Source organism: Aeromonas sp. R5-1 (assembly GCF_040908265.1).
GTDB classification, from domain to species: domain Bacteria; phylum Pseudomonadota; class Gammaproteobacteria; order Enterobacterales; family Aeromonadaceae; genus Aeromonas; species Aeromonas caviae.
The window spans coordinates 1-55,517 of the sequence record NZ_JBFODJ010000128.1 but is presented as its reverse complement, the minus strand read 5'-3'; the positions used below and the strand labels follow the sequence as shown (position 1 = coordinate 55,517).

The window sequence follows — 55,517 nt, the reverse complement described above, 5'->3', positions numbered from 1 at the left end:
CGACACCTCCTGCTGGGTCTATGGCGGCGTCTCCATCAACCCCATGGCCAAGGCCGCCCGTCGTCGCGAGACCAACCACGTGAAGGCCATCTACCGCTGGCACCCGCAGTTTGCCGGTCAGGAGTTCATCAAGTACTTCGGTGACGAGGAGCGCGACTACGACAACTCCACCATCGAAGGGGGCGACGTTCTGGTCATCGGCCGTGGCGCCGTGCTCATCGGCATGTCCGAGCGCACCACGCCGCAAGGGGTGGAGCATCTGGCCCGCAGCCTGTTCAAGCACGGTCAGGCCAAGCAGGTCATCGCCATGGAGCTGCCGAAACACCGTAGCTGCATGCACCTCGACACCGTCATGACCCACATGGATGTCGACACCTTCTCCGTCTATCCGGAAGTCATCCGTAAGGATGTGAACTGCTGGAGCCTGACCCCGGGCGGTGCCACCGGGATGAACATCAAGGAAGAGGGTTACTTCGTGACCGCCATCGAGAAGGCGCTGGGGGTGGATCAGCTCAGGCTCATCACCACCGGCGGCGACAGCTTCGAGGCCGAGCGGGAGCAGTGGAACGACGCCAACAACGTGCTGACCGTGCGCCCCGGCGTGGTGGTGGGTTACGAGCGCAACACCTACACCAACGAGAAGTACGACAAGGCCGGCATCACTGTGCTGCCCATCCCGGGTGAAGAGCTGGGACGTGGCCGCGGCGGCGCCCGCTGCATGAGCTGCCCGATGGAACGTGACGGCATCTGACAAGACGGCGTGGCGCCGGCAGAGGCTGGCGCCACACACACCCGAACTCGAGAGTAACACCCATGAAAAAACCAACTGTCGTCGTCGCCCTGGGGGGCAATGCCCTGCTCCGCCGCGGTGAACCTCTGGAAGCCGACATCCAGCGCAAGAACATCGCCACCGCCGCCAAGACCATCGCCCGCATCGCCGAGGATTACAACGTGGTGCTGGTGCACGGCAACGGCCCGCAAGTCGGCCTGCTGGCCCTGCAGAACAGCGCCTACACCAAGGTCTCCCCCTATCCCCTGGATGTGCTGGGTGCCGAGTCCCAGGGCATGATCGGCTACATGCTGATCCAGGAGTTGAAGAACCTGATGCCGAGCCGCAACGTCACCGCGCTGCTGACCCAGGTGCAGGTTGATCCCCAGGATCCGGCGTTTGCCAACCCGACCAAGTTTATCGGCCCCGTCTACGAAGAGGCGGAAGCCCGCACCCTGGCTGCCGAGAAGCACTGGGTGGTCAAGGCCGACGGCAAGTTCTTCCGCCGTGTGGTGCCGTCCCCGCTGCCCCAGCGCATCGTCGAAGGCGACGCCATCGAAACCCTGATTGCCCAGGGTCACCTCATCATCTGTACCGGTGGTGGTGGTATCCCGGTGACCTGGGATGGCCAGAGCCTGACCGGCATCGAGGCCGTCATCGACAAGGACATGTCTGCCGCCTACCTGGCCAAGCAGATCAAGGCCGACGCCCTGCTGATCCTGACCGACGCCGATGCAGTGTATCTGGATTGGGGCAAGCCGACCCAGCGTCCGCTGCGGGTCACCAGCCCGGACGAGCTGGCCGGGGTCAAGTTCGACGCCGGCTCCATGGGGCCCAAGGTCGAAGCCTCCTGCGAATTCGTCAAGGCGACCGGCGGCATGGTCGGCATCGGCTCCCTGGAAGATGGCCTCGCCATCCTCAAGGGGGAAGCCGGCACCAACATCGTCGCCACCAATACCGTCAATGCCTGAGCCAAGGCTCTGGTCTGAACAACTGCGTAGTCAATGACACTGCCAAATTGGTCTGAACAAATATAGAGAGAACTCATCATGGCTTTTAATCTGCGTAACCGTAACTTCCTGAAACTGCTGGACTTCACCCCGCGCGAAATCCAATACATGATCGATCTGGCCATCGACCTGAAGAAAGCCAAATACGGTGGCTATGAGCGCAAGCATCTGGTCGGCAAGAACATTGCCCTGATCTTCGAGAAGACCTCCACCCGCACCCGCTGTGCGTTTGAAGTGGCAGCCTTCGACCAGGGCGCCCAGGTCTCCTACCTCGGCCCGAGCGGTTCCCAAATCGGTCACAAGGAGTCCATGAAGGACACCGCCCGGGTGCTGGGCCGCATGTATGACGGCATCGAATACCGCGGCTACGGCCAGGAGATCGTCGAAGAGCTGGGGGCCCACGCCGGTGTGCCGGTCTGGAACGGCCTGACCAACGAATTCCACCCGACCCAGATCCTGGCGGACTTCATGACCATGCTGGAGCACGGCAAGGGCAAACGTCTGGATCAGATCAAGTTCGCCTACCTGGGTGACGCCCGCAACAACATGGGCAACTCCCTGATGGTGGGTGCCGCCAAGATGGGCATGGACATCCGTCTGGTGGCGCCGAAAGCCTTCTGGCCGGAAGAGGAGCTGGTTGCCACCTGCCGCCTCATCGCCGAAGAGACCGGTGCGCGCATCCACCTGACCGAAGACGTGAAAGAGGGTGTGCTGGGTGCCGACTTCCTCTACACCGACGTCTGGGTCTCCATGGGTGAAGCGAAGGAAGCCTGGGATCAACGGGTGAAACTGATGACCCCGTATCAGGTCAACATGGACGTCATCAACGCGACCAAGAACCCGGATGTAAAGTTCATGCACTGCCTGCCGGCGTTCCACAACGACGAGACCACCATGGGCAAGGAAGTAGCCGACAAATATGGCATGAAGGGCCTGGAAGTGACCGAGGACGTGTTCGAATCCGAGCACAGCATCGTGTTCGACGAGGCGGAAAACCGGATGCACACCATCAAGGCAGTGATGGTGGCTACGCTGGGCGACTGACGTCGTCAGTGGTGCCGGGGGGTGACCCCCGGCTTTTCAACCATGTGACAGCGGCATAATACCTCCAACCCTACGACCCGCAGCCTGCATGGATACCACACCCACAGAAGGAAGCTGGACCATGACCAAATTCAAGTTCCCGTCAGCCTACACGATACTGTTTGTGCTGATCGCCCTGGTGGCCGCCCTGAGCTGGATAGTGCCGGCCGGCAAATACGAGATGACCATGAACGAGGCCCTCGGCAAGGAAGTGCCGGTGGCCGGTACCTACAAACTGGTGGATGCCAATCCCCAGGGGATCGTCGACGTGCTGCTGGCACCCATCGACGGTCTCTACAACCACGACACCTACGAGGCTGGCGCCATCGACGTCTCCCTCTTCATCCTGATCATCGGTGGCTTCCTTGGCATCGTGACCAAGACAGGTGCCATCGATGCCGGCATCGAGCGCGTCACCGATCGCCTGCGTGGCCGTGAAGAGTGGATGATCCCCATCCTGATGGCGCTGTTCGCCGCAGGGGGTACCATCTACGGCATGGCGGAAGAGTCCCTGCCATTCTACACCCTGCTGGTGCCGGTAATGATGGCCGCCCGCTTCGACCCCGTGGTCGCTGCCGCGACCGTGCTGCTGGGGGCCGGTATCGGTACCCTGGGCTCCACCATCAACCCGTTCGCCACCGTGATCGCCGCCAACGCGGCCGGCATCTCCTTCACCGACGGCATCTGGTTGCGGGTCGCCATGCTGGTGGCCGGCTGGCTGATCTGCGTGGCCTATGTGATGCGTTACGCCAAGATGGTGCGAAGCGACCCCAGCAAATCCCTGGTGGCCGACAAGTGGGAAGAGAACCGTGCCCACTTCCTCGGCAACAAGAGCGACCAGATGCTGGAGTTCACCACCACCCGCAAGATCGTGCTGGGTATCTTCGTCGCCGCCTTTGCCGTGATGATCTACGGGGTGGCCGTGCTGGGCTGGTGGATGGCGCAGATCTCCGGCGTGTTCCTGGCTGCCGCCATCATCGTCGGCGTCATCTCCCGCATGAGCGAGGAGGAGCTGACCTCCAACTTCATCGACGGTGCTCGTGACCTGCTCGGCGTGGCCCTCATCATCGGTATCGCCCGCGGTATCGTGGTGGTGATGGACAACGGCATGATCACCCACACCATTTTGCACAGTGCAGAGGGGATAGTGACCGGCCTCTCCACCATCGTCTTCATCAACGTGATGTTCGTGCTGGAAGTGGTGCTCTCCTTCCTGGTGCCCTCTTCCTCCGGTCTGGCGGTGCTGACCATGCCGATCATGGCGCCGCTTGCCGACTTCGCCAACGTGGGTCGCGAGCTGGTGGTCACCGCCTACCAGTCCGCCTCCGGCCTGGTGAACCTGGTGACCCCGACCTCCGCCGTGGTCATGGGGGGGCTGGCCATTGCCAAGGTGCCCTATGTGCGCTGGCTGAAGTGGGTGGCCCCGCTGCTCGGCATGCTGACCGTGCTGATCGTGCTCTGCCTGAGCCTGGGCGCCGTGCTGGCATGAATGCCGACAGAGATAGGGACAACAACGGGAGCCTGGGGCTCCCGTTTTTGATGGCAGGCAAGGCGGGGCGCCCGGCCTCTCCCGTGGCCTGACTCCTTGCCGCGCGGGCAACAAAAAGGCGACCCCAGGGTCGCCTTCTGGCATCCAGCAGGGGTCAGCGGGCGTTTTCCAGGGTGCGCACCACGGCGGCGTGAGCCTGGCGGGTTCGGCTGATGTGGCGCGGGGCGATCAGTACCACGTCGTTGCCGGCCACGGCCCCCAGGATCTCGGGATTGGCGTTGCGATCCAGCAGGCGAGCCACCACGGTAGCGGCCCCCGGGGTGGTATGCACCAGCACCATCTGCTGGTTGTGGACCACGGCGCGCACCATGTCGTGGATGGAGCGGGTGCTGCCGGCGGGCTCCAGCTGCTCGTCCACCAGGGTGTAGACCTTCTTGCCGTTGGCGTTCTGGGCCTTGGCGACCCCGAGACGGCGCAGCAGGCGGGAGATGGTGGACTGGCTGATGTCCGCAAAACCGCGGGCGGAGAGCTCGCGGCGGATCTCCTCCTGGGTGCTGTAACAGTGCTGGCCGATGATCTGGCGGCAGGCGTCGAGCTGGGCCAGGTCGGACTCTGGTTCTGCTGGGCGGCTGAGGGTGTTGACCATGGCGACTTCCTTTGGCGATGAGCGATGGCGGTCTCGCCCAGTCTGTCGTTCCGGCTTTTCATAGCGAAAAACACTAATGAGGAGCACTCAAGCAGGGGATGAGCGAGGTATATCCATTACGGGATGGCAAATTATAACCAAAGGGGGAATAAGTGATGTGACAGGGTTCAAAAATGGGCCCGATGGGGCCCACATGGATATCCTTTGTCGGCAGGAAATCAGTAGCGTTCGCTGACGATGTCCTGGGTGAAGGACTTCTCGCAGTATTTGCACTTCATCCGCACCGCCCCTTTCACCTCGCGCACCCGGAAGTAGCTCTCCACCGGTTCGTTGTGGGAGATGCAGTTGGAGTTGGGGCAGTGGAAGACCCCTTCGATGAACTCCGGCAGCGCCAGTTGGTGCTTCTTCACCACCACGAAGTCTTCGATGATGTTGACGGTCGCCTTGGGGGCGAACAGGGCGAGCTGGTTGGCCTGCTGCTCGGTCAGACGGGTGTTCTCGATCTTGATGAGATCCTTCTTGCCGAGGGCGCCGGATTTGAGGTTGAAGCCGACGGTGATCCGCTCCTGGGTCTCGATCAGCTGGAACAGCTTGAGGATCTTGATGCCCTGGCCGGCGGGGACGTGGTCGATGACGGAGCCGTGGCGGATGGCTTCGACTTGCAGTTGGTTCTTCTCGGACATGATGTTCCCCTTTCCCTTAGACGGTTTCGTTCAGTACCAGTGCCAGCAGTGCCTGGCGGGCATAGACCCCGTTCTCCGCCTGCTGGAAGTAGTAGGCGTGGGGGGTCTTGTCGACGGCGACCTCGATCTCGTCAACCCGGGGCAGGGGATGGAGGATCTTCATGGTGGGCTTGGCCCCTTCCAGGGTCGCCAGCTCCAGCACGAACTTGGCGGCCATGTGCTTGTACTCGGTCTCGTCGAAGCGCTCCTTCTGGACGCGGGTCATGTAGAGGATGTCGAGCTCCGGCATCACCTCTTCCATGGTCTCGTGCACGCTGAAGCGGATGCCTTTCTCTTCCAGCTCCTCGCAGAGGTAGTCCGGCATGGCCAGGGCTTCCGGGGAGATGAAGAAGAAGCGGCAGTTGAACAGGCTCAGGGCCTGGGCCAGGGAGTGGACGGTGCGGCCGTACTTCAGGTCACCGACGAAGGCGACGTTGAGGCCGTCCAGCTTGCCTTGGGTCTCGTGGATGGAGAAGAGGTCGAGCAGGGTCTGGGTGGGATGCTGGTTGGAGCCGTCACCGCCGTTGATGACCGGCACCCGGGAGAACTCGGAGGCCAGACGGGCTGCCCCTTCCTTCGGGTGGCGCATCACCACCGCATCGGTGTAGGAGCTGATGATCTTGATGGAGTCGGCCAGAGTCTCGCCCTTCTTGGCGCTGGTGTTGCCGCCGTCAGCGAAGCCGATGATGTTGCCGCCCAGGCGCTGGACCGCGGTCTCGAAGGAGAGACGGGTGCGGGTGGAGGCTTCGAAGAAGCAACTGGCGACCAGCTTGTCTTTCAGCAGGCGGCTGTCGGGTTCGGCCTTCAACCGCTGTGCGGTGGCGACCACCAGTTCCATGTCGGACCGGGTCAGATCCGAGATGGAGATGACGTGTTTGTTATAGAGTGGATTGGTCATCGTCTGCATTCCCTTTGGCATCAATGAAGGTTTTTCCGGCACAAAAAAAAGCCCCTGAAACAGGGGCTCTTTTCAAAAAAAACGGGGGATCTGTGGGACGGGAACCGGAAACAACGGGGCCGCTCTGGTGCGCTCCACCCGTCTGCAAGGCTGCTTTTTTCATCAAAAACGGCATTGTCCTGTCCCGACCTTTTTCAAAACCGCACCGATTATAGGGCTGGTTTTTGAATTGTCAAAAATTTATTTCAGAGGCAGGATTTGGCCAGAAAAACGTTTAAGTGTCGCGAACTGGTCGACAAATCCAGAGTGCGTGCTGCGCCTGCAAGGGGGCGCCATCGGCGGCCATGCTGCGCAGGTAGCCGAGCCTGTGGTGCCCCTCCAGCAGGCAGTAGGGATGGGGCAGGGGGTGACCGTCCGGGTAGCAGGTTCCCGGGGCGGTGGCGAGGACGATGACAGGCTCGGACCAGGTGCCCCGGCGCAGCATGTCATCGCCGAGCCAGGAGCGGCGCACGTAGCGGTTGCTGCGCAGCATCTCGCCCCAGCGATCGATCACCTCCATGTGGCGGGAGTCTATCTGCTCGATAATCTGCGCGGTGGGCCAGTGCTCGCACTCAAACTGGTGGCTGGCGAGATCGATAAAGCTCCAGTTGGATTCAAAACCGCGCCAATGACGGTAAATCCACTGGGCGAGCACATTGGAGGGAATGGAGGGCACCAGGGGAGAGACTCTGTCCAGATAGTCGGCCAGGGTCTCCGTCTTGCGCTCATCCCGGAAGTTGAGGGGCGCAAGCTGTTGCAGCAGTCGGTAATTGAGCATGGGCAGCCTCCCTGAGCCTGGTTTCACCCTACCCCCATTTGTGTCCCATTCCTACCCCGTCGGGGCTGCAAATACAGCAGCTTACCCCCGCTCCTTGTTGGAATTGCGGGGATCTGCTCGTCATTTGTTCGATCGCATCGAAAGTGAGAAAAAAAGCCTTTACCTTTGACCTCCGCTTTGTATACTACGCCTCGTTTGTTGCAGGGGCGTAGTTCCAATTGGTAGAACAGCGGTCTCCAAAACCGATGGTTGCGGGTTCGAGTCCTGCCGCCCCTGCCATTTTTCAGAAAGGCCAGCTCATTGAGCTGGCCTTTCGCATTTCCGGCGTTTGCCACCGCCTCCGTTAGCCTCTTTTCCCCGCTTCGCCGCTGCCATTTCTGCCAATGGAGGCCGCTTTTCCCCTGTGCTACACCTTGCTTCCTGCCAGATGGCGCCCTCAGGCGCATCGCATCCGGCGGGCCCAAGGCGCTTCAACAAGGAGAGAGCGATGAACAAGGCAGTGGATACGCGTCACCCCCATGCCCATGCCGGTGGCTGGGTCCCCCGGGATCAGGCCCATGTGGCGCGCTGGGTACAGCGGCTGCGTCAGGCGGTCACCCGCCAGCCTCGCCCGCTGGTGGCCCCGATCGCCGGATTGAAGGCGCTGGTGGAGCAGGATCCTCTCCTGCATCAGCAGGCCCAGGGGATGTTTGACGAGGCGTGGCAGCACGAGCACAGCACGCCGCTCGGTCAGGTCCAGGTGCGCAGCTTCGATGAGTTCCTGCAGCTGCTCAACGGCATCATGACCACGGCCCCGGAAGCCTATCAGGATGTGCAGACCCAGGAGCCCGCCGGGCTGATCGGATTCCCCATCAATGCCCTGCTCAACTGGCCCATGGCGACGGCCGCCGGGTACGACTTTTTCGCCAATGCGCTGGTGAACCAGCAATTGCGCAAGATCCTCGGTTACTGGGCCGACTTCCTGCAAAGTCCCGCGTTCCGTTATGTGCTGACCGAGTCGGTGAGCCCCCTGGATCGCCAGACCCTGATCGTCCCCTGGCTGGGTGACGTGGCGAAACGGGAGATGGTCAAGGTGGCGCAGGGGGCGCTCGGGGCCGGCGACAACCCCACCCCAGAGCGCTTCGAGGGGATCTTCCACACCGCGCAGGGAGAGGAATACGAGGGCTTCGCCAGCTGGGACGACTTCTTCACCCGCCGCTTCTGCCCCGGCGTGCGGCCGGTGACGGCCCCGGACGATGACAGCGTGATCGCCAACGCCTGCGAGTCGGCCCCGCTGCAGGTGGTGACCGGGGTAAGACGGCAGGACGCCTTCTGGCTCAAGGGGCAGCCCTATTCCCTGGACAACCTGCTGGACTTCGACCCGCGCGCCGCCGCGTTCGAGGGGGGCACCCTCTATCAGGCCTTCCTCAGCGCCCTCAGCTATCACCGCTGGCACAGCCCGGTGAGCGGCACGGTGCGCTCGGTCAAGGTGGTCAACGGCAGCTACTACCTGGCCAACCGCCACCAGGGTTTCGACAGCCCGGCGGGGCCCGACCCCAGCGCCCCGAACCAGTCCCAGCCCTTCCTCACCGCGGTGGCGACCCGGGCACTCATCTTCATCGAGGCGGACAACCCCAAAATCGGCCTGATGTGCGTGGTGCCGGTGGGCATGGCCGAGGTGTCGAGCTGCGAGGTGACGGTGCAGCCGGGGCAGCGGATCGCGAAGGGGGAGCAGCTCGGCATGTTCCACTTCGGCGGCTCCACCCACTGCCTGCTGTTTCGCCCCGGTGTCGAGCTGGCGTTCGACTTCTACGGCCAGCAGCCGGGGCTGGAGGCGACCAACCCGAGGATCAACACGGCGCTGGCGCGGGTCAAATAACCCAGCCGCCGGACAGTAAAGGCCGCCCTTGAGGCGGCCTTGTTGTTGCGAATCCCTCAGGGTTGTCGTTGCAGCAGGAGATCCAGATAGGCGCCTTCGATCAACCGGGAGGGTTCGATACCGAGACGCGCCATGATGTCGTGAGCTTCCTGCATCCCCACCTCGAGCGGCTCGTCATCTTCCAGCACCACTTCCAGTTCGAGGAAGTGACCCAGCCCTTCAACCCGGTCGAGATGGATCCGGGTTCTGCCCACCAGAAACAGGGTCCGCTGTTTTCGCACTCTGCCAATCTGGCCGCAAGCCAGGGTGAGCGTTTCCCGCAGCTTGTCCGGCTCGTTCGTTGGCGTGATGTGGTAGTAGCTCTCCTTCGGACCCTGTTGATCAGGCCTGCGGTAGAAGATGAGCTGGCCTGCCGACGGGGAGAGCGTCCGCAATTTGAAGCGGCCCGATTCACAGCGAAAGAAGGTATCGTCCTGGGCGATGTCGACGGGGCCCTTGTCGGCGATGGCCGCGGCTCTGGGGATAAGGTCATCGACCCCGGCTATGCGGGCTTTGATCTCGATATTTCGTGGCATGGCAGCGGGTTCTCCTTGAAAACGGGATACCCAATCTAGCACAGCCCACGTTGCCGAGAGGGGGGCAACAGGGGGAGCACCAACTCGGTTCCTGATGGATGCTCAACCCTGCCCGCCAACCCTCTTTGCAGACGCCTGAAGCCGCCCTCAAGAGACAGGTCAGCGGGTGCTGGCCTGCTCTGCCGGTGCCTGCCCGTCATCCGCGATATGACCTCATGGCCGCCTTAGGGCGGCCTTGTGGTGCCTGCGGGTGTCAGCATGGAATAGTGAGCAGTCTGTTGCTGGTAGTGTGTTCTGTTGTTGATAGATGAAAAAATATCAGGATTCACTAAAGACCGTTCATCATTGTGCCGATAGAACTACCAAGATGGGGGTATTCCCGGCCCCCGGCTACCACAAGGATTCGTTGTCATGACTCTCTCGTTGCGCGGCAAGCTGCTCGCGGCCAGCCTGGGGGTAGTGCTGCTGATGGCAGCCCTGCTCGGTATTGTCGCCTTCCACACCCTCAAATCCCGCACCCTTGACGCCATCCAGAGCGAGGCGGTCAACTACGGCCACGCCCACTCGGTGGCCATCGGCAACTGGCTGGAGGATCGCAAGCACGCGGTCGACGCCCTGGCCGCCGTCATTGCGCGCGACCCCGACACGGCCCTGGTGCCCCACCTGTTGCAGACCCGCACCTCCGGCGGTTTCGGCCTCACCTATTTTGGTTCGGCGCAGGGGGAGATGACCCGCCACGATCCCGCCCTCAACACCGCCAACTATGACCCCAGGGCCCGCCCCTGGTACCAGAACGCCGACAAGGCGGGCAAGCTCATCGTCACGCCGCCCTATGTCAGCGTGACCATGCAGCAGATGGTGGTGACCCTGGCCGAGCCGGTGAGCCACCAGGGCCGGGTGATCGGGGTGGCCGGGGCGGATCTCTCCCTTGACGCCCTCATCGACGAGGTGCTGGCCATGAAGGTGCAGGGGGAGGGCTACGCCATGCTGCTCGATCGCACCGGCCTCATCGTCGGCCACCCGAACAAGGAGCTGGCGCTCAAGCAGGTGGCGGAGCTGGATCCCGGCCTCACCGGGGCGGCGCTGGATGCGTGGAGCCGCGACGGCGAACTGCACGGCGCCAACCTGAACGGGCGCGAGGTGCTGCTCTCGGTGCAGGGCGTGCCCGGCACCGACTGGCTGCTCGCCATGGTGATGTACAAGGAGGTGCTGGAGGCGCCGCTCGCCTCCCTGCTGTGGCAACTGGTGGGGCTGACCCTGGTGCTGCTGCTGGTGTTCGGTGCCCTGCTCATCGCCATGTTCAACTACCTGTTCGCGGATCTGGGACGGGTCTCCAGGGCGCTCGCCGACATTGCCCACGGGGAGGGGGATCTCACGGTGCAGATCGCCACCCGCAGCCAGGATGAGGTGGGGCAGCTGGCCCAGAACTTCAACCAGTTCGTGGCGCGACTGCACGGCATTGTCAGCCGGTTGCGGGACGTCACCGTCGAGCTGGCGGCCCAGTCCCGCACCCAGGCGGCGGGGGCCGAGGCCCGCAGCCAGCGGGTGCGCCAGCAGCAGGACGAGATCGTCATGGTAGCGACCGCAGTGACCGAGATGGCCTCCGCCACCCAGGAGATCGCCGGCAACGCCGAGTTTGCCGCCAACACCGCCGGCGATGCGGTGCGCCTCGCGGTGGCCGGCCAGTCCCAGGTCGGCCAGAGCCAGCGCAGCATCACGGGGCTGGCGGGGGAGGTCACCGACGCCAGCCAGACCATCCACGAGCTGGATGGCCACGCCCAGCAGATCAGCGGCATTCTGGCCACCATCAGCGGCATCGCCGAGCAGACCAATCTGCTGGCCCTGAACGCCGCCATCGAGGCGGCTCGGGCCGGGGAGCAGGGGCGCGGCTTTGCTGTGGTGGCGGACGAGGTGCGGGTGCTGTCGCGCCGCACTCACGACTCCACCGCCGAGATCCAGCAGATGATCGAGGCGCTGCAGCAGACCACCCGCAAGGCGGTGGGCGGCATGGAGACCAGTCGCCAGCTGGCGGGCACCAGCGTGGAGGACGCCGAAGCGGCGAATCTCAGCCTGGGCAGGATCAACGAAGCCATCGGCGCCATCAGCGACATGGCGACCCAGATAGCGGCGGCGGCCGAGGAGCAAACCTCGGTGACCGGCGAGATCAGCCGCAACACAGAGAATATCCGCCACGTCTCCCAGGCGCTGGCGGCCCAGGCCGGCGAAGAGGCCGCCCAGGCGGCCCAGCTCAAGTCTCTCACCGAGCGGCTAGAGCAGGAGATCGGGCGCTTCCGGCTCTAGGCTGCGACCCGGATGTGACAAAGGCGACCCCGGGGTCGCCTTTATTCATCCTGTGTATGGATATTAATTCGTCATGCACCCGCTGAATAATGCCGGGTCCTGGCCCTGCAACGGGCGCAGGCAGAGGCTCAGAGGGGCTTGATGTAGCTGTAGAACTCGTTGTCCCGCTGGTAGCCGTGCCCTTCGTAGAGGGCCTGAGCCTGTCGGTTGTCGGTGGCGGTGCTCAGCATCAGGAAGGCGGCGCCCGTCTCCTGGCCGTGGCGATCGGCCCGCGCCAGCAGCGCCTGGGCCACCCCCTGCTGGCGGGCCGCCGGCGCCACGAACAGATCGTACAGCAGCCAGACGGGCTTCAGGGCGAGGGAGCAGAACAGGGGATAGAGGTGGGCAAATCCCAGCACCACTCCCGCCTCGCTCTGGGCCACGAAGAGCACCGACTCCCCGGCGGTGCAGCGCTCCAGCAGGAAGGCTTCGGCAGCCTCGGGCCGGGCAGGCAGCCGGTAGAACGCCCGGTATTCCACGAACAGGGGGGTGACCCGGGGAATGTCACCGGGGGTGGCCTGGAAGATCCTCATGGGGCGTTCCCCGCCGGATCCTGGCTGACCCAGATCAGCCGGTCGGTGGCAAAGCCGAGCCCCCGGGCCCGCTCGACCAGGGCCTCTACCTTCTCTTTGGGGGGATGGGGCGTGCGGGAGAGGATCCAGAGGTACTGGAGGTTGTAACTGCTCACCAGGGAGAGGTCATAGTCCGTCGCCAGCACGTTGTAGCTGCCGTAGAAGGGGCCGAAGAAGCTCACCTTGAGGCGCCCCTCGTCGCTGTCGCCCACGAAGTAGGCGCGCCCCTCGGCCTCGCGCCACTCCCCCTGTTCGTCCTGCCCCCGGTTGATCACCCTGACACCGCCGTCATCCCGCAGGCTGTAGGTGGCGGTGACCCGGTTCAGGCCGCGCTCGAAACCGTGATCGAGGCGAGCCACCTCGTACCAGGTGCCCAGGTAGCGGTCGAGCTGGAAGGGCTTGACCACCTGGTGTCCCGGTGGAATGCCGGTGCAGGCGGTGGCCAGCAGGGTCAGAACGAGCAGGATCAGTGTGCGCATGTCATCCCTCCACGATACGCAGTTGTCCCGAGCGGAAGCGTGCCGCGTGTTCGCTCGGGGTGTTGCCAAAGAAGCGTTTGTATTCGCGACTGAACTGGGAGCCGCTCTCGTAGCCTACCTTGTCCGCCGCCACCCCGGCCTTGAGGCCGTCGTGCAGCATCATCAGCCGCGCCCGGTGCAGGCGCAGGGTCTTGATGTACTGCAGGGGCGAGGTGGCGGTGGCCGCCTTGAAGTGGTGGTGGAAGGCCGAGACGCTCATGTTCGCCTCCCGGGCCAGCTCCTCCACCGTCAGGTTCTCGGTAAAGCGCTGCTCCATGATACGCAGCACCCGGGCTATCTGGCTCACCTGGCTGTGACGGCTGGCCATGGCCAGCAGGGCGGGGGCACCCCCTTCGTGCAGGGCGTGGAACAGGATCTCGCGCACGATCTGGGGCCCCAGCACCCGGGCGTGGAGCGGTTTGTCCATCACGTCGATGAGGCGCTCCACCGCGCAGAGCATGGTCTCGGAGAGGGGCACGGAGACGACGCCGCGACCCGGCTCCGCCGGGGCGGGGGCCGCGTCCCCCATCTCCAGCAGCAGGGCCTGCAGCGCCGCCACGTCGATCTCCACCGAGAGCCCCACCAGAGGGGATTCGGGGGAGGCGAAGCACTCGCACTCGCAGGGCAGCGGCAGGGTCATCATCAGGTAGTGCTCGGGGTCGTAGCGGAAGGTGAAGTCCGAGAGATAGCCCACCTTGTGCCCCTGCAGGATGATGATCATGCGCGGGCGGTAGAGCACCGGGATGCGGTCGTGATGCTCCGTGGTGTAGATGAGGTGCACGCCGGGCACGGGGGCGGCGGTGATCCCCGGGTGGGGTGCCAGGGCGGCGAGCCGGCTGGCGAGGGCGGACTGGTGGGTCGCCGCGATGGGCTGATTTGTACTCATTTATCCAGGCTCAGTAGAAATAGGCAAGAAATCGGCAGAAAGCTCCCTTGATGGTAGGAGGTTATAAGAGAAAAATGCAACCCATACCTTACCGACTACGACCACCCCGGGAGATCCCATGAACAACTTCATCCTGCACACCCCCACCAAGGTACTGTTCGGCAAGGGCCAGGTGGCCCAGCTGCGCGGCCAGATCCCCAGCGACGCCCGCATCCTCGTCACCTACGGCGGTGGCAGCGTGGTGCGCAGCGGTCTGCTGGACCAGATCCGCCGCGAGCTGGCCGGCCTGACCCTGTTTGAATTTGGCGGCATCGAGCCCAACCCCACCTACGAGACCCTGATGGGCGCGGTCGAGTTGGCCCGCGCCGAGAAGGTCGACTTCCTGCTGGCAGTGGGCGGCGGCTCCGTGCTGGACGGCTCCAAGTTCATCGCCGCGGCCGCTCACTACGATCCGGCCAGGGATCCCTGGCACATCCTCGAGACCGTCGGGGGCGAGGTGGCCTCCGCCATTCCCCTGGGCAGCGTGCTGACCCTGCCGGCCACCGGTTCCGAGATGAACATGGGCGCCGTCATCACCCGCAAGAGCACAGGGGACAAGCAGCACTTCTTCTCGCCCTTCGTGATGCCGCGCTTCGCCGTGCTCGACCCCGTGCTCACCTACACCCTGCCCGCCCGTCAGGTGGCCAATGGGGTGGTGGATGCCTTCATCCACACCCTGGAGCAGTACCTCACCTACCCGGTGGATGCCAAGGTGCAGGATCGCTTTGCAGAAGGGCTGCTGCTGACCCTGGCGGAAGAGGGGCCCAAGGCGCTGGTGGAGCCGGAAAACTACGACGTGCGTGCCAACATCATGTGGAGCGCCACCCTGGCACTGAACGGCCTGATCGGAGCCGGCGTGCCCCAGGACTGGGCCACCCACATGCTGGGCCACGAGATCACCGCCCTGCACGGTCTGGACCACGCCCAGACCCTGGCGGTGGTGCTGCCCGCCCTGCTGCAGGCCAAGCGCGAGCAGAAGCGCGCCAAGCTGCTGCAATACGCCGAGCGGGTCTGGGATCTGCGCAGCGGCAGTGACGAGGAGCGTATCGACGGGGCCATCGCCGCCACCCGCGACTTCTTCGAGCGGATGGGGATCAAGACCCGGCTGCGGGATTACGTGGCCGACGCCCGGATCGACGCCCTGCTGGCCAAGCTCGAAGAGCACGGCATGACCGCCCTGGGTGAGCACGGCGACATCGACCTGGCCCAGAGCCGGCATATTTATGAGGCGGCCTGGTAAGCAGAGCGCGCCTGAAACGGGCCGCAGGCCCGGTTGCACCAGGGGGCCCGAACCCGCCAGCAGGCGGGGACGCGGCCCCCTGATCGTTGCAAAATGGTTACTTTTTCCCTTTTCATCTCATCAGATGAGCCAACGGCAGATTTCGTAAGAACAAAAAACGCTAAGGTAGAGGCCGGGTTAAACATTTTTTTTGACTGGTTGGATCACTTTTTTTAGCGCTTTTTGCTGGTATAAGCCCCTAATTTGGTTTGTTTTTTTTAATCATGGTCCGGGATGGGCTGAATTCTGTACCCGCCCGACCGGGGCCGTGGTTGTAATAAAACTCCAAAATTTGATACTAATCACCCTCGCGCCTGAAAAGCGGGGGCCTGACCGTGACAGGAGGTCGAGGTGAAGCCTGCTGATTTTCATAACAAAGGGCCCGTGACCTGCACTTTGATCATGCCTTGTCCCCTCAGACATGAGAGACTTGGCGATGATTGTTTATTAACCATCAGGGAATAGTCATGCAGATTGGAATACCGAGAGAGAGTCTCGCCGGTGAGACCCGGGTCGCAGCGACCCCGGCCACTGTCGAGCAGCTGAAAAAGCTCGGCTTCGAGGTTGCCATCGAGGCCGGTGCCGGCCTGCGAGCCAGCTTCGATGATGCCGCCTTCGAGGCTGCCGGTGCCAGCGTGGTACCGAACGTCTGGCAAGCCGACCTTGTCTTCAAGGTCAACGCGCCGACCGAGGCCGAAATCGCACAAATTAAGGATGGTGCCACCCTGGTGAGCTTCATCTGGCCCGCCCAGAACCCCGAGCTGGTCAAGAAGCTTTCCGAGCGCAACATCAATGTGATGGCGATGGACATGGTGCCGCGGATCTCCCGTGCCCAGTCCCTCGACGCCCTCTCTTCCATGGCCAACATCGGTGGCTATCGCGCCGTCGTGGAAGCCGCGCACCAGTTCGGTCGCTTCTTCACCGGCCAGATCACCGCCGCCGGTAAAGTACCGCCCGCCAAGGTGCTGGTCATCGGTGCTGGTGTGGCCGGTCTGGCCGCCATCGGGACCGCCGGTTCCCTCGGTGCCATCGTGCGTGCCTTCGATACCCGTCTGGAAGTGGCCGAGCAGATCGAGTCCATGGGTGGGGAATTCCTCAAGCTGGACTTCGGCGGCGAAGATGGCGCATCCAGCGACGGTTACGCCAAGGTGATGAGCGAAGAGTTCATCAAGGCCGAGATGGAGCTGTTCGCCCAGCAGGCCAAGGAAGTGGACATCATCATCACTACCGCCCTGATCCCGGGCAAGCCGGCACCCAAGCTCATCACCAAGGAAATGGTGGACAGCATGAAGCCGGGCTCCGTCATCGTGGACATGGCGGCCCAGGCCGGCGGCAACTGCGAATACACGGTACCGGGTGAACTGCATGTCACCGACAACGGCGTCAAGGTGATCGGTTACACCGATCTGCCGGGCCGCCTGCCTGCCCAATCCTCCCAGCTCTACGGCACCAACCTGGTGAACCTGATGAAGCTGATGTGCAAGGAGAAGGACGGCAACGTCGCCATCGACTTCGAAGACGTGGTGCAGCGCAACATGACGGTGGTCCAGGCCGGTGAAGTGACCTTCCCGCCCCCCGCCATCTCCGTCTCTGCCGCCCCGCAGAAACCCGCTGCCGCCAAACCGGCCGCCAAGAAGGAAGAGGCCAAGCCCTCCAACAAGAAGTTCGTGTTCGGTGCCCTCGGCATCGCCGCCTTCGGTTGGGTGGCCGCCGTAGCGCCTGCCGCCTTCCTCTCCCACTTCACCGTCTTCATCCTGGCCTGCGTGGTCGGTTACTACGTGGTGTGGAACGTCTCTCACGCCCTGCACACGCCGCTGATGTCGGTCACCAATGCCATCTCCGGCATCATCGTGGTCGGTGCGCTGTTGCAGATTGGACAAGGGTCGACCCTGGTCACCGTGCTGGCCTTTGTCGCCGTGCTGATTGCCAGTATCAACATCTTCGGTGGCTTCACCGTCACTCAGCGCATGCTGAAGATGTTCCGTAAGGATTAAGGGGGTTTAACGTGTCTCAAGGACTGGTAACAGCATCCTATATCGTTGCCGCCGTGCTCTTCATCCTCAGTCTCGCGGGACTGTCGAAGCAAGAAACGGCCAAGCATGGCAACCTGTTCGGTATCGCGGGGATGGCCATCGCCCTGCTCGCGACCGTGTTCAACCCGGAAACCAGTGGCGTCCACTGGATCATCCTGGCCATGGCCATCGGTGGCGCCATCGGCGTGCGGCTGGCCCTCAAGGTCGAGATGACCGAGATGCCCGAGCTGGTGGCCGTGCTGCACAGCTTCGTGGGCATGGCAGCGGTGCTGGTGGGCTTCAACAGCTTCATCGATCTGCACCCCTCCGCCCCCGCTGAAGTGGTGGTCTCCGTCGGCTCCAACCTGGATGCGACCCTGGCAGCCGCCCGGGCGGCGTTCGAGCAGGCGGCAAGCGTCGCCCAGGTCGAGCACCTCTCCGGCGCCATGCTGAACATCCACCTGGTGGAAGTGTTCCTGGGCGTCTTCATCGGTGCCGTGACCTTCACCGGTTCCGTGGTGGCGTTCGGCAAGCTGCGTGGCCTCATCTCTTCCAAGCCGCTGATGCTGCCGCACCGCCACAAGCTGAACCTGCTGGCCGTGGTGGTCTCCATCGCGCTGATGATCCACTTCGTCAACGCCGGTGGCTCCACCTTCGCCCTGCTGGTGATGACCCTGATCGCCTTCGCCTTCGGCTGGCACCTGGTCGCCTCCATCGGTGGTGCGGACATGCCGGTGGTGGTCTCCATGCTGAACTCCTACTCCGGTTGGGCGGCGGCGGCGGCGGGCTTCATGCTCTCCAATGACCTGCTGATCGTCACCGGTGCCCTGGTGGGTTCCTCCGGTGCCATCCTCTCCTACATCATGTGCAAGGCGATGAACCGCTCCTTCATCTCCGTGATCGCAGGAGGCTTTGGCTCCGACGGCGTGGCCTCCACCGCCGAGCAGGAGCTGGGCGAATACCGCGAGACCAACGCCGAAGACGTGGCCGACATGCTGAAGAACGCCAGCTCCGTCATCATCACCCCAGGCTACGGCATGGCGGTGGCGCAGGCCCAGTACCCGGTGGCCGAGATCACCCAGAAGCTGCGTGATCGCGGCGTCAAGGTGCGCTTCGGCATCCACCCGGTGGCCGGTCGTCTGCCTGGTCACATGAACGTGCTGCTGGCGGAAGCGAAAGTCCCCTATGACATCGTGCTGGAAATGGACGAGATCAACGATGACTTCGCCGACACCGACGTGGTGCTGGTGATCGGTGCCAACGACACCGTCAACCCGGCCGCCATGGAAGATCCGGGCAGCCCCATCGCCGGCATGCCGGTGCTGGAAGTGTGGAAGGCGCAGAATGTCATCGGCTTCAAGCGCTCCATGAACACTGGCTACGCCGGTGTCCAGAACCCGCTGTTCTTCAAGGAGAACACCCAGATGCTGTTTGGCGATGCCAAGGCCAGCGTCGAGGCCATCCTGAAGGCGCTGTAAGCGTTGACCGGATGAGACAAAAAGGGGGCTTCGGCCCCCTTTTTTTATGACCAGAGTGGATGACCGTGGCAGGGAACAGACAGACGGTGGTGCCTGCCTGTCTGGACTGACTGGCGAGCCCTGGCTCAATTAAAGTTGAGCAAAAGCACCAAAAAACCACCTTGAAGGCCTCTCATGAGGCCTTTTTGTCATTTCAGTCGTGATTTTGCTCACATTTTGTGGTGTTGTCTCACCAGTCGGGCATAATGCCCGCGCAAAAAGCGGATTTGCTCAATTTTATTTGAGTCCGCTTCGAATATCCTTACCCAACGTTGACCGGATGACCCCATGACCGAGGTAGCTCCCTTGCGCGACGCCAGCACACTGACCGATGAAGAGCGCCATCTGATTGCCAGCTTCGAGCCTGCGGTGGCGGCGCTGTCCGCCCTGTTTGGCCCGGGCTGCGAGGTGGTGCTGCACGCCTTTGACAGTCTGCACGCCTCCGTCATCAAGATTGCCAACGGCCACATCACCGGCCGCCAGGAGGGAGCGCCGGTCACCGATTTTGCGCTCGACAAGTTGCACAGTGCCGCCGGCAGCCAGTGGAGCAGTTATTTCTCCCGCACCCGGGAGGGCACCCTGCTGAAGTCCTCGTCCATCACCATCAGCAACCGCGAGGGCAAACCCATCGGTATGCTGTGCGTGAATTTCAGCCTGGACACGCCCCTTGGCAGCCTGCTCGACACCTTTGCCCCGCCCGCAGTGCCCCCTGCCCACGGCACCGAGACCTTCGCCAGCTCGGTGGATGATCTGGTGGCGCAGGTGATCGCCAAGGTGGACAGGGATCCCGGGCTGGGCAGCAGCGTGCGCAACAAGGCGATCGTGCACCGGCTCTACGACATGGGCATCTTCGAGATCAAGGATGCCGCCCAACTGGTGGCCGAGCTGCTCGGCATCTCCCGCCATACCGTTTACCTGCATATCCGCAATCACAAGGCGGAACTGGCCGAACAACAATGACGAGCCCGCACGCGGGCGCCATGAACATGAGACACATCGCAATGAACGCACAATGGACCGACTTTATTACCCTGCTCAAGCGTGAAGTGGTGCCGGCCCTCGGCTGCACCGAGCCCATGTCGGTCGCCCTGGCGGCGGCCAACTGCCGCAAGCTGCTGGGGCAGGTACCGACCCGCACCCGCGTCTGGGTCAGCGGCAATCTGTTCAAGAACGGCATGGGGGTCGGCGTGCCCGGCACCGGCATGATCGGCCTGCCGGTGGCTGCCGCAGTGGGCATCACCGGTGGCAACCCGGATGCCGGGCTGGAGGTGCTCAAGAGCCTCACGCCGGATCAGGTCGAGGCGGCCAAGGGGCTGCTGCCCACCATAGAGGTGGATGTGAAGGATGTGCCCGACGTGCTCTACGCCGAGGTGCTGGCCGAAGTGGAGGGGCACAGCGCCCGGGTGGTGATCTGTACCGACCACACCCGCATCGTGCTGATGGAGAAGGATGGCGAGGTGCTGATGGTGCAGGACAGCGCCCCCGGGGTGCAGATCCAGCCAGCCAAGGCCGACAAGCCCGCCATGACCCTGAAGGAGATCGTGGCCTTCGCACTGGAGGTGCCGCTGGTCGAGATCGACTTCATCCGCGAGGCGGCCACCATGAACCAGGCGCTGGCGGACGAAGGGCTGCAGGGCTATGGCCTGCGCATCGGCAAGATCCTCACCGATCAGGTGGAGCGCAAGCTGCTTTCCGACGACCTGATGACCCTGGCCATGCGCCTGTCGTCTGCCGCCTCCGATGCGCGGATGGATGGCGCCATGCTGCCCGCCATGTCCAACTCCGGTTCCGGCAACCAGGGCATTGCCGCCACCATGCCGGTGGTCGCCGCCGCCCGCTTCCTCAAGGCCGATGACGAGCAGCTGGCCCGTGCCCTGGTGATGAGCCATCTGGTGGCCATCTACATCAAGGCCTACCAGAACAAGCTCTCCGCCCTGTGTGCAGCCAGTACCGCCGCCATGGGATCGGGGGCCGCCATCACCTGGCTGCTGGGGGGCCAGTTCGAGCAGATCAGCCACTGCATCAACAACATGATTGGGGATGTTTCCGGCATCATCTGCGACGGCGCCGGCAGCGCCTGCTCCATGAAGGTCTCCACCTCCACCTCGGCGGCGGTGAAATCCTCGCTGATGGCCATCAACAACCTGCGCGTGCCCCAGAGCGAGGGGATCGTCTCGGACGATGTGGATCAGACCATCGCCAACCTGGGTCGCCTCTCCAGGGAGGGGATGCTGGATACCGACATCGAGATCATCAACATCATGCGGGCCAAGCAGCAGGGTAAGCACCAGTGACCCCGGAGTGCCGCCGTCGGCCATAAAAAAACCGGAGCCAGTGGCTCCGGTTTTTCATTGTCCGTTCGCTACTCAGCCGCGACCGAGACGGTTGTCCGGGTAGTTCTTGGCCAACACTTCGCGGGCATGCTGGGCCAGGGTCGGCATCTTCAGGGTGTCATAGGCGTTGACCATGATTTCCAGTGCCTTCTCGGTTTCCACCGTGTCGGGATAGGTCTCGACGATCAGCTTGGCGCGGTTGGCGGCGGCGATCAGGGCGTCACGCTTGACGTAGTACTCGGCTACCCCTAGGTCATAGCGGGCAAGACGGTTCTTCAGGCCGATCATGCGGGCACGGGCATCGGCTGCATAGCTGCTGTTGGGGTAGTTCTGCAGCAGGGTCTTGAAGTCCTGGAAGGCCTGACGGGCGTAGGAGGGGTCCTTGTCATCCCGATTGATGCCGAGGAAATCCTGGAAGAAGTTGTAATCCGCCGCCATGTTGGTCAGGCCGCGCATATAGAAGACGTAATCGATGTTCTTGTGCGCCGGGTTCAGGCGGATGAAACGGTCGATGTTGGCGATCGCCTGGGCGGTATCATCCTGCTTGTAGTAGGCATAGATGAGATCGAGCTGAACCTGGTTGGAGTAGGCACCGAACGGGTAACGAGAGTCCAGCGCTTCCAGCAGTTCGATGGCATTGAGGTAGTTGCCGGTATCCAGTTTGATGCGGGCTTTCTGGTACAGAACTTCCGGCGGTTCGTCGGGAACCTTGGGTTTGGTGCTGGAACAGCCAGTGATCAGGGTAGCGACCAAGGCGAGCGACATCAGCAGGTGAGACTTCTTTCCCATCAACAACATCCGGTCCATTTCCACGAAATTGGCAAAGTATCCGTTATGCTTGGCTAAAAGAAAAGCTAGAATACCCGGATTATTTCGAATTGATACCCCCGCTCAAGAGACCATACATGAGCCAGCATATTGAACTGACAGGCGAATTTCAGGATCACCAATTCGGGCAACGACTAGACCAGGCCCTGGCCGAATTGTTTCCCGACTACTCCCGGACCCGCATCAAGGAGTGGATTTTACAGGACAGAGTGACCCTGGACGGTCAGGTTGCCAATACCCCGCGCGAGAAAGTGGTGGCCGGGCAGCAGGTACATGTGAATGTGGAACTGGCAGACGACACCCGCTGGGATGCCCAGAACATCGAGCTGAACATTGTCTATGAAGATGAACACATCCTGGTGATCGACAAGCCGGCCGGCCTGGTGGTTCACCCGGGCGCCGGTACGCCGGACGGCACCGTGCTCAACGCCCTGCTGCACCGCTACCCCGGCATCGCCGAGGTCCCCCGTGCCGGTATCGTGCACCGTCTGGACAAAGACACCACGGGGTTGATGGTGGTCGCCAAGACCATTCCCGCCCAGACCCACCTGGTGGAAGCCCTGCAGGCACGCCAGATCACCCGTGAGTACGAGGCGATTGCCATCGGTCACATGACCGCCGGCGGCACCGTCGATGCCCCCATCGGTCGTCACCCGACCCAGCGTACCCACATGGCTGTGGTGCCCAACGGGCGCGAGTCCGTCACCCACTACCGGGTGCACGAGAAGTTCCGTGGTCACACCCGTCTGCGGTTGCGCCTGGAAACCGGCCGTACCCACCAGATCCGTGTCCACATGGCCCACATCAAGCATCCGCTGGTGGGGGATCCCGCCTACGGTGGCCGTCTGCGTCTGCTGCGCAACGCCACCCCCGAACTGACCGAGGCCCTGCGCGGTTTCCACCGTCAGGCGCTGCACGCCACCATGCTGAAGCTGGCGCACCCCATCACGGGTGAAGTGATGGAGTGGCACTCCCCCACGCCGCAGGACATGGTGGCGCTGATGGAAGTGCTGCGGGCGGATACCCTGGCCAATCCGGACGATCTGGTCTGGAACTGATCCCGAGGGCGGCCTTGCGACGATTCCTGCCGTAACCTGCCCTCCATGATCTGATGCGGGGCCCCTTGACTGGTTGCAGCCAAGGGGCCCCGTTTTCATATGAACGAAAGGAGCCACAGATGAACTGGATCACACCCGACTGGCCCGCGCCGGGCAATGTCAGGGCTCTCTCGACCACCCGGGACGGCGGCATCAGCGAAGGGGTTTTTGCCGGCCTGAACCTCGGGGCCCATGTGGGCGATGCACCGGCCAGGGTCGAGGCCAACCGCGCCCGACTGCAGCAGGTGGCGGGGATCCCCGACACTCTCAACTGGCTCAACCAGGTACATGGCATCGCCGTCCATCCGGTGAGCGACCGTTATGAGCGCGCACCGGATGCCGATGCCGCCTGTGCTCATGAGGCGGGGCAGGCCTGCATCGTGATGACTGCCGACTGCCTGCCGGTGCTGTTCTGCGATCGGGCAGGCACCGTAGTGGCGGCGGCCCATGCCGGCTGGCGCGGACTGCAGGGGGGCGTATTGGAGGCAAGCATCGCCGCCATGGGCTGCGAGCCTGGCGAGATCCTGGCCTGGCTGGGCCCGGCCATCGGTCCCGCCGCGTTCGAAGTGGGTGGCGAGGTGCGTGAGGCCTTCATGGCGGAGCAGGCCGAGGCGGCGACTGCATTCGTGCCATCCCTCAACGAAGGGAAATGGCTGGCGGATATCTACCAGCTGGCCCGACTGCGCCTCGCCCGCGCCGGCGTCACCGCCATCTATGGCGGCGAATACTGCACCTTCAACGACAGCGAGCGCTTCTACTCCTATCGCCGCGACGGGCAGACGGGTCGCATGGCCTCCCTCGTGTGGCTGGAAAAATAGCCGAAGAGGCGCTGGCGCGTTGCCACAAGCGCCTCCTCACTCTCTGGTGATGGCCCTCCGCGACCATGTCTTGCTGCCGAGCAGGCTCAGGGGGCAGGCTGCCATTGCGAGGTCGTTTTCCCCCGGTCACCGCTATTGAGGAAAAAATAAACAGCCACCCCTTGAAATTGCCCTTCAAGACCACATCTTCCTTGTCAGAAAGCGATGTTGTTGCCGCGCATGCGGCGTCTGTCTTGAAGGGGGAGTGCAATGCGCCTCGATCGCCTGACCAGCAAATTCCAGATTGCCATTTCCGATGCCCAGTCTCTTGCACTGGGTCGTGACCACCAATTCATCGAACCCGTCCATCTGATGAGCGCCTTGCTCAATCAGGACGGCGGATCCATTCGTCCGCTGCTCACCTTGACCGGGCTCGACATCAATACCCTGCGCTCGCGCCTCGGCGAGGAGCTGGATCGCCTGCCCCGCGTCAGCGGGGTGGAAGGGGACGTACAGCTCTCCAACGGCCTCGGCCGCCTGCTCAACGTCTGCGACAAGCTGGCCCAGCAGCGCAAGGATCAGTTCATCTCGTCCGAGCTGTTCGTGCTGGCGGCCCTGGACGAGAAGGGGACGCTGGGCGAGCTGCTGCGTGCCCAGGGGCTGACCAAGGAAAAACTTGAGGCAGCCATCGACAAGGTCCGTGGCGGCAAGAAGGTGGAGGATGCCAACGCCGAGGAGAATCGCCAGGCGCTGGAGAAGTACACCATCGATCTCACCGAGCGGGCAGAACTCGGCAAGCTCGACCCGGTGATCGGCCGGGATGACGAGATTCGCCGCACCATCCAGGTGCTGCAACGCCGCACCAAGAACAACCCGGTGCTGATCGGTGCCCCCGGCGTCGGCAAGACCGCCATCGTCGAGGGGCTGGCCCAGCGCATCATCAATGGCGAAGTGCCGGAAGGGCTCAAGAACAAGCGGGTGCTGTCGCTCGACATGGGGGCCCTGGTGGCCGGTGCCAAGTATCGCGGCGAGTTCGAGGAACGCCTCAAGGCGGTTCTGAACGATCTGGCCAAGGAGGAGGGCAGCGTCATCCTCTTCGTGGACGAACTGCACACCATGGTCGGCGCCGGCAAGGGCGAGGGTGCCATGGATGCGGGCAACATGCTCAAGCCCGCCCTGGCCCGCGGCGAGCTGCACTGCGTCGGGGCCACCACCCTCGATGAGTACAGGCAGTACGTGGAGAAGGATGCCGCGCTGGAGCGCCGTTTCCAGAAGGTGCTGGTGGAGGAGCCCTCGGTGGAGGACACCATCGCCATCCTGCGTGGCCTGAAGGAGCGCTACGAGCTGCACCACCATGTGCAGATCACCGACCCCGCCATCGTCGCGGCGGCCCAGCTCTCCCACCGCTACATCGCGGATCGCCAGCTGCCTGACAAGGCCATCGACCTCATCGACGAGGCGGCGGCCAGCATCCGGCTCCAGATCGACTCCAAGCCGGAATCCCTGGACCGGCTCGAGCGGCGCATCATCCAGCTCAAGCTGGAGCAGCAGGCGCTGATGAAGGAGGACGATGACGCCAGCCGCAAGCGCCTCGATCTGCTCAATCAGGAGCTGACGGAAAAAGAGCGGGAATACAACGAGCTGGAAGAGGTGTGGAAGGCCGAGAAGGCTGCCCTCGCCGGGACTCAGCACATCAAGGCGGCACTGGAGCAGGCCCGTCAGGATCTCGAGGTGGCGCGCCGCGCAGGGGATTTGGGTCGCATGTCCGAGTTGCAGTACGGCCGCATCCCGGAGCTGGAGAAACAGCTGGATCTCGCCACCCAGGCCGAGATGCAGGAGACCAGCCTGCTGCGCAACAGAGTCACCGACGTGGAGATCGCCGACGTCCTGGCCCGCTGGACCGGCATTCCGGTGGCCCGCATGCTGGAAGGGGAACGGGAGAAGCTGCTGCGGATGGAGGATCAGCTGCACAGCCGGGTGATCGGCCAGGAAGAGGCGGTGGACGCCGTCTCCAACGCCATTCGCCGCTCTCGTGCCGGGCTGTCCGACCCGAACCGCCCCATCGGCTCCTTCCTCTTCCTCGGCCCCACCGGGGTGGGCAAGACCGAGCTGTGCAAGGCGCTGGCGGAGTTCCTGTTCGATACCCAGGACGCCATGGTGCGGATCGACATGTCCGAGTTCATGGAGAAACACAGCGTGGCCCGTCTGGTGGGGGCGCCTCCGGGATACGTGGGTTACGAGGAAGGGGGCTATCTCACCGAGGCGGTGCGCCGTCGCCCCTACTCGGTGATCCTGCTGGACGAGGTGGAGAAGGCGCATCCCGATGTCTTCAACATCCTGTTGCAGGTGCTGGACGATGGCCGCCTGACCGACGGTCAGGGGCGTACCGTGGACTTCCGCAACACCGTAGTGATCATGACCTCCAACCTCGGGTCTGATCTCATCCAGGAGCACCACTCCGAGAAGGATTACGACGAGATGAAGGCCATGCTGATGGAGGTGCTGACCCGCAGCTTCCGGCCGGAATTCATCAACCGGATCGACGAGACCGTGGTGTTCCACCCGCTCGGTGAGGAGCACATCAAGTCCATCGCCCGCATCCAGCTCAAGAGCCTGATGAGCCGTCTGGAGTCCCAGGGCTTCGAGGTGGAGGTGAGCGAGGAGCTGCTGACCAAGCTGGTTCATGCCGGGTTCGATCCCGTCTACGGGGCGCGTCCCCTCAAGCGGGCGATCCAGCAGAAGGTGGAGAACCCGCTGGCCCAGGCCCTGCTCAGCGGCCGGGTCATCCCGGGCAAGACACTGCGGCTGGGGGCCGACAGCAACGGCCTCACCATGACCCAGTAATGGGATTGTCGATGAAAAACGCAGGCCTCGTGCCTGCGTTTTGTTTTCTGAGGGATTGAGATGCTGACGTTTTCCGTTTTGGTGGATGACGACGTTCATCTGCCTGGCTGTCTGCCCGAGCGAGGGTTGGCGCTGCTGCTGGAGTGTGACGGCCTCAGGGTGCTGTTCGACAGCGGCCGTGGCCGGGCGCTGTGCCACAACGCCGCCGTGATGGGGATCGATCTCGCCTCTCTCACCCATGTGGCGCTCTCTCACGGTCATTACGACCATGTGGGCGGGGTCGGCTCGCTGCCCGCTTATCCAAGACCCATCCCGCTCATAGCCTGTCCGGACGTGTTCTGCGAGCGGGGCTACTTCCTGTCGCTGCCCTTCTGGCGGCGCAACCTCTATCGCCTGTCGGGGGCGCTGGATCGGGAGTCGCTGTCGGCCAGAGGCTTGCTTCCCCACTGCTCGTCCGAGCCGATGTGGCTCTCGGATCGTCTGGTGTTCCTCGGCAGCATTGTGCGGCGCGACCGGGCTGCGCCTTCGCTACTCGGCTACATAGTGCGGGGTGGGCGGGTGGAGAAAGACCTCATCAGCGACGACTCGGCGCTGGCCTACACGAGCGAGCAGGGGCTCATCGTCTTTATCGGCTGCGGTCACGCCGGGGTCGAGAACATCATCGAGTGTGCCAAGGAGGTGTGTGGCGACGAGCGGATCCACGCCGTCATCGGCGGCCTGCACCTGAAGTTTTCCGGCCCGCAGCGGGCGGTGGCGCTCGGAGCCTATCTGCAGGAAGAGGCGGTGGAGCGGTTGTTTGCCTGCCACTGCACCGGCAGCAGAAAGGCGGGGCTGCCGCGCCAGCACCAGATCGGGGCGGGTTTTGAGCACAGTTTTTCGGCGTAAAAAAAGCGGCAATCCGAAGATTGCCGGGAGGAATGTATTCGATGCGATCTGACGTGGGTTGAGCGGATCGCAGGGGCAAGCCCCAGGGTCGGCAGGCACAGTCAGCGACCATGCCCGCCTTACAGTCAGTCGGGATACGCTCTCCACCCCGGCTGACCAGCTTCGCTATCGCGTCTGTCCCCCGCCGTGTTGCCGCGATAGGAGGACAGAGGCAATCAAATCAATTCGTTACAGCATGTCCGCAATGGCGGCCTTCATCTCGGCCGGCCAGACGCCGACCTGGACCTGACCGATGTGCTCTTTTTGCAGCAGCAGCATGGCCAGACGGGATTGGCCGATGCCGCCGCCGATGGTTTGCGGCATGCGTGCTGCCAGCAGATCCTGATGCCAGTCGTACTGCAGGCGATCTTCGTCCCCGGTGATGGCGAGCTGGCGGCGCAGGGCCTCTGCGTCCACCCGGATCCCCATGGAGGAGATCTCGAAGCTGTCTTCCAGCACCGGGTTCCACACCAGGATGTCACCGTTCAGACCCGCCAGCCCGAGCTCGCTCTCGCTGCTCCAGTCGTCGTAGTCCGGGGCTCGCACGTCGTGGCGTTCGCCGTGGGAGAGGGCGCCACCGATACCGATGAGGAAGACCGCTCCCAGCTCTTTGGCGATGGCGCGCTCGCGTCCCTTGGCATCGAGGTCCGGGTAGCGGGTCAGCAGCTCTTCACTGTGCAGGAACTGGATATCCGCTGGCAGGAAGGGGGTCAGCTCATGCTCGGCACAGACCGCGCGCTCGGTGGCCTTGATGGCGGCCCAGATGCCGCGCACCGTCTCCTGCAGATAGGCGAGATCCCGGCGCTCGCCCGGCATCACCTTCTCCCAGTCCCACTGGTCGACGTAGACGGAGTGAATGGGGCTGAGACGATCCTCGTCCGGACGCAGTGCCTTCATGTGGGTGTAGATGCCTTCACCCGGGCCGAAACCGAAGCGACCCAGAGTCTGGCGCTTCCACTTGGCCAGGGAGTGGACCACCTCATAGCTGTGCTCCGGCAGGGTTTTCACCTTGACCTGCACTGCATGCTCGCAGCCGGAGAGGTTGTCCTGGGTGCCGTCACCGACCCGGCTCAGAATGGGGGCTTGTACCTCCATCAGGCCGAGTTGCAGTGCGAGTTGGCGGGAGAACATCTCTTTGACGAAGCTGATCTGCTGTTGGCTGCGGATGTAGTGCTGTTTCATGCTGAATTACCTGTCGTGAATCCGTTGAATGCGGTGATTCTTCAACAGAATGCCAACTAAATTCAATATTCGATAATTGAAATAGGCTTTGTGTGTTTTTTTCTTCAAAATAAGCCATTAATTAATGATGAATCATTAAAAGGAGCGCAAAAAAGTGTCAGAAAATTATCGGATCGATAATCTCGATCAGGCCATCCTTACCGCCCTGATGGAGAATGCGCGCCTGCCTTACGCCGAACTGGCCAAACAACTGCTGGTGAGCCCGGGCACCATCCACGTGCGGGTAGAGAAGATGAAGCAGGCGGGCATCATCGAGGGAACGCGGGTGCAGGTGAACCCCAAGAAGCTGGGCTACGACGTCTGCTGCTTCATCGGGATCAACCTCAAGAGCGCCAAGGATTACCCGTCGGCCCTGGCCAAACTGCAGGCGCTGGACGAGGTGGTGGAGGCCTACTACACCACGGGCCACTACAGCATCTTCATGAAGGTGATGACCCGCTCCATCGACGAGTTGCAGACGGTACTGATCCACAAGATCCAGACCATCGACGAGATCCAGTCCACCGAGACGCTGATTTCGCTGCAAAACCCGATCCTGCGGGATGTGAAGCCCTGAGTCGGGTGGTCTGAGGGGGGCGTAGAGATCCCTCTCCCGTGCGAGACCCTGTTCGCGCAGCAGAATGCGACCCTGTGGGCTATGACACCCTGACCGGTGGATCAGGGTTCGATATAGGGGATGCCGTATTTGTCGTAGAGGGCTTTGAGCCGGCCGTCCCGCTTCATGTGCAGCAGTTCGGCATCATAGGCGGCCATCAGGGCCGGGGTGTCGGCATCGGCCCGGGAGCGGGTCCAGACATTGAAGTAGGGGCTGGTCTTGAGGGGTTTTGGCAGGTAGTCGAGCTTGCCTTCCAGTCCCTCCTCTCTTATCTGGGTGAAGGCGGTGACCAGGGACATGGGCACCACGTCGATGCGACCGGCGATGAGTTTGCGCAGTTGCAGCTGGTTGATGGGGATCTCCTGGAAGTGATAGCTCGGGTCTGTCATGGCCGCCGCGAGCTCGGGGGTATAGGAGAAATCCCGGGTGACACCGATACGCCAGGGTTTGAGATCCGTCAGATGGTCATAATGGATCCGGCCTGCGGACTCCTTGCGTATGAAGAAGTGCCAGCTATGGAGCATATGGGCCTGTTTGGGGTAGAGCAGATAGGCCTCCCGCTCCGGTTTGTAGGAGTGGGTCAGCAGCAGGTCATAGAAGCCGCTTTCGGCATTGCGGGTGAGCCTGGCCCCCGAATCGATGAGCTCAATCCTGATGGGGGTATGGAGCGTGCCGAAGATGGCGGTGACGAGATCCACATCCAGCCCGCGAGGGTGTCCCTGTGCATCCAGCCACTTGAGAGGGGGCTCCAGGATGCCACCAATGACCAGCTCCCTGGCTGACAGCCAGCAGGGCAGCAGCAAGCAGAATACGAGCAAGCGTCGCACGTTACATCTCCTGAGCACTCGGGACGGGGTCGCATCCGGCAGGGACTGTGACCGGCACCTATCTAACTAGAGACAACCACGGATGGCAAACCCTGAAATGGGGAGGGGACAAACGAACGGTGCCGGTGGGAGGGGGGCGGGCTGCCTCGACAGGCCGCCCCGTGGCAGAGTCGGGTGGGGTGGACCAGCCACTCGCCGGCTGTGGACGGGAGGGTGGCCGGCATGAAACCTGTGCGAGGTTGCCTGCCTCAGGTTGCCTGACACTGTTTCATCTGGGTGTTGAGGGCCTGCATCACCTGACGACGGCTGATGATGCCCGTCACCTTGCCTCCCTCCATCACTGGATAGACCTTGGGTCTGGCCCCGGCCATCTGGCGGGCGAGATCCACAATGTTGTCATCAGGAGAGACGAACAGCGGGGCCCGGCTCATCAGATCTTCGACCAGAGTACGGGTGTCGCAGTGATAGCTGCCCGTAAGCAGGGCGGGAATGCAATCCTGCTCGGAGAGAAATCCGACGAGGTGCTGATGGTCATCCAGTACCGGCAGGCCCCCCAGGTTTGCCCGATGGAGTCTGTCCAGCGCCTCGGCCAGACCGAGGCCGGGGTGCAGTGAGTGGGTCAATGGCTGCATATGATCGCGAATTTGTAGCATGATGGTGGCTCCATGGGGGTCGATGGGGCCACTATGCCCGGTGACCGTGACAGGGGGCCAATGGGTTTTGCCTCGGACATCGATAGGTCATGGCCGATGAATGGGCCCTCCGTGCGATCCTGCATGGATCGGGGAGGGCGACAACCACAAGGAGAAGGTATGCGTGCATTGGTAACGGGCTGTGGCCGTCGCCTGGGATTCTATCTGTGCGAGCAGCTGGTGGCTGCTGGCTGGCAGGTGACGGGCAGCTATCGCAGCGAACGGCCCGAGCTGGATCGTCTGCGAGACGTGGGCGTCGAGCTGGTTCAGGCGGACTTCACCCGGGAAGAGGAGGTGGGCGCCGTGGTGACGGCGCTGGCGGCCCATGAGGATCTTGCCCTGATCATCCACAATGCCTCTGCCTTCGAGCCCCAGGCGGCGGATCCTGCGGTGCAGCTGGCCCAGTTTGATCAGTTCTACCGGGTACACATGGCGGCTCCCTTCCAGCTCAACCGGGCGCTGGCCCCCGCCCTTGCCCGCCAGCCCAACGGGGGCATCATCCACATCACCGATATCTACATCCATGCCCCGGCGCCCCAGTTTGCCGCCTACGTGGCCACCAAGGCGGGAGCCCATTCCCTGGCCATGAGCTTTGCCCGCGAACTGGCACCCGCCGTGCGGGTCAACACCATAGAGCCTGGCCCCATCCTGTTTCTCGACGAGCACGGGGATGACTGGCGCCAGCAGGTGCTGGCGAAGACGCCGCTGGCGCGGGAAGGGGGTCTGGAGCCCATCTGGCAGGCGGTACAGATGCTGATGAAGAACGACTACATGACCGGGGCCAGCATCCGGGTGGACGGGGGGCGCGCCCTCGCCGTCATCTAGGGCAAGGCGGGCCGCCATGACATGAGGCGCTTTTGGGTGCCTCATGTGTGTGAACGGCTCAAGGGTGCCGGATGGCGGCGTGCCGGGAAGGGGGGCCGGGGTGGCCGTTGCCGGGAAGCAGGGCCTCGTCTTGCTGGCAGAGATGGATGGGGGCCTGGCCGATGCGCTGCTTCGCAAACACCTTGCTGCCCGGCAGGCCGAGGGTCACCTTGCCGGAGTCCACACTGCCGCCCTGATACATCTCCGCCAGCAGATCCCCCAGGTAGGCATCCACCCCGGCCTCGGCGAAGTCATCCCGTTCGCTGCAGGCCAGTATGTCGATGTCCAGTGGCCTGTCCGCCACCTTGCACAGGGGGTGGCTGCGATCCCGGCCATGAGCCAGCTCCATGGTGACAAACTCGGCCTTGAGCTGGACGGGGGAGAGGTCGCTCTGGACGACGAACAGGCAGTTGAGGAAGTCGTGGCGTGAATGCATGCCCACGGGCTTGGTCTGGATGACGGAACTCAGGTGAAGGCGACCAAAGCGGGCCAGCAATTCGGCGACGGCCTGACTGACGTGCAGGGCGGGGTCGAGATTGGATCCAATGCTACAGAGGTAAAACATGCTTTCCATTCCTTGGGTTGGGCTCGTCTGAAATATATACGCAGCTCACGGTTATGGGATTCACTATGAATTAACATGTCGTTATCTGTTGTGATCCAACGCTGATTGGCAGAAAGGAGGTTTGCATGAGCGTAGAAATGAAATGGGCACTGTTGGCCGCGTCAGGGGCCCTTGCCATGATCATTGTCATCTGTGTGGCGTCCGTCGGTCTGGCGTGAATCCGGCCTCGGTGAGCAATCAAACCGGCTTTATGGCCGGTTTTGCTTTTTGGGGCAGTGCGGATATGCTGGCTCCCCCATGACGAATCGAGACCGCAGAAGATGACCAAGGTTCGGCCCCGCTCCCTGCTCCAGGTAGTACTGATGGGCTTCGTGCTGGTGCTGATGCCCCTGGGGGGCATGATCTGGCACGACAGTCAGGCTCTCTCCCACCTGGGCCAGCTCACCAGCGACGAGATGGAACGTGCGGTGCGGGACACTCGCCGGGCGACGCTGCTCTCCACCCAGGCCATCGATCTGGAGCGCACCCTGCGCCGCTATGCGGTCCTGGGTGATGACCGCATCCTGGCCAGCTATCGGCAGCAGTTGGTGCGCTACCGGGAACTGCTCGCTACCCATCAGGACTCCATCCCGGATGCCGAGGTCTACGGAGATCTCGAGGCGGCGCTGGTCTGGCTCGACGGCCTGCAGGATCTGCGCAAGGCCAGGCAGGAGGCGACCAGCCCCCGTTTCACCGATTTCAACGAACTGAACCAGCAACTGGAGGTGGTCACCCGCAGCCAGGTGGATGATCACGTGACCCGCATGCGGGGCGCCATCGTGGAGCTGAAACAGCAGATCTGGTGGGTCAGCGGCTTCGTGGCCGGGCTCAGCCTGCTGCTGGTGTTGCTCTTTACCTACCTCATCATCCACCCGGTACGTCAGATTGAGTCGCGGATCCTGAGTTTGGGCGCCGGTGTCGAGCCGGATCAGCGCCCGGTGGATGGCCCGGCCGAACTGGTGCTGCTGGGGGAGCGGATCAGCTGGCTGCACGACAAGCTCAAGGAGCTGGAACAGCAGAAATACCAGTTCCTGCGCCACGTATCCCACGAGCTGAAAACCCCCCTTGCCGTGCTGCGGGAGGGGGCTGATCTGCTCTCGGAGCAGCTGGTGGGGCCCCTCAACGGGGATCAGCAGGAGATCTGCCAGATGCTGGAGGAGAACAGCCGCCGTCTGCAGACCCTGATCGAGCGGCTGCTCGACTTCAATCGCCTCAGCCAGCAGGAGGTGTTCACCCTGTCCGAGGTGCCCCTGGCGCCCTTGTTGTCAGACTTGTCCGAAGAGTACCGGCTCGCGCTGGAATCCAAGCAAATCAGTGTACACTTGCCGCCCGAGCCCATCAGCCTGCGGGCAGAGCCCTACCGCCTGCGACTCATCCTCGACAATCTCTTTTCCAACGCGGTCAGCTATGGCGCCAGGGGCGGACAGATCTGGATCCGCGCCGGGGCGGGGGCGGGCGGCGGCTGGCTGGAGGTGGCCAACGAAGGGCCTGTCATCCCGCCAGACGAGCGGGAGCGCATCTTCGAGCCCTTCGAACAGGGCAGCATAGTGCGCCAGGGATTGCTGAAAGGCTCCGGCATGGGCCTCTCCATTGCCCGTGAGTCTGCCATGAGCCTGGGCGGCGAGCTCAGGCTGATCGAGGATGCCCAGGCGGATGTCTGTTTCCGGCTGGATTTGAACGTGCGCCCGAGCTGACGGGCGTGGCGGCGACCCCGCAGGTGCGGGTGGCGCCTTGACACCGAATATTGAGAGGAGCGGGCAGGTGCCTGTTCCCCACCAGGATCTGAAGTGACATTCAAGATGAAACGATTTGTGATTCCCGTATTGATGATAGGCCTGCTCGCTGGCTGTTCCCTGCTGCCTTCTACCAGCCTCACCGAGCCTTCCCAGGAGGCGATTGCCAGGCGGATGGAGTTTGCCAACAAGGAGATGCAGGTGCGCCTGCAATACTCGGACTGGCTGCTGGCCAGCCATCCCCAGCAGCGGATGCAGGAGCGCCAGCGACTGGCCGGCGCCACCGACCTCGAGAGCCGGGTCAGCCTGGCCATGGTCAACACCCACCCGTCCGAATCGGTGGCCAGCCGCCGGGCCGGGCTGGATCAGCTGAAGGCTCTGTTGCCGGAGCTCGGTCTCGATGCCCAGGCCTTCCTGCGCAGCTGGATCGCCCTCGGGGAGGAGCTGCTGGTGCGAGACAGCCGCCGCGACGATCAGAGTCAGGAGGTGAAGCGTCTGCGCCAGCAGATAGAGCAGCTCTCCGCCATCGACGAGCAGCTCAACCAGCGTAAGCTCAATGGGGGAGGTCAGCCATGACAGCTCCGGACCGCGCCATAATGACCGCGTTTTTCGCCAAGAGGGGGTGAGAGCATGAGCCGTATTCTGCTGGTGGACGATGATGCCAGCCTGCTCAAGCTGATGAGCATGCGCCTGCGCAGCCAGGGTTACGAGGTGGATACCGCCGACAGCGCCGAAGGAGCGCTGGACAGGCTGCGCCAGCAACGGGCCGACCTGGTGCTGAGCGATCTGCGCATGGGGGGCATGGACGGGCTGGCGCTGTTCGAGCGGATCCAGTCCCAGTGGCTCGGCATGCCGGTGATCATCATGACCGCCCACGGCACCATTCCCGACGCCATCCAGGCGACCCGCACCGGGGTATTCAGCTTCCTCACCAAGCCCATCGACAAGGACGAGCTGCTGGTCACCATAGAACATGCTCTCAGCCTGACCCGTCCGAAGCAGCAGCAGGAGTGGCAGTCCCTCATCCAGACGCGCAACCCGCAGATGGAGCAGTTGCTGATCCAGGCGAGCAGCATCGCCACCATGGACGTGCCCGTGCTGATTCTGGGCCCCTCCGGCGCCGGCAAGGGGGTGATGACCCAGGCGCTGCACCAGGCCAGCCACCGCCGCGACAAGCCGCTGCATACCATCAACTGTGCGGCTCTGCCCTGGCCCGCGCTGGACTTGCAGCTGTTTGGCGAGGATGGCCAGTCCGGCCTGTTTGCCGAGGCCAAAGGCGGCACCCTCTTCCTCGACGAGATAGGGGATCTGTCGGAGTCACTCCAGGCCAAGTTGCTCCAGGTGCTGGCGGAGTATGGTCAGGGCACCCCCGAGGTGCGAGTCATCAGCTCCAGCCATCAGGATCTGGTGACCGCTATGGAAGAGGGGCGTTTTCGCGAGGATCTCTTCTACCGCCTCAACGTGGCCAACATCACCCTGCCGCCGCTGAGCGCCCGCAGCGAGGACATCCCCCTGCTGGCCCGTCAGGCGCTGGACGATTACCGCAACCGTCACCCCGATTGCGCCGCCCTCGGCTTCTCGCCGGAGGCGCTGGCCCTGCTGGCCGCCGCGGCCTGGCCGGGCAACGTGCGCCAGCTCTGCGGGGTGGTGGAGCAGCTCGCGAGCCTCTGCTGCAGCCCGGTGATAGGCGCGGCCATGGTGGAGTCGGCCCTGAGTGGCGGCGGTGGCGGCATTCCCTCGTTCAACGAGGCGCGGGCCGAGTTTGAAAAGGAGTACCTGATCCGGCTGCTGCGCACCACGGAAGGCAATGTGACCCTGGCGGCCAACATGGCGGGGAGAAACCGCACCGACTTCTACAAGCTGCTGAATCGGCACGGCATCGAGGCGGCCAACTTCAAGTCGAAGGGGTAAATGACAGAGGGGCGGCCCGTCGATGACGGGCCGCCCCTCTGGTTTCCGACCGAATCGGTTACCTTGCCAGGCTCAGGCTCAGGCTCAGGCCGGGTCGCTGACGCCGTCGGTGGAGAGGGTCTTCTGGGAGAGCCAGAGGCCGCTCGCCTTCATCAGATAGCCAAACAGGGCGCCGATGATGAGGGAGGGCAGAATGAGCCGCCACTCGCCTGCGGCGCCGAAGGTGGCACAGCAACCGGCGAAGGTGCCGGGAATGTAGGCGAGCCACTGCTGCCTGGCCTGCACGCACATCAGGGTGGCCACCACCCCTGTCATCAGATAACCCGCCATGCCGGCCCCCCACCAGGTCTCCCCGTGGATCAGCAGGAGTGCCCACAGCATGCCGGTGGTGTTGCACAGCAAGGTCTGCAACAGCGCCTTGTAACCGCCACTCGAGGCGAAGTAGCTGGTGCAGCCGAGGAAGCCTACCCAGGAGATGAGACCGAGTGCGGCGGCCAGTCCACCCCAGACGGCGGAGAGGATCCCGGTCGTGATGGCGATGGCGAACAGTGGGCTCATGGCGTGACTCTCAGTGGTTGAATCCGGAAAAGGAGGCAGCCTACTCCGCGGTAGAGCGGCAGCAAGCGGGGGCCGGATTGTGTGTGATCCCGATCACTCTTTGCAACTCTGGAATACGCTTGCGCTCGCGAAAAAAATTCATTGGAGGCGCCGCAGACCTTGTTCCATAATTAGAGGCCCTGTCCTGCTCATGGAGTGAGTCTGATGGTGCCAAACGTGATCGTTCCTCTGCTGGTGTTCGTAGTGCTCTTCCTGGCCGGTACCATGGCCAAGGCACTGCCCCTTTACCAACTCATGTAATTCTGTGTGAAATAAAACTCGGCCGGGGCGGGTCTTATGGTTGTCAACCTCATCGTCCCGGGAGTTTTTTCATGTTGATCAAGCGCCGTACTTCTCATCACCCCACCGAACAGGATGTCACGCCGGAAACCGTCTATCAGGATCGTCGCCGCATCCTGAAAGGGCTGGGCCTGGGCGTCGGTGCCGCCACCCTGGCGTTTCCGGTGAAGGCCAGCCTGCTGGATCTCTTCGCACCGGACAAGCCGGCCACCGTGGCCCCCACCAGACCCCTCGACATCCGTGCCGCGACCCGGCCAGAGGGATTGATCCTCACCCCGGAGGAGAAGGCCACCACCCACAACAATTTCTACGAGCTGGGGACCGACAAGGGGGATCCGGCCCGCAACGGCCATTACCTCAAGCCCGAGCCCTGGACCCTGAAGGTGGAAGGGGAGGTGGCCAAACCCTTCACCCTGGATGTGTGGGATCTCATCAACAAGAGCACGCTGGAGGAGCGCATCTATCGGCTGCGCTGCGTGGAGGCCTGGTCCATGGTGCTGCCCTGGAGCGGCATTGCGCTGGCGGATCTGATCCGCCGTGCCGAGCCCACCAGTCGCGCCAAGTTCGTGGCCTTCGAGACGCTCTATGATCCGGAACAGTTACCGGGGCAGGCCTCCCGTGCCCTGGGGGGCGGCATCGATTATCCCTATGTGGAGGGCTTGCGCCTCGACGAGGCCATGCACCCCCTCTCCTTCCTCGCCATGGCGCTCTATGGCAAAACCCTGCCCGCCCAGAACGGGGCTCCCATCCGGCTGGTTGTGCCCTGGAAGTACGGCTTCAAGAGCATCAAGAGCATCGTCTCCATCCGCCTGGTGGAGGAGATGCCCCCCACCACCTGGAACCTGCTGGCGCCGAACGAGTATGGTTTCTATGCCAACGTCAATCCGCAAGTGGATCACCCGCGCTGGAGCCAGGCCAGCGAGCGTTTCATCGGCGAGGGGGGCATCTTCGGTGCCAAGCGCCAGCCGACCCTGATGTTCAACGGCTACGGGGACGAGGTAGCGTCCCTCTATCAGGGGATGGATCTGCGTAAATGGTATTGAGACTGACGCTCTGTCCGACTGATCTCTTGTCTCCTTCTCCCCTGGTGGGAGAGGGGATGAGAAGCGGGAAAAACATGACGGGAACTGCAATATGATGCCGAGACTGAAAACAGCCCATGTCAACGGCTTGCGGGCGCTGGTGCACCTTGGTTCGATCGGCTTTCTGCTCTGGCTGGGCTATGCCGTGCCAGCCGGGCTGCTGGGGGGGGATCCGGTCCAGGGGCTGACCCATTACCTTGGCAAGGGGGCCCTCCACCTGCTGTTGCTGACCCTGCTGGTGTCGCCGCTCGCCAAGCGCTGGCGCCAGGGGCAGCTCATCAAGCTGCGCCGCCCCCTCGGGCTCTGGTGCGCCGCCTGGGCGTCCCTGCACTTCATGGTCTGGCTGGGGCTGGATCTGCAGTTCGACTGGGGGCTGATTGGCGGCGAGCTGGTCAAGCGCAGCTACATAGTGGTGGGCATGGTGGCGCTGCTGCTGTTGCTGGCGCTCGGCATCACCTCGATCCCGGCCCTGTTGCGGCGCATGGGGCCTGCCTGGCAGAAGCTGCACAACTGGATCTACGGGGTGGCTCTGCTGGTGCCGGTACACTACTGGTGGTCGGTCAAGAGCGGGTGGCAGGAGCCCCTCATCTATCTGGTGCTGGCCTGCGCCTTGCTGTGGCCCCGTCGGGAAAAGCTGCTGCGCCCCTGGCGCAGGCGAGCGCAAGTGGCCGGGAGGGAGGCGGCGCAACAGTCGTCACGCCCATAGCAAAAGAGGCCTATTCGGCCTCTTTTTTGGTGATCTCGCCGGTGTTGGCATCGACCTGCAACTGGACGCGCTGATCGTCGGCATCCAGGGTATCGACCTCGAATTTCTCCCCTTCCAGCTCCACTTCCCGAATGTCGTGATACCCTTGTGCCAGCAACAACTTGACCAGTCCGGCCATGTCGAGACGTGTCTGCGCCGCCCAGCCAAAGGTGGAAAAGAGGCACAAGATCAGCAGGATACTGCGTGGGATCATATTCATTCCGGATTCATGGCTGGCACACTATAAACGGCATTATGTTAGGTTTTGAGAGATGAATCACCCATGAATAGCGCGCTGCCCCTGCTTGGATTGCTGCTGCCGATGCTGGTTCAGGCGGCCCAGCCGAACGAGGCCTTGCTGCAACAGGCGGTCAGCGAGGGGCGGGTCCGCCCTTTTCATGAGTTGATGGAGGTGGCCTCCCGCCTGCCGGTGCGCGTGCTGCGCGTCGATCTGGGTGAGGAGGATGGCGTCTGGCTCTACGAGCTCAGGCTCATCGACGAGGAGAACAGCGTCATCAAGGTGGGCTATCGGGCTGACAACCTGGAGATGGTGTGGCTCAAGGGCCACCATCTGGAGCGCCTGTTCGCTCCGCGCCCGCCCCCGGAAGAGGAGTAACGGCGTGAGTCCGCGAACCTGCCGTTGTCCGGTTCGTCCCCCCAACCGTTGCCGGTGCCGGCACAACCCTGTTTTGGATACCCATGTATGCGCATTCTGATAGTTGAAGATGAAAAGATCCTCGCGGGCCAGCTGGCGGAACAGCTGCGTCTGTCCGGTTTCGTCACCGATCTCTGCCACGATGGCAACGAGGCGGGCTTTCTCGGCGAGACCGAACCCTATGACGCCATCATCCTGGATCTCGGCCTGCCCGGTCGCGACGGCCTGAGCGTACTGAAGGAGTGGCGCAGCAAGGGGATGGACACCCCGGTGCTGGTGCTGACCGCCCGTGGCCAGTTGCATGAGAAGATTGAAGGGCTCAACGCCGGGGCGGACGACTACCTCACCAAGCCCTTCCAGGTGGCGGAGCTGGTGGCGAGGGTGCAGGCGCTGGTGCGCCGGGCGGCGGGGAACGCCAGCTCCATCCTCGAGATCGGTGGCGTGCGTCTCGACATGGCGGCTTCTCAGGTATGGTACGAAGGGACCCCTATCAAGCTCACCGCCCACGAGTTCCGGGTGCTGGGCTACCTGATGCAGCACAGGGGCAAGGTGGTGTCCCGCAGCGAGCTGATCGACCACATCTATGCCCAGGATTTCGATCGCGACTCCAACACCGTGGAGGTGTTCATCGGCCGCATCCGCAAGAAGACCCACGCCGATCTCATCGAGACGGTGCGCGGCCTCGGCTACCGGATCAACGAATGACGCGACCGCAACCGATGGCGGGGTGGGTTGAATGAGGCTGGTACGCACCCTGCGAGGTCGGCTGGTGGTGATCGCCATGGTCTGGTGCGGTCTCTTCCTGTTCGCCACCGGCTTCAGCCTGCAGACCATGATGCGCAACTACTGGCAGGAGGCGGAGGCCGATGGCTTGCGCCTGCAGCTCTACGATCTGCTCTCCCGCCTCGAGATCCAGCCGGACGGCATGCCGGTGGTCACCGAGCCTATGGCCGACCCCCGTTATCGCCAGCCCTACTCCGGCTACTACTGGCAACTGGAGCTGGGGGAGACGGTGGTCAGTCGCTCCCGCTCCCTGTGGGATGCCCATTTGAGCGCCCACGGCCTGAAGTCGGCCTTCGGCGATCCGGACCTCTTCGTCGGCAAGGGGCCCAACAAGGAGCCCCTGCTCATCATGACCCGTACCGTGCTGCTGCCGGGGTCTGATCGGGTCTTCACTCTGGTGATGGCCAAGGACAGCAGCGCCCTGACCCAGACCCTGAAGAAGACCCGCATCAGCCTGTTCCTCGGCCTCGGCTTCGCCGCCACCGGCCTGGTGCTCGGCTTCATGTTCCAGATCCTCTACGGCCTGCGCCCGCTGCACCTGCTGCGTCGCGAGCTGAGCCGCGTCCATCAGGGTCATCAGGAGGGATTCCGGCTGCGTTACCCCCTGGAGATCCAGCCGCTGGTGGAGGACATCAACCGCCTGCTGCACCACTATGGCGAGCTGCTGCAACGAGCCCGTTCCCACACCGGCAACCTGGCCCACGCCCTCAAGACGCCGCTCAGCATCATGCGCAACCAGGTGACCCAGTTGCCGCCGGAGGATCAGGCCGCCCTCGGCGAGCAGCTCGACCAGATCCAGCGCCACATCGACTACCACCTCGGCAAGGCGCGGGTGACCGGCGCCGCCAAGATCCTCGGGGTGTCGACCCCGGTGCGGGCACGGGTGGAGTACATCTGCCGCGCCTTCTCCCGCCTCTATCCCGGCAAGACGGTGGACTTGCAGGTGCCGGTCAATCTGGCGGTCGGGGTGGAGGAGCAGGACTTCGACGAGATGGTGGGCAACCTGCTGGAGAACGCCTTCAAGTGGTCCGCCAGCGAGCTGCGCATCTCCAGCGCCGAGCTGGGGGGCTGGATCACCCTGCGCATCGAGGACGACGGTCCCGGCATGAGCGAGGATCAGATCGCCAAGGCGGTGCTGCGGGGGGTGCGCCTCGACGAGAAGGTGCCGGGCTCGGGCCTTGGCCTCAACATCGTCTCGGATCTCGCGGAAGCCTATCGCGGCAGCCTCATCATGGGGCGGGCCGAGCTGGGGGGGCTCGCCGCTTCCCTCTCCCTGCCCAAGGTGGCCAGGGTCGAGTGATGGGGCGCCCCGTCGGGGGGCCCCTTTTGTGCCGCCGTGCTGGCAAGGGTGCGGCACCCGGCATAAGATACTTCTCTTGTTTCAGGTGTAGGAAGGGTAGCAATGACTGACGATCCTTGGGCTTTGTGCCATCTCGATGATTCGTTCGATGCCTCGGTGCTGGGCACCAAGGGGGCCCAGATCCAGTGGTTCGAGGACAGGGATGCCCTGATCCAGTTCCTGCTGGAGGACTTTGTCGACCTGCTGGCCGACGTGGGTGAGCTGGACGAGGATCAGACCGAGAGCGCCCGCGAGCGCTTCACCCTGCTGGTGGAGCAGAGCCTGGATGATCGCACCCTGATGGATGCTATCAACGATCTCGCCTCCGGCCTGCGCCGCATTGCCTGGCTGGGGCCCCTCTCCGAACTGGCGGAGTTGAGCGACGACTTCGCAAGCGGGCTGCGTGCCTTCTTCTGGAGCCAGTATGACGGTGACGAGGATGACCCCGAGGCCTGGGTGCCGGAAGATCTCTGGCCCCAGCTGGTGGAGTGTGCCGAAGAGTACATGGTGGAAGGAGACTTCTGAGCCACCTTGTCCCCACTCTGGCTGCAAGGCGGGTGGAGTGTGCCGAAGAGTACATGGTGGAAGGAGACTTCTGAGCCACCTTGTCCGCGCTCTGGCTGCAAGGCGGGTGGAGTGTGCCGAAGAGTACAGGGTGGAAGGAGACTTCTGAGCCACCTTGTCCGCGCTCTGGCTGCAAGGCGGGTGGAGTGTGCCGAAGAGTATATGGTTGAGGGTGACTTGTGATTCTGAGCCACACCACAAACTGCGCTAAGAAAACGGCGCCTTGATGGCGCCGTTTTTGTTGCTCAGTCCTCTACTCAGCCGTTGGCCGGTACCTCGTGCGCCGTGTTGGCGAGCACTGGCCCGATATACTTCTCTATCTGCAATTGGGCCATGTGGCCGCAGTTGCCCTGGGCCAGACTGGACGAGCCCTCGTCGAATGTGAGGCAGTTGACGTTGCCGTTCTTGCAGATGCTGCCCGCTTCGCCCGGCTTGGCCGGATCGTACCAGGCCCCTTCACACACCCGCACTACCCCGGGCCGGATATCGGCGGAGATCAGGGCCCCCACCAGGATCTGGCCGCGCTCGTTGAAGGCCCGCACCAGATCGCCATCCTGGATGCCGCGCGCTTTGGCGTCGTCAGGATGGATCAGGATCGCCTCCCGATCGGCGATGGCGAACTTGTCCCGCAGCGGGGTGTTGTCGAGCTGGGAGTGCAGCCGCTGGGTCGGGTGGGAGGTGTTGAGCGACAGCGGATAGCGCGCCGCCACCTCGCTCTTCACCCACTCTTTGGGCTCATACCACCTGGGGTGACCGGCGCAGTCGGCATAACCCATCCCCGCCACCGTGTTGGAGAAGATCTCGATCTTGCCGGACGGGGTACCGAGCGGGTTGAGCAGCGGGTTCTCGCGAAAGTCGGCGTGACGGATCCACTGGCGGTTGGCCTCCGGGATCGGGAAGCGGATGTAGTTGTTGGCCTCCCAGAACATGTTGAACGGCGGCAGCGCCACTCGGGCACCGCGAGCCTGGGCCGCCATGCCGTCGTACATCTGCTTGAGCCACAGCATCTCGTCCTTCCCTTCGGTGTACTGCTCCTGCACGCCCAGCTTGGCGGCGATGGCGCTGAAGATGTCGAAGTCGTTGCGGGACTCATGCTGGGGGGGGACGCACTGGTGCATGGGGAAGACGTAGCGCTGGGAGTAGTCGCCCCCCATCTCCAGGTCGTTGCGCTCGTAGCTGGTGGTGGCCGGCAGTACGATGTCGGCGTGCTTGGCAGTCGCCGTCCAGTAGGGCTCGTGGACGATCACGGTCTGGGGTTTGCGCCAGGCCTGCAGCAGGTTGTTGGTGTCCTGATGGTGGTGGAAGGGGTTGCCGCCCGCCACGTAGACCAGCTTGATGTCCGGATAGGTCACCTTGCGGCCGTTGAAGTCGATGGTCTTGCCCGGGTTGGCGAGGCAGTCGGCGATGCGGGCCACCGGGATGGGGGCCGGGCTGTTCTTCGGTGCGCTGCCAGCGGAGATGCCCGCCAGAATGCCGCCCTTGGCGGTGGGGCTGCCACCGGAGGAGTAGTGGTAACTGAAGCCGTAGCCGCCCCCCGGCAGGCCGATCTGGCCCAGCATGGAGGCCAGAGTGACCAGCATCCAGTTGGGCTGCTCCCCGTGGTGCTGACGCTGCATGCCCCAACCGGCCATGATCATGGTGCGCTTGGCGGCCATGTCGAGGGCCAGCTGGCGGATCACCTTGGCATCGACGCCGCAGATGGCGCTCGCCCACTCGGCGCTCTTGGGCTGACCGTCATCCTTGCCGAGCAGGTAGGCGAGGAAGGTGTCGAAGCCGACGGTGTAGCGATCGAGGAAGGCCTGATCGTGCTTCTTCTCGCTGTAGAGGGTGTGGGCCACCCCCAACATCATGGCCACGTCGGTATAGGCGTTCGGGGCAATCCACTCGGCATTGGCCTGCTTGGCGGTCTCGTTGTAGACGGGGTCGATGCTGATGACCCGGGTGCCTTTCTCTTTCAGCGCCTTGAAGCCGGCCTGCCCCTCGTGATCCGGCATGTTCCAGCTGTTCTTCAGGGTCACCTGGGCGTTGACCCCCCAGAGCACCACCAGTTCGGCGTGTTCCACCACGTTGGGCCAGGCGGTCTGCTGCTCGTACACCTCGATGGAGCCCATCACGTGGGACATGATCACCTGGGCCGCGCCGGTGGAGTAGTCACCGGCATAACCGGTGAAGCCGCCCGAGAGGTTCATCAGGCGGTGCAGCAGGGTGCGGCTGTTGTGGAACATGCCCACGCTCTTCCAGCCGTAGGATCCGGCGTGGATCGCCTGCGGGCCGAAATCAGACTGGACGCGCTGGATCTCGCCGGCCACCAGTTCGATGGCCTTCTCCCAGCTCACTCGCACCCACTCGTCGGCACCGCGCAGCTCCGGTCTGGCACCCGGGCCGTGCTCCAGCCAGCTCTTGCGCACCATGGGGTACTTGATGCGGTTCTTGGCGTGGACCTGGAACGGCGCCATGTCGATGAGGTCATTCGGTGCCGGATCGTCGGCCACCGGCTGGACCCGCACCATGCGGCCCTCTGAGACGATGGCCTCGAAGGCCCCCCAGTGGGCGCCGGTCAGGATGCCTTTCTGGGCGGGCACCAGGGTGGGGAACTGCTCAAGGGCCGTGCTGACGGCCTTGGCCAGGGCGCTTTTCGGGAAGAGACCAGCCAGCAGGGGCAGGGCGGCACAGGCCCCCAGCCCCTTGAGCAGAGTACGGCGGGAGAGGTTGGTCTGTTGGTCATTGAAAAAAGTCATGGGAGAGTCCTCTGTTCCTGCCTTAATGGGCCGCGCTCATGTCGCTGGCATGTTTCTGCACGTATTGGGTGAGCATGCGCGCCTGCTCCGGGGTGAGGGAGGTACGGGACTCCATCCCCTTGATGACGCCGATCCACTGGTTGGCGTTGAAGTGATCCAGCGCGGTGAGGCCGTGACAGCCGGTGCAGTTGTTGGACATCAGGGTGGAGGCGTATTGCCACAGCTTGCCCTGGTCGCCGATGAGCTGGCTCTGGTCGACCCAGGCGGTCAGGCTGACCTGATGCCAGGTGAGGTTGGTGGCGCTGTCGGTCTCGCTCTTGCCGGTCACGAGGGCTTTTCTGGCGGCTTCGCCAACCAGCACGCTCAGGATCCGTTTGCCGGGGGCGGCGTAGAACACCTCGCTCACACCGTCCTGTTGCCAGCCGTCGATGCGCACCTGGGCGCGGCCGTTGTCGTTGGCCAGCACTTCCACCTGGGTGGAGGGCATCAGGGTGCCTTCGTCAGTCTTGGCGCCGGCCTCCAGATAGAGCGGGGTGGTGGCGATGGCATAGCGGGTGGTGACGGTGGCCGGGGTCTGGGCCGCGGCGGCGGCCAGTTCGCTGGCACCGGCGGCGGCCAGGCCGCTCATGTCCGGCATGATGTGGGCGACGCCGCGGTGGCAGTCGATGCAGGTCTGGCCCTCCTTGATGGCGACCGGGTGCTCGGCACGGGCATTGGGGCGCTGGGCCAGGATATCCATCGCCGCGTAGCTGTGGCAGCTGCGACAGGTGGCGGAGTCATTGGCCTTGAGCTGATCCCACACGGTCTGGGCCATGCGCAGCTTGTGGGCCTCGTATTTTTCCGGGGTGTCGAGGGTGCCGATCGCCTCGTGATAGATGTCTTTCACGGCGCGGATCTTGGTCCAGAGATAGGCGGCGGGTTCACTGGGGATGTGGCAGTCGGCGCACTCGGCGCGGATCCCCTTCACGTTCTGGAAGTGGACACTGCCCTGATATTCGGCGAGGGGGGTCTGCATGGAGTGGCAGGAGACGCAGAACTCGGTGGAGCTGGTCTTGTGCAGCACGGTGACGGTGACGCCCAGTGCAGCGACCCCCAGCAGGGCCCCGAGCAGCAGAAGCCAGAACCAGGTCTTTCTCAACAGTTTTCCAAGCATGGTGACGGTGTCCTTCGAATTCGGGTATTACCAATATAGTAGTAGTCCCAAGATTCGATGGGTTGACCTCGGTCATGATTTTTATTTCGACATGTAAGCAATTTTTGGGTTTTTTTTTGTTTGGGCATGCTTTTTTGAATTTTAATCGCACTTTTACCCTTCAACGGGAGCGGGATGCGCTGTGGTGAGGGCGATGCCCAAGCCGGGGCGAGGAGGCAGTACGCCACCCCGGGGCTTGGGGTTTGCGGTGAGAGGATTGTATACTGTTCACATATACAGTATTCAGGTGTATCCATCATGCGACTCTTTATCGCCGAGAAACCCAGCCTTGGCCGCGCCATCGCCGATGTCCTCCCCAAACCTCACAAGAAGGGGGAGGGTTTCATCGAGACGGCGCAGGGAGACGTGGTGACCTGGTGCATCGGCCACCTGCTGGAGCAGGCCGAGCCCGATGCCTACGATGCCGCCTACAAGCAGTGGCGCATGGAATCCCTCCCCATTGTCCCGACCCAGTGGCAGCTGGTGGCCAAACCCAAGACCAAGGCCCAGCTGGCCGTCATCAAGGGGCTCATCAAGCAGGCGGACTGCGTGGTCAACGCCGGTGACCCGGACAGGGAAGGGCAACTGCTGGTGGACGAGGTGATCGACTTTCTCGGCTATCCCAAGACCAAACCGGTTCAGCGCTGCCTCATCAGCGATCTCAATCCCCCCGCCGTGCGCCGCGCCCTCGACAAGCTCAGGGACAACAAGGAGTTCGTGCCGCTGGCGGTGTCAGCGCTGGCCCGTAGCCGTGCCGACTGGCTCTATGGCATCAACATGACCCGGGCCTATACCCTGCTTGGTCGCAAGGGGGGTTGCAGCGAACTGCTGTCGGTGGGCCGGGTACAGACCCCCTTGCTCGGTCTGGTGGTGCGCCGGGATCTCGAGATCGAGGCCTTCGTTCCCAAGCCGTTCTACGAGGTGATGGCCCATCTGCTGACCCAGGGCAACGAACGCTTCACCGCCAGGTGGCTGCCATCGGAGGCCTGCCTGCCCTGGCAGGATGAGGAGGGTCGGGTGCTCAACCGGGCGCTGGCCGCCAAGGTGGTGGAGCGGATCCAGGGGCAGCCCGCCCGGGTGGAGGCGGTGGAGGAGCAGGCGCGCAAGCAGGCGGCGCCGCTCCCCTACAATCTTTCCAGCCTGCAGATCGACGCTGCCAAGCGCTTTGGCATGGATGCCAAGCGGGTGCTGGACGTCTGCCAGAGCCTCTACGAGCGGCACAAGCTCATCACCTATCCCAGATCTGACAGCCGCCATCTGCCGAGCGAGCACTTCAACCGGGCCGGCCAGGTGCGGGAGGCCATCGCCAGCACGGCCCCTGCGCTGGCCAGGGCGGTCGCCGAAGCGGATGGCAGGATCCGCAGCAAGGCGTGGAACGACAGCAAGGTGGATGCCCACCACGCCATCATTCCCACCGAGAAGAGGGGGAACGAGGGGAGCCTGGGGGCCGACGAGGCGAAGCTGTACGGCCTGATTGCCCGCCAGTATCTGCTGCAGTTCTACCCGCCGTTCGAGTACAACGACAGCAAGGTGTTGCTGCGCATCGCCGGAGGGCTGTTCCAGGCCAAGGCGCGCCGCATCCTCAAGGCGGGCTGGAAGGCGCTGCTCGGAGTGGAAGAGGATGACGAGGAGGAGGCGGGAACCCTGCCTGCCCTGAAAGAGGGGGAGGAACTGCTGTGCGAGCGGGGGGAACTGCTGGAGAAGATGACCCAGCCCCCCAAGCCGTTTACCGATGCCACCCTGCTGGCCGCCATGACCGGCATCGCCCGTTATGTGCAGGATCCCGAGATCCGCAAGACCCTGCGGGAGACCGACGGTCTGGGCACCGAGGCGACCCGGGCCGGGATCATCGATCTGCTGTTCAAGCGCCGCTTCCTGGTGCGCCAGGGCAAGAGCATCAAGGCCACCCCGACCGGGCGAGCCCTGGTCCAGGCGCTGCCCGCGACCGCCACGACACCGGACATGACGGCACTGTGGGAGCAGAGTCTGGGCCAGATCGCCGAACGTCACGGCAGCTACCAGCAGTTCATGGGGCCGCTCACCGAGCAGCTCAACGGCCTGATCGAGGGGGCGCGGCAGGATTCCGGCGCCAGCTTCAGCGCGCTGCCCAAGGCGGCGCCCGGTGACAGCAAGCAACGCTTTGCCCGCCGCAAGCGGACTGGGTCCACCGCCGCACGCCCCCGCACGAGCAAGAGTGCTGGCAAGAGTACGGGAAAGAGCTCTGGCAAGGGGACGACCAGGGGCAAGGCGGCCTGAGGCTGGCGCGCGCCGTGATCACATAGAAAAGAAAGAGGGGCCGGAGGCCCCTCTTTGTATGGATGGGATGGCTTACCCCGTGTAGACGCTCTCTTCCGGATAACGGATGCGGGTCTCCACCGGGCGGGCCAGCATGATCGCCAGGGTGAGGGGTCCCAGACGGCCGCAGATCATCACCAGCACCAGGATCAGTTTGCCCGGTTCGCTCAGAGAAGCGGTGATGCCGGTGGACAGTCCCACGGTGGCAAAGGCCGAGATGGTCTCGAACATGATCTTGTCGAAGGGTTGCGACTCCGTGAGCATCAGCAGGAACATCGCCAGCATCAGCACCATGGTACTGACGATGATGATGGCCAGGGAGCGGGTCACTATCTGGGGTGACAGGGTGCGGCCGAAGGCGGTGACATGGGGGCGCTTGGTCAGAAACGCCCGGGTCGCCAGCAGGACGACGGCAAAGGTGGTGACCTTGATACCGCCCCCGGTCGAGGTTGCCCCGGCACCGATGAACATCAGCATCATCATGAACAGCAGGGAGGCCGGCACCATCTGGCCGATATCCACCGTGTTGAAGCCCGCCGTGCGCGCGGTGGCCGACTGGAAGAAGGCTGCCAGCCACTGGCTCCCGAAGGAGGCGTTGCCCAGGGTGCCCGGGTTGTTGTGCTCCAGCAGCCAGAACATCAGGGTCCCCAGCAGCAGCAGGGCAGGGGTCATCAGCAGCATCAGCTTGCTGTGCAGTTTCAGCTTGCGCCAGCGGCGGTTGCGCACCAGGTCGACGATGACGGTGAAGCCTACCCCCCCCAGGATCAGCAGGGCCGGTATGGTCAGGCTGATGATGGGGTCATCCCGGTAGTCCATGAGGTTGTTGGCAAACAGCGAGAAGCCGGCGTTGTTGAAGGCCGACACCGCGTGGAAGAAGCTGACGTAGAGGCCGTGGCCCCAGCCCATGTCGGGCACCCAGCGAATGGCCATGATGGCGGTGCCGATCAGCTGGGCAATCAGGGCGAACAGGACGATGCGCTTCACCAGCTGGACGATGTTGACGGACCCCTCCTGGCCCAGCGCCTCCTTGGCCAGCACCTGCTGGCGCAGCCCGACCCGCTTGCTGAACATGGCGATGAGCAGCAGTGTCATGGTCATCTGGCCGAGACCACCAATCTCCATCAATATCAACAGGATGATCTGCCCCTGCAGGGTGAAGGCGGTGCCGGTATCCACCACCCCGAGGCCGGTCACGCTGATGGCGGAGGTGGCGGTGAACAGGGCGTTGATGACGGTGACCTCACCCTTGTGGCTGGAGGGCTGGACCAGAAACAGGGTGCCAACCAGCAGGATGATGAGGAAACTGCCCAGGATGAGCTTGGCCTCGCTCCAGCGGGAGTTGTCTTCCCGATGCAGGGTGAAGGCGTAGTTGCTGCGCCAGTTGATCATAGGGTGTCGAGCCAGTGATCGATGGCGTGCTTGTTGCCGGCCAGGATCAGGATGTCACCGAGTTGCAGCTCCATCTTGCCGGTCAGGACGTTGTGCAGCACCTCACCCCGCTTGATGGCCAACAGCTGGAAATCGCTTTGCTGCAGCAGGCGCAAGTCGGCCAAGGTGCGGGTGTTTTGCTGCAAGCCGATCACGAACTCGGTCAGCACCATGTCGTGACCCAGCTCCAGGTAGTCGAACAGCCGGTTGTCCAGCATGCTCTGGGCCACCCGGCGGCCCATGTCCCACTCCGGGTTGATCACCTTGTCCGCGCCCACCTTCTGCAGGATCTTGGCGTGGAACTTGTCACGGGCCTTGACCCAGACCTTCTTCACGCCCGCCTCTTTCAGCACCAGCGTGGTCAGGATGCTGGTCTCCAGGTTGTCGCCGATGGCGACAAAGACGATGTCGAAATTCGCCAGGCCCAGTTCGGCGACCGTGGCCTCGTCGGTGGCATCGGCCACGATGACGTGGTTGCAGAGGGTGGCTATCTGGCGGGTCTTGCTCTCGTCGATGTCGATGGCCAGTACCTCGGCATTCTGGCGCTGCAACTCTTCGCACAAGGCGCTGCCAAACAGGCCCAGGCCGATGACGGCGAATTGATTGTTCATGCATGCTTCCTCAGCGGGATGAAGGGGTTACTCTACTCCAGCGCCGTGAGTCCGAAAAGTGTCCGGGTTTTTTGTCCCGGGGGATCTGGGGTAAACTGCGCCCTTGTCCTTGTCGGAACACACAGATGAAACTCACCCCCCACGCCTCCCTGTCGACCCTCAATACTCTGGGCCTGGACGCACACTGCCTCTGGCTGGCCGATGTGACCCGGCCGGATGATCTCGCGCAACTGCGGACCAACCCGGAGTTGGCCACCTTGCCGCGCCTGGTGCTGGGAGGAGGAAGCAACATCCTGTTCTGCGATGACTTTGCCGGTCTGGTGGTCCACAACGGCCTGAAAGGGATCACGCTGCACGAGGAGTCCGAGCACTGGCTGCTGCATGTGGCGGCAGGTGAAAACTGGCACGAGCTGGTATGCCACGCCCTGCAACAGGGCTGGCACGGGCTGGAGAACCTGGCACTCATTCCCGGGACGGTCGGGGCGGCCCCGGTACAGAACATCGGTGCCTACGGGGTCGAGCTGGCCAGCGTCTGTGCCTACGTGGAGGCGTTCAACTGGCAGAGTGGCGAGGTGGAGCGCATCGCGGCGGCCGACTGCCGGTTCGGTTACCGTGACAGCATCTTCAAGCACGACTATCAGGACTCCCACTTCATCACCGCCGTCGGTCTGCGCCTGCCCAAGGCATGGCGCCCGGTCGCCGGTTATGGCCCGCTGGCGGCGCTGGGGGATGCCCCTTCGCCACAGGCCATTTTCGACACCGTCTGTGCCACCCGCATGGCCAAGCTGCCGGATCCGGCGGTGCTGGGCAACGCGGGCAGTTTCTTCAAAAACCCTGTTGTGCCCGCCGCCCTGGCCGAGACCCTGAAACAGCAATACCCGCAGATGCCCTGCTACCCTGCGGCAGAAGGGCAGGCCAAGCTGGCGGCTGGCTGGCTCATCGATCAGTGCGGTCTCAAGGGGTTTGCCATCGGTCGTGCCGCCGTCCATCAGGAGCAGGCGCTGGTGCTGGTCAATCTGGGGGGCGCCAGCGCCATGGAACTCATCGCGCTGGCGGCCCATGTCCGCGACAGCGTGGAACACCAGTTCGGTGTGGTGCTGGAACATGAGGTGCGCTTCATGGGGCGCAGCGGTGAAACCTGGCTCGACGAGGTACTGGCATGACCCTGACCCCCGTCAGACAGACCCTGATCACCCTGCTCAGCGACGGCCAGTTCCATTCCGGCGAGCAGCTGGGCGAGCGCCTTGGCATCAGCCGGGCGGCGGTGAGCAAGCACATGGCCGCGCTCAAGGATCTGGGGCTGGATCTCTTCAGCCTGACCGGCAAGGGCTATCGGCTGGCGGTGCCCATGGCCCTCTATGACGAGGGGCGGCTGCAGGCAGAGGCACCGATGGCGCCGGTGCACTGCTTCCCTGTCATCGATTCCACCAACCAGTACCTGCTGGAGCGGGTCAATACCCTGAGCTCCGGGGAAAGCTGTCTGGCCGAGTGCCAGACCGCCGGGCGGGGACGTCGTGGCAAACCCTGGGTTTCTCCCTTCGGTTGCCAGCTGATCCTGAGCATGTACTGGCGGCTTGAGCAGGGCATGGCGGCCGCCATGGGACTGAGTCTCGCGGTCGGCGTGGCGGTGGTCGAGGCGCTGGAGTCACTCGGTTATCCCGGGGTGGCGCTCAAGTGGCCGAACGACCTCTATTACCAGGGCCGCAAGCTGGCGGGCATCCTGGTGGAGATGAGCGGCAGTGCGGGTGCCAGCTGCCATCTGGTGATCGGGGTCGGCCTCAATCTGGCGATGCCGAGTCGGGAGGGGGAGAAGATCGATCAGGCCTGGTCCGAGCTGCGCCATATCCAGCCCGAGCCGGTGGATCGCAACGAGCTGGCCGCCTGCGTGCTGCTGCACCTGCAACAGGCCATGCAAACCTTCGAACAGTCGGGGCTGGCGAGTTTTGTCGAGAGCTGGAACCGGCTCGACCACTTCGCCGGCCAGCCGGTAAAGCTGCTGATGGGAGAGCAGGTGATCCGCGGGATTGCCCGGGGGATCGACGAACGCGGAGCCCTGCGTCTGGAGACGGAAGAGGGGCTCAAGCTCTATCTGGGAGGGGAACTCTCCCTGCGGCGGGGGGACTGAACCCATACGCTCATGACGACTGAATGTAAGAGGGGGCCTGCGGGCCCCCTCTTCCATGTATGCATTGCGACAGTGGTCACTTGCGCAGCTTGATCTGCTCGATGGCGTGCTCGTTGCCCTTGGTGAGGATGAGGTTGGCCCGCTCCCGGGTCGGCAAGATGTTCTCTTGCAGGTTCAGGTAGTTGATATCCTGCCAGATGTTGTTGGCGATCTCGGTCGCCTCGCTCTCGGCCAGCTTGGCGTAGTGGTGGAAATAGGAGTCGGGATCCGAGAAGGCGCCGCTGCGGAATTTGAGAAAACGATCGATGTACCAGGTGCGCAGCAGCTCGGCGTCAGCATCCACATAGATGGAGAAGTCGACGAAGTCCGACACGAACACACGATGGGGGTCCTGGGGATAGTCCATGCCGCTTTGCAGCACATTGAGCCCCTCCAGGATCAGGATGTCCGGCTGCTCCACCACCTTCTTCTCGTCGGGCAGGATGTCATAGATCAGGTGGGAGTAGACGGGGGCCTCGACCTTCTCGTGGCCGGCGCGGATATTGGCGACAAACTCCACCAGATGGCGGATGTCATAAGACTCGGGGAATCCCTTGCGACGCATCAGGCCACGGGCTTCCAGCTCCTTGTTGGGAAACAGGAAGCCGTCGGTGGTGACCAGCTCCACCCTGGGGTGCTCCGGCCAGCGCTCCAGCAATGCCTGAAGGATACGGGCCGTGGTGCTCTTGCCCCCCGCCACGCTGCCGGCGATGCTGATGATATAGGTGCCCTTGCCGCGGGACTGACCGAGAAACTGCTCCAGCACCCGGCTGCGGCGCTGCTTGGCCTTGACGTAGAGATTGAGGAGACGGGAGAGGGGCAGATAGATCTCTTCCACTTCCCGCAATGACACCTTCTCGTTGATCCCGCGCAGGGTCTGCAGATCGTGCTCGGTCAGGGTCAGGGGGACCGCATCGCGCAATAACGCCCATTGTTCGCGGGTGAATTGCAAATAGGGGTTATGCTCTGTCGTCATGGTGTCATCACTGTTTCTTGGGCAGGGCGACCATACACCAAGGGATCGGGAGCGACAAGGGACGCGTCCGGTCGGGACGGAGAAGGCGCGTTTTTTTGCTTGGATCCCGGCATAAATGCACATTTTGCAAGGTGCAATGGTTGCATCCCCAAAATCCTTACCATAAAATGCGCGACGCTTGGATGTCTATCGTCTATTTGCCCAGCAAAAGCGACAAAAACAACGGGTGCAAGCAGAATTACCGTTGTGGCATTTATGCAACTGGAGGGGTTCCCGAGCGGCCAAAGGGATCAGACTGTAAATCTGACGGCTCTGCCTTCGAAGGTTCGAATCCTTCTCCCTCCACCATATTTCTCTGCGGTTTGAGTTCTTTGGGTTAGAGAAATGCGGGCATCGTATAATGGCTATTACCTCAGCCTTCCAAGCTGATGATGCGGGTTCGATTCCCGCTGCCCGCTCCAAGATGCTGATATGGCTCAGGTAATTCTGAGAGCCACACCTTAGGGTGAGTTCGGCAATCGAACCAGCCTGTCAGCACCAACCTCTCTACTCCCCTTGATTCAAATCCATCATATAAACTGTTCTGTGGTTAGCTTGCCACCGCGTACTCAGCGTTAGTTTAGAGGGACGATCATGTCTAAAGAAAAATTTGAGCGTAATAAACCGCACGTTAACGTGGGTACCATCGGCCACGTTGACCACGGTAAAACCACCCTGACCGCCGCCATCACCAACGTGCTGGCCAAGCACTTCGGTGGTAAAGCTTTCGCCTTCGACCAGATCGACAAGGCACCGGAAGAGCGTGAGCGTGGTATCACCATCAACACCTCCCACGTAGAATACGACACTGCTACCCGCCACTACGCCCACGTAGATTGCCCGGGTCACGCCGACTACGTTAAAAACATGATCACCGGCGCTGCCCAGATGGACGGCGCAATCCTGGTAGTAGCAGCGACTGACGGCCCGATGCCGCAGACTCGTGAGCACATCCTGCTGGGTCGTCAGGTAGGCGTTCCGTACATCATCGTGTTCATGAACAAGTGCGACATGGTAGATGACGAAGAGCTGCTGGAACTGGTCGAGATGGAAGTTCGCGAACTGCTGTCCGAGTACGACTTCCCGGGTGATGACCTGCCGGTAGTACGTGGTTCCGCACTGAAAGCGCTGGAAGGCGAAGCTCAGTGGGAAGAGAAGATCCTGGAACTGGCTGGCCACCTGGACACCTACATTCCGGAGCCGGAGCGCGCAATTGACCAGCCGTTCCTGATGCCTATCGAAGACGTCTTCTCCATCGCAGGCCGTGGTACCGTAGTAACCGGTCGTGTAGAGCGCGGTATCGTTAAAGTTGGTGAAGAAGTGGAAATCGTTGGTATCAAAGATACCACCAAGACCACCTGTACCGGCGTTGAAATGTTCCGCAAACTGCTGGACGAAGGTCGTGCAGGTGAGAACGTTGGCGCGCTGCTGCGTGGCGTGAAGCGTGAAGACGTAGAGCGTGGTCAGGTACTGGCCAAGCCGGGCACCATCAAGCCGCACACTAAGTTCGAATCCGAAGTGTACGTGCTGTCCAAAGAAGAAGGTGGTCGTCACACTCCGTTCTTCAAGGGCTACCGTCCGCAGTTCTACTTCCGTACTACCGACGTGACCGGTACCATCGAACTGCCGGAAGGCGTAGAGATGGTCATGCCGGGCGACAACATCAAGATGGTTGTTACCCTGATTGC

51 protein-coding genes and 3 tRNA genes (1 of these 54 running past the window's edge) are annotated in these 55,517 nt (G+C 63.2%); 34 read left to right on the top strand and 20 right to left on the bottom strand.

What is annotated here, in order from left to right:
• From arcA to AB5Y64_RS17885, 4 genes are all read left to right on the top strand, one after another.
• On the top strand, window positions 1-751 hold the 3' portion of the coding sequence (arcA, locus tag AB5Y64_RS17900; RefSeq protein ID WP_010676011.1) for an arginine deiminase. 470 nt of this gene lie to the left of the window's left edge; only the last 751 of its 1,221 coding nucleotides appear in the window; the start codon falls outside the window, past its left edge; the stop codon is at window positions 749-751.
• 62 nt (window positions 752-813) lie between these two features.
• Window positions 814-1,740: a carbamate kinase gene (gene arcC, locus AB5Y64_RS17895; RefSeq protein WP_039039634.1), complete on the top strand. Its 927-nt coding sequence runs from the start codon at window positions 814-816 to the stop codon at window positions 1,738-1,740.
• Between the two features lie 78 nt (window positions 1,741-1,818).
• Window positions 1,819-2,823 carry an ornithine carbamoyltransferase gene (gene argF, locus AB5Y64_RS17890; protein WP_010676009.1) on the top strand — a complete coding sequence of 335 codons (1,005 nt, stop codon included), beginning with the start codon at window positions 1,819-1,821 and terminating at the stop codon, window positions 2,821-2,823.
• A 121-nt stretch (window positions 2,824-2,944) separates the two neighbouring features.
• Window positions 2,945-4,351, top strand: coding sequence for a YfcC family protein (locus AB5Y64_RS17885; protein WP_010676008.1), 1,407 nt, complete (start codon window positions 2,945-2,947; stop codon window positions 4,349-4,351).
• Window positions 4,352-4,505: 154 nt separating this feature from the next.
• On the opposite strand, the gene AB5Y64_RS17880 is transcribed toward AB5Y64_RS17885, so the two are convergent.
• The 4 genes from AB5Y64_RS17880 to AB5Y64_RS17865 all read right to left on the bottom strand — a co-directional run bounded on the left by AB5Y64_RS17880 (window position 4,506) and on the right by AB5Y64_RS17865 (window position 7,434).
• The gene (locus AB5Y64_RS17880) at window positions 4,506-4,997 is read right to left on the bottom strand and encodes an arginine repressor (protein WP_039039633.1); all 492 of its coding nucleotides are present in this window, start codon (window positions 4,995-4,997) and stop codon (window positions 4,506-4,508) included.
• A gap of 218 nt (window positions 4,998-5,215) precedes the next feature.
• Window positions 5,216-5,680 (bottom strand): aspartate carbamoyltransferase regulatory subunit, encoded by a 465-nt coding sequence (gene pyrI / locus AB5Y64_RS17875; RefSeq protein ID WP_010676006.1) that lies wholly within the window; start codon window positions 5,678-5,680, stop codon window positions 5,216-5,218.
• Window positions 5,681-5,696: 16 nt separating this feature from the next.
• Window positions 5,697-6,617 (bottom strand): aspartate carbamoyltransferase, encoded by a 921-nt coding sequence (gene pyrB / locus AB5Y64_RS17870; protein WP_010676005.1) that lies wholly within the window; start codon window positions 6,615-6,617, stop codon window positions 5,697-5,699.
• Between the two features lie 274 nt (window positions 6,618-6,891).
• Window positions 6,892-7,434: a hypothetical protein gene (locus AB5Y64_RS17865; RefSeq protein WP_039039632.1), complete on the bottom strand. Its 543-nt coding sequence runs from the start codon at window positions 7,432-7,434 to the stop codon at window positions 6,892-6,894.
• Between the two features lie 202 nt (window positions 7,435-7,636).
• Between AB5Y64_RS17865 and AB5Y64_RS17860 the strand changes: the two genes are divergently transcribed.
• Window positions 7,637-7,713 (top strand) — tRNA-Trp (locus AB5Y64_RS17860).
• A gap of 208 nt (window positions 7,714-7,921) precedes the next feature.
• On the top strand, window positions 7,922-9,292 hold the full coding sequence (locus AB5Y64_RS17855; RefSeq protein WP_039039631.1) for a phosphatidylserine decarboxylase family protein: 1,371 nt from the start codon (window positions 7,922-7,924) through the stop codon (window positions 9,290-9,292).
• Window positions 9,293-9,348: 56 nt separating this feature from the next.
• On the opposite strand, the gene AB5Y64_RS17850 is transcribed toward AB5Y64_RS17855, so the two are convergent.
• Complete coding sequence (locus AB5Y64_RS17850) at window positions 9,349-9,867, bottom strand: class IV adenylate cyclase (protein ID WP_039039630.1); 519 nt, start codon at window positions 9,865-9,867, stop codon at window positions 9,349-9,351.
• 411 nt (window positions 9,868-10,278) lie between these two features.
• Between AB5Y64_RS17850 and AB5Y64_RS17845 the strand changes: the two genes are divergently transcribed.
• Entirely contained in the window at window positions 10,279-12,168 is a 1,890-nt protein-coding gene (locus tag AB5Y64_RS17845; RefSeq protein WP_039039629.1) for a methyl-accepting chemotaxis protein, read from the top strand.
• A 128-nt stretch (window positions 12,169-12,296) separates the two neighbouring features.
• Here AB5Y64_RS17845 and AB5Y64_RS17840 read toward each other — a convergent pair whose 3' ends face one another.
• Genes AB5Y64_RS17840 through AB5Y64_RS17830 form a run of 3 tightly spaced genes read right to left on the bottom strand, consistent with a single transcriptional unit; the run spans window position 12,297 to window position 14,183 of the window.
• Window positions 12,297-12,740 (bottom strand): N-acetyltransferase, encoded by a 444-nt coding sequence (locus tag AB5Y64_RS17840; RefSeq protein ID WP_039039628.1) that lies wholly within the window; start codon window positions 12,738-12,740, stop codon window positions 12,297-12,299.
• On the bottom strand, window positions 12,737-13,258 hold the full coding sequence (locus AB5Y64_RS17835) for a lipocalin family protein (protein ID WP_039039627.1): 522 nt from the start codon (window positions 13,256-13,258) through the stop codon (window positions 12,737-12,739). Before AB5Y64_RS17835 ends, AB5Y64_RS17840 begins: the two co-directional genes overlap by 4 nt.
• Window position 13,259: 1 nt before the next feature.
• Window positions 13,260-14,183, bottom strand: coding sequence for an AraC family transcriptional regulator (locus AB5Y64_RS17830; protein WP_010675998.1), 924 nt, complete (start codon window positions 14,181-14,183; stop codon window positions 13,260-13,262).
• A gap of 118 nt (window positions 14,184-14,301) precedes the next feature.
• Between AB5Y64_RS17830 and yqhD the strand changes: the two genes are divergently transcribed.
• The 5 genes from yqhD (at window position 14,302) to AB5Y64_RS17805 (ending at window position 21,324) form a co-directional block, all read left to right on the top strand.
• Complete coding sequence (yqhD, locus tag AB5Y64_RS17825; protein ID WP_039039626.1) at window positions 14,302-15,462, top strand: alcohol dehydrogenase; 1,161 nt, start codon at window positions 14,302-14,304, stop codon at window positions 15,460-15,462.
• A gap of 506 nt (window positions 15,463-15,968) precedes the next feature.
• Window positions 15,969-17,495, top strand: coding sequence for a Re/Si-specific NAD(P)(+) transhydrogenase subunit alpha (locus AB5Y64_RS17820; protein ID WP_010675996.1), 1,527 nt, complete (start codon window positions 15,969-15,971; stop codon window positions 17,493-17,495).
• A gap of 11 nt (window positions 17,496-17,506) precedes the next feature.
• On the top strand, window positions 17,507-18,991 hold the full coding sequence (gene pntB / locus AB5Y64_RS17815) for a Re/Si-specific NAD(P)(+) transhydrogenase subunit beta (protein WP_010675995.1): 1,485 nt from the start codon (window positions 17,507-17,509) through the stop codon (window positions 18,989-18,991).
• A gap of 327 nt (window positions 18,992-19,318) precedes the next feature.
• Window positions 19,319-19,990 carry a transcriptional regulator gene (locus AB5Y64_RS17810; RefSeq protein WP_039039625.1) on the top strand — a complete coding sequence of 224 codons (672 nt, stop codon included), beginning with the start codon at window positions 19,319-19,321 and terminating at the stop codon, window positions 19,988-19,990.
• A 26-nt stretch (window positions 19,991-20,016) separates the two neighbouring features.
• Complete coding sequence (locus tag AB5Y64_RS17805) at window positions 20,017-21,324, top strand: serine dehydratase subunit alpha family protein (RefSeq protein ID WP_039039696.1); 1,308 nt, start codon at window positions 20,017-20,019, stop codon at window positions 21,322-21,324.
• Between the two features lie 72 nt (window positions 21,325-21,396).
• Here the strand turns inward: AB5Y64_RS17805 and AB5Y64_RS17800 are convergent, their stop codons facing one another.
• A complete protein-coding gene (locus AB5Y64_RS17800; protein ID WP_039039695.1) occupies window positions 21,397-22,152 on the bottom strand; it encodes an outer membrane protein assembly factor BamD in 756 nt (251 codons plus the stop codon).
• A 116-nt stretch (window positions 22,153-22,268) separates the two neighbouring features.
• Here AB5Y64_RS17800 and rluD point away from each other — a divergent pair, with 116 nt between their 5' ends.
• The 4 genes from rluD to AB5Y64_RS17780 all read left to right on the top strand — a co-directional run bounded on the left by rluD (window position 22,269) and on the right by AB5Y64_RS17780 (window position 27,814).
• On the top strand, window positions 22,269-23,249 hold the full coding sequence (gene rluD / locus AB5Y64_RS17795; protein ID WP_010675991.1) for a 23S rRNA pseudouridine(1911/1915/1917) synthase RluD: 981 nt from the start codon (window positions 22,269-22,271) through the stop codon (window positions 23,247-23,249).
• 119 nt (window positions 23,250-23,368) lie between these two features.
• Window positions 23,369-24,106 carry a peptidoglycan editing factor PgeF gene (gene pgeF, locus AB5Y64_RS17790; RefSeq protein WP_039039624.1) on the top strand — a complete coding sequence of 246 codons (738 nt, stop codon included), beginning with the start codon at window positions 23,369-23,371 and terminating at the stop codon, window positions 24,104-24,106.
• 249 nt (window positions 24,107-24,355) lie between these two features.
• Window positions 24,356-26,929 (top strand): ATP-dependent chaperone ClpB, encoded by a 2,574-nt coding sequence (gene clpB / locus AB5Y64_RS17785; protein ID WP_039039623.1) that lies wholly within the window; start codon window positions 24,356-24,358, stop codon window positions 26,927-26,929.
• A 60-nt stretch (window positions 26,930-26,989) separates the two neighbouring features.
• Complete coding sequence (locus AB5Y64_RS17780) at window positions 26,990-27,814, top strand: MBL fold metallo-hydrolase (RefSeq protein WP_039039622.1); 825 nt, start codon at window positions 26,990-26,992, stop codon at window positions 27,812-27,814.
• Between the two features lie 228 nt (window positions 27,815-28,042).
• Here AB5Y64_RS17780 and asnA read toward each other — a convergent pair whose 3' ends face one another.
• Window positions 28,043-29,035 carry an aspartate--ammonia ligase gene (asnA, locus tag AB5Y64_RS17775; protein WP_039039621.1) on the bottom strand — a complete coding sequence of 331 codons (993 nt, stop codon included), beginning with the start codon at window positions 29,033-29,035 and terminating at the stop codon, window positions 28,043-28,045.
• A gap of 154 nt (window positions 29,036-29,189) precedes the next feature.
• On the opposite strand from asnA, the gene asnC reads away from it, so the two are divergent.
• Entirely contained in the window at window positions 29,190-29,651 is a 462-nt protein-coding gene (gene asnC / locus AB5Y64_RS17770) for a transcriptional regulator AsnC (RefSeq protein WP_010675986.1), read from the top strand.
• A 101-nt stretch (window positions 29,652-29,752) separates the two neighbouring features.
• Here the strand turns inward: asnC and AB5Y64_RS17765 are convergent, their stop codons facing one another.
• Complete coding sequence (locus AB5Y64_RS17765) at window positions 29,753-30,517, bottom strand: ABC transporter substrate-binding protein (RefSeq protein WP_039039620.1); 765 nt, start codon at window positions 30,515-30,517, stop codon at window positions 29,753-29,755.
• A 248-nt stretch (window positions 30,518-30,765) separates the two neighbouring features.
• Window positions 30,766-31,170, bottom strand: coding sequence for a CBS domain-containing protein (locus tag AB5Y64_RS17760; protein WP_039039619.1), 405 nt, complete (start codon window positions 31,168-31,170; stop codon window positions 30,766-30,768).
• Between the two features lie 159 nt (window positions 31,171-31,329).
• Here AB5Y64_RS17760 and AB5Y64_RS17755 point away from each other — a divergent pair, with 159 nt between their 5' ends.
• Window positions 31,330-32,034 carry an SDR family oxidoreductase gene (locus AB5Y64_RS17755; protein ID WP_039039618.1) on the top strand — a complete coding sequence of 235 codons (705 nt, stop codon included), beginning with the start codon at window positions 31,330-31,332 and terminating at the stop codon, window positions 32,032-32,034.
• A gap of 58 nt (window positions 32,035-32,092) precedes the next feature.
• On the opposite strand, the gene folK is transcribed toward AB5Y64_RS17755, so the two are convergent.
• On the bottom strand, window positions 32,093-32,638 hold the full coding sequence (folK, locus tag AB5Y64_RS17750) for a 2-amino-4-hydroxy-6-hydroxymethyldihydropteridine diphosphokinase (RefSeq protein ID WP_039039617.1): 546 nt from the start codon (window positions 32,636-32,638) through the stop codon (window positions 32,093-32,095).
• A 125-nt stretch (window positions 32,639-32,763) separates the two neighbouring features.
• Between folK and AB5Y64_RS17745 the strand changes: the two genes are divergently transcribed.
• The 4 genes from AB5Y64_RS17745 (at window position 32,764) to AB5Y64_RS17730 (ending at window position 36,321) form a co-directional block, all read left to right on the top strand.
• Window positions 32,764-32,856 (top strand): YnhF family membrane protein, encoded by a 93-nt coding sequence (locus AB5Y64_RS17745; RefSeq protein WP_010675981.1) that lies wholly within the window; start codon window positions 32,764-32,766, stop codon window positions 32,854-32,856.
• A gap of 102 nt (window positions 32,857-32,958) precedes the next feature.
• Complete coding sequence (locus AB5Y64_RS17740; RefSeq protein WP_039039616.1) at window positions 32,959-34,371, top strand: ATP-binding protein; 1,413 nt, start codon at window positions 32,959-32,961, stop codon at window positions 34,369-34,371.
• 105 nt (window positions 34,372-34,476) lie between these two features.
• On the top strand, window positions 34,477-34,986 hold the full coding sequence (locus AB5Y64_RS17735) for a hypothetical protein (protein ID WP_039039694.1): 510 nt from the start codon (window positions 34,477-34,479) through the stop codon (window positions 34,984-34,986).
• A gap of 54 nt (window positions 34,987-35,040) precedes the next feature.
• Window positions 35,041-36,321, top strand: a complete 1,281-nt coding sequence (locus AB5Y64_RS17730; protein ID WP_039039615.1) for a sigma 54-interacting transcriptional regulator — start codon at window positions 35,041-35,043, stop codon at window positions 36,319-36,321.
• Between the two features lie 84 nt (window positions 36,322-36,405).
• Here AB5Y64_RS17730 and AB5Y64_RS17725 read toward each other — a convergent pair whose 3' ends face one another.
• A complete protein-coding gene (locus tag AB5Y64_RS17725; RefSeq protein WP_039039614.1) occupies window positions 36,406-36,879 on the bottom strand; it encodes a DUF1097 domain-containing protein in 474 nt (157 codons plus the stop codon).
• A 371-nt stretch (window positions 36,880-37,250) separates the two neighbouring features.
• On the opposite strand from AB5Y64_RS17725, the gene msrP reads away from it, so the two are divergent.
• Complete coding sequence (msrP, locus tag AB5Y64_RS17720; RefSeq protein ID WP_368204307.1) at window positions 37,251-38,261, top strand: protein-methionine-sulfoxide reductase catalytic subunit MsrP; 1,011 nt, start codon at window positions 37,251-37,253, stop codon at window positions 38,259-38,261.
• 91 nt (window positions 38,262-38,352) lie between these two features.
• Window positions 38,353-39,006, top strand: coding sequence for a protein-methionine-sulfoxide reductase heme-binding subunit MsrQ (gene msrQ, locus AB5Y64_RS17715; RefSeq protein ID WP_039039612.1), 654 nt, complete (start codon window positions 38,353-38,355; stop codon window positions 39,004-39,006).
• A 10-nt stretch (window positions 39,007-39,016) separates the two neighbouring features.
• Here msrQ and AB5Y64_RS17710 read toward each other — a convergent pair whose 3' ends face one another.
• Complete coding sequence (locus AB5Y64_RS17710; RefSeq protein ID WP_039039611.1) at window positions 39,017-39,265, bottom strand: PepSY domain-containing protein; 249 nt, start codon at window positions 39,263-39,265, stop codon at window positions 39,017-39,019.
• 63 nt (window positions 39,266-39,328) lie between these two features.
• On the opposite strand from AB5Y64_RS17710, the gene AB5Y64_RS17705 reads away from it, so the two are divergent.
• The 4 genes from AB5Y64_RS17705 (at window position 39,329) to AB5Y64_RS17690 (ending at window position 42,347) form a co-directional block, all read left to right on the top strand.
• Window positions 39,329-39,661 (top strand): PepSY domain-containing protein, encoded by a 333-nt coding sequence (locus AB5Y64_RS17705; protein WP_010675972.1) that lies wholly within the window; start codon window positions 39,329-39,331, stop codon window positions 39,659-39,661.
• An 87-nt stretch (window positions 39,662-39,748) separates the two neighbouring features.
• Window positions 39,749-40,405, top strand: coding sequence for a response regulator transcription factor (locus tag AB5Y64_RS17700; RefSeq protein WP_005332666.1), 657 nt, complete (start codon window positions 39,749-39,751; stop codon window positions 40,403-40,405).
• A gap of 31 nt (window positions 40,406-40,436) precedes the next feature.
• The gene (locus AB5Y64_RS17695) at window positions 40,437-41,783 is read left to right on the top strand and encodes a sensor histidine kinase (RefSeq protein WP_010675971.1); all 1,347 of its coding nucleotides are present in this window, start codon (window positions 40,437-40,439) and stop codon (window positions 41,781-41,783) included.
• Between the two features lie 102 nt (window positions 41,784-41,885).
• Window positions 41,886-42,347: a hypothetical protein gene (locus AB5Y64_RS17690; protein WP_010675970.1), complete on the top strand. Its 462-nt coding sequence runs from the start codon at window positions 41,886-41,888 to the stop codon at window positions 42,345-42,347.
• Between the two features lie 296 nt (window positions 42,348-42,643).
• Here the strand turns inward: AB5Y64_RS17690 and torA are convergent, their stop codons facing one another.
• Together torA and AB5Y64_RS17680 are read right to left on the bottom strand one after the other, a co-directional pair.
• The gene (torA, locus tag AB5Y64_RS17685) at window positions 42,644-45,124 is read right to left on the bottom strand and encodes a trimethylamine-N-oxide reductase TorA (RefSeq protein ID WP_039041037.1); all 2,481 of its coding nucleotides are present in this window, start codon (window positions 45,122-45,124) and stop codon (window positions 42,644-42,646) included.
• 22 nt (window positions 45,125-45,146) lie between these two features.
• Complete coding sequence (locus tag AB5Y64_RS17680; RefSeq protein WP_039041036.1) at window positions 45,147-46,277, bottom strand: NapC/NirT family cytochrome c; 1,131 nt, start codon at window positions 46,275-46,277, stop codon at window positions 45,147-45,149.
• 297 nt (window positions 46,278-46,574) lie between these two features.
• Between AB5Y64_RS17680 and AB5Y64_RS17675 the strand changes: the two genes are divergently transcribed.
• Window positions 46,575-48,572, top strand: coding sequence for a DNA topoisomerase III (locus AB5Y64_RS17675; protein ID WP_039041035.1), 1,998 nt, complete (start codon window positions 46,575-46,577; stop codon window positions 48,570-48,572).
• A 72-nt stretch (window positions 48,573-48,644) separates the two neighbouring features.
• On the opposite strand, the gene AB5Y64_RS17670 is transcribed toward AB5Y64_RS17675, so the two are convergent.
• A complete protein-coding gene (locus AB5Y64_RS17670; protein WP_010675966.1) occupies window positions 48,645-50,000 on the bottom strand; it encodes a TrkH family potassium uptake protein in 1,356 nt (451 codons plus the stop codon).
• Window positions 49,997-50,650: a TrkA family potassium uptake protein gene (locus AB5Y64_RS17665; protein ID WP_010675965.1), complete on the bottom strand. Its 654-nt coding sequence runs from the start codon at window positions 50,648-50,650 to the stop codon at window positions 49,997-49,999. The genes AB5Y64_RS17670 and AB5Y64_RS17665 overlap by 4 nt, the downstream gene beginning before the upstream one ends.
• Window positions 50,651-50,775: 125 nt before the next feature.
• Between AB5Y64_RS17665 and murB the strand changes: the two genes are divergently transcribed.
• Both murB and birA read left to right on the top strand, forming a co-directional pair.
• Window positions 50,776-51,813, top strand: coding sequence for a UDP-N-acetylmuramate dehydrogenase (gene murB, locus AB5Y64_RS17660; protein WP_039041034.1), 1,038 nt, complete (start codon window positions 50,776-50,778; stop codon window positions 51,811-51,813).
• Entirely contained in the window at window positions 51,810-52,775 is a 966-nt protein-coding gene (gene birA / locus AB5Y64_RS17655) for a bifunctional biotin--[acetyl-CoA-carboxylase] ligase/biotin operon repressor BirA (RefSeq protein WP_039041033.1), read from the top strand. Before murB ends, birA begins: the two co-directional genes overlap by 4 nt.
• Window positions 52,776-52,851: 76 nt before the next feature.
• Here birA and coaA read toward each other — a convergent pair whose 3' ends face one another.
• Window positions 52,852-53,790 carry a type I pantothenate kinase gene (gene coaA / locus AB5Y64_RS17650; RefSeq protein ID WP_029314861.1) on the bottom strand — a complete coding sequence of 313 codons (939 nt, stop codon included), beginning with the start codon at window positions 53,788-53,790 and terminating at the stop codon, window positions 52,852-52,854.
• A 263-nt stretch (window positions 53,791-54,053) separates the two neighbouring features.
• On the opposite strand from coaA, the gene AB5Y64_RS17645 reads away from it, so the two are divergent.
• From AB5Y64_RS17645 to tuf, 3 genes are all read left to right on the top strand, one after another.
• A tRNA-Tyr gene (locus AB5Y64_RS17645) sits at window positions 54,054-54,138 on the top strand.
• Between the two features lie 38 nt (window positions 54,139-54,176).
• A tRNA-Gly gene (locus tag AB5Y64_RS17640) sits at window positions 54,177-54,251 on the top strand.
• A 172-nt stretch (window positions 54,252-54,423) separates the two neighbouring features.
• On the top strand, window positions 54,424-55,517 hold a 1,094-nt coding region (gene tuf / locus AB5Y64_RS17635), incomplete at its 3' end, for an elongation factor Tu (RefSeq protein WP_005306258.1).

Excerpts from the sequence above, each read along its gene's own strand:
- AB5Y64_RS17885 (WP_010676008.1), top strand. The coding sequence starts at position 2,945 with ATGACCAAATTCAAGTTCCCGTCAGCCTACACGATACTGTTTGTGCTG.
- AB5Y64_RS17725 (WP_039039614.1), bottom strand. The coding sequence starts at position 36,879 with ATGAGCCCACTGTTCGCCATCGCCATCACGACCGGGATCCTCTCCGCC.
- clpB (WP_039039623.1), top strand. The coding sequence starts at position 24,356 with ATGCGCCTCGATCGCCTGACCAGCAAATTCCAGATTGCCATTTCCGAT.
- AB5Y64_RS17690 (WP_010675970.1), top strand. The coding sequence starts at position 41,886 with ATGACTGACGATCCTTGGGCTTTGTGCCATCTCGATGATTCGTTCGAT.
- arcC (WP_039039634.1), top strand. The coding sequence starts at position 814 with ATGAAAAAACCAACTGTCGTCGTCGCCCTGGGGGGCAATGCCCTGCTC.
- AB5Y64_RS17705 (WP_010675972.1), top strand. The coding sequence starts at position 39,329 with ATGAATAGCGCGCTGCCCCTGCTTGGATTGCTGCTGCCGATGCTGGTT.
- AB5Y64_RS17840 (WP_039039628.1), bottom strand. The coding sequence starts at position 12,740 with ATGAGGATCTTCCAGGCCACCCCCGGTGACATTCCCCGGGTCACCCCC.
- pyrB (WP_010676005.1), bottom strand. The coding sequence starts at position 6,617 with ATGACCAATCCACTCTATAACAAACACGTCATCTCCATCTCGGATCTG.
- AB5Y64_RS17760 (WP_039039619.1), bottom strand. The coding sequence starts at position 31,170 with ATGCTACAAATTCGCGATCATATGCAGCCATTGACCCACTCACTGCAC.
- AB5Y64_RS17805 (WP_039039696.1), top strand. The coding sequence starts at position 20,017 with ATGAGACACATCGCAATGAACGCACAATGGACCGACTTTATTACCCTG.
- AB5Y64_RS17665 (WP_010675965.1), bottom strand. The coding sequence starts at position 50,650 with ATGAACAATCAATTCGCCGTCATCGGCCTGGGCCTGTTTGGCAGCGCC.
- AB5Y64_RS17800 (WP_039039695.1), bottom strand. The coding sequence starts at position 22,152 with ATGGGAAAGAAGTCTCACCTGCTGATGTCGCTCGCCTTGGTCGCTACC.
- pgeF (WP_039039624.1), top strand. The coding sequence starts at position 23,369 with ATGAACTGGATCACACCCGACTGGCCCGCGCCGGGCAATGTCAGGGCT.
- msrP (WP_368204307.1), top strand. The coding sequence starts at position 37,251 with ATGTTGATCAAGCGCCGTACTTCTCATCACCCCACCGAACAGGATGTC.
- AB5Y64_RS17745 (WP_010675981.1), top strand. The coding sequence starts at position 32,764 with ATGAGCGTAGAAATGAAATGGGCACTGTTGGCCGCGTCAGGGGCCCTT.
- AB5Y64_RS17730 (WP_039039615.1), top strand. The coding sequence starts at position 35,041 with ATGAGCCGTATTCTGCTGGTGGACGATGATGCCAGCCTGCTCAAGCTG.
- pyrI (WP_010676006.1), bottom strand. The coding sequence starts at position 5,680 with ATGTCCGAGAAGAACCAACTGCAAGTCGAAGCCATCCGCCACGGCTCC.
- asnA (WP_039039621.1), bottom strand. The coding sequence starts at position 29,035 with ATGAAACAGCACTACATCCGCAGCCAACAGCAGATCAGCTTCGTCAAA.
- AB5Y64_RS17680 (WP_039041036.1), bottom strand. The coding sequence starts at position 46,277 with ATGCTTGGAAAACTGTTGAGAAAGACCTGGTTCTGGCTTCTGCTGCTC.
- rluD (WP_010675991.1), top strand. The coding sequence starts at position 22,269 with ATGAGCCAGCATATTGAACTGACAGGCGAATTTCAGGATCACCAATTC.
- murB (WP_039041034.1), top strand. The coding sequence starts at position 50,776 with ATGAAACTCACCCCCCACGCCTCCCTGTCGACCCTCAATACTCTGGGC.
- AB5Y64_RS17865 (WP_039039632.1), bottom strand. The coding sequence starts at position 7,434 with ATGCTCAATTACCGACTGCTGCAACAGCTTGCGCCCCTCAACTTCCGG.
- AB5Y64_RS17830 (WP_010675998.1), bottom strand. The coding sequence starts at position 14,183 with ATGAGTACAAATCAGCCCATCGCGGCGACCCACCAGTCCGCCCTCGCC.
- AB5Y64_RS17700 (WP_005332666.1), top strand. The coding sequence starts at position 39,749 with ATGCGCATTCTGATAGTTGAAGATGAAAAGATCCTCGCGGGCCAGCTG.
- AB5Y64_RS17880 (WP_039039633.1), bottom strand. The coding sequence starts at position 4,997 with ATGGTCAACACCCTCAGCCGCCCAGCAGAACCAGAGTCCGACCTGGCC.
- AB5Y64_RS17755 (WP_039039618.1), top strand. The coding sequence starts at position 31,330 with ATGCGTGCATTGGTAACGGGCTGTGGCCGTCGCCTGGGATTCTATCTG.
- AB5Y64_RS17670 (WP_010675966.1), bottom strand. The coding sequence starts at position 50,000 with ATGATCAACTGGCGCAGCAACTACGCCTTCACCCTGCATCGGGAAGAC.
- argF (WP_010676009.1), top strand. The coding sequence starts at position 1,819 with ATGGCTTTTAATCTGCGTAACCGTAACTTCCTGAAACTGCTGGACTTC.
- AB5Y64_RS17735 (WP_039039694.1), top strand. The coding sequence starts at position 34,477 with ATGAAACGATTTGTGATTCCCGTATTGATGATAGGCCTGCTCGCTGGC.
- yqhD (WP_039039626.1), top strand. The coding sequence starts at position 14,302 with ATGAACAACTTCATCCTGCACACCCCCACCAAGGTACTGTTCGGCAAG.
- AB5Y64_RS17820 (WP_010675996.1), top strand. The coding sequence starts at position 15,969 with ATGCAGATTGGAATACCGAGAGAGAGTCTCGCCGGTGAGACCCGGGTC.
- coaA (WP_029314861.1), bottom strand. The coding sequence starts at position 53,790 with ATGACGACAGAGCATAACCCCTATTTGCAATTCACCCGCGAACAATGG.
- AB5Y64_RS17810 (WP_039039625.1), top strand. The coding sequence starts at position 19,319 with ATGACCGAGGTAGCTCCCTTGCGCGACGCCAGCACACTGACCGATGAA.
- birA (WP_039041033.1), top strand. The coding sequence starts at position 51,810 with ATGACCCTGACCCCCGTCAGACAGACCCTGATCACCCTGCTCAGCGAC.
- torA (WP_039041037.1), bottom strand. The coding sequence starts at position 45,124 with ATGACTTTTTTCAATGACCAACAGACCAACCTCTCCCGCCGTACTCTG.
- AB5Y64_RS17695 (WP_010675971.1), top strand. The coding sequence starts at position 40,437 with ATGAGGCTGGTACGCACCCTGCGAGGTCGGCTGGTGGTGATCGCCATG.
- AB5Y64_RS17845 (WP_039039629.1), top strand. The coding sequence starts at position 10,279 with ATGACTCTCTCGTTGCGCGGCAAGCTGCTCGCGGCCAGCCTGGGGGTA.
- AB5Y64_RS17850 (WP_039039630.1), bottom strand. The coding sequence starts at position 9,867 with ATGCCACGAAATATCGAGATCAAAGCCCGCATAGCCGGGGTCGATGAC.
- AB5Y64_RS17740 (WP_039039616.1), top strand. The coding sequence starts at position 32,959 with ATGACCAAGGTTCGGCCCCGCTCCCTGCTCCAGGTAGTACTGATGGGC.
- AB5Y64_RS17675 (WP_039041035.1), top strand. The coding sequence starts at position 46,575 with ATGCGACTCTTTATCGCCGAGAAACCCAGCCTTGGCCGCGCCATCGCC.
- AB5Y64_RS17710 (WP_039039611.1), bottom strand. The coding sequence starts at position 39,265 with ATGAATATGATCCCACGCAGTATCCTGCTGATCTTGTGCCTCTTTTCC.
- AB5Y64_RS17855 (WP_039039631.1), top strand. The coding sequence starts at position 7,922 with ATGAACAAGGCAGTGGATACGCGTCACCCCCATGCCCATGCCGGTGGC.
- folK (WP_039039617.1), bottom strand. The coding sequence starts at position 32,638 with ATGTTTTACCTCTGTAGCATTGGATCCAATCTCGACCCCGCCCTGCAC.
- AB5Y64_RS17835 (WP_039039627.1), bottom strand. The coding sequence starts at position 13,258 with ATGCGCACACTGATCCTGCTCGTTCTGACCCTGCTGGCCACCGCCTGC.
- AB5Y64_RS17780 (WP_039039622.1), top strand. The coding sequence starts at position 26,990 with ATGCTGACGTTTTCCGTTTTGGTGGATGACGACGTTCATCTGCCTGGC.
- msrQ (WP_039039612.1), top strand. The coding sequence starts at position 38,353 with ATGATGCCGAGACTGAAAACAGCCCATGTCAACGGCTTGCGGGCGCTG.